The following is a 56,092-nucleotide window of genomic DNA, read 5'->3' on the forward strand; positions in this document are numbered from 1 at the left end:
GCGTCCAGCGAGACCAGCCGTCCGCCGAGGTCGAGCTTGACCGGCGTCCGCGGTGCCTTCGGTTGGCCCGGCAGCGCCGCGACGTCGACCGGCGCGCCGTCGACCCACAGCGCGGTCGCGACCCGGCGCAGCTGGGCCAGCCCCGGCCGGTGCGCGGAGTGCGCCGAAACCACCAGGTGCTCGCTGCCGTGCAGGGTGTCGCCGATCAGCGAGCCGAGCTGCCCGGCGCCGAGCTGGACGAACGCGCGGAACCCGGCCGCGTACATCGCCTCGACCGTGGGCCGGAACCGCACCGGCTCCAGCAGGTGCCGCACGAACAGGTCCCGGATCTCCGCCGGCTCGGCCGGGTACTCCGACGCCGTGGTCGCCGACCAGACCGGCAGTTTCGCGGGATGCAGCGTGTAGCGCTCGGCCGCGGCGCGGATCGGGCCGAGGTAGGGGCTCAGCATCGGGGTGTGGAAGCCGGTGCGGAACGGCAGCACCTGCGTGATGATCCCGGCGTCGCGAAAGCGCGTGACCAGCTCGCCGACCTCGTCGGACGGTCCGCAGATCATCGACTGGTTGGGCGAGTTGTCGTGGGACAGCACCACGTCCTCGCGGCCGGCCAGCTCGTCGAGCACCCGGGCGGCGGGCGCGCCGACCACGGCGAAGGCCAGGCCGGGCACGACCAGCGCGTCCGGGTCGAACCCGGCCAGGAACGCGTCCACCTCGTCGGCGGCGTGCAGCCCGGCCGCGGCCATCGCGGTCCACTCGCCGAGGCTGTGGCCCGCCAGCGCGTCCGGGACCACGCCGAGCCGGGCCAGCGCCGCGTCGAGCAGCCGGCCCAGCTCGAACACCGCGGTGCCCTGCCGTCCGACGTCGCCGACCACCACATCCCGGTGCCGCCAGGGCAGGCCGAAGTGGCGCGCGAGGTCCCCGCAGTTCAGCGTCAGCTCGGACTCCAGCCCGGGGAAGACGAACGCGAGCCGCCCGCCGCCCGGGCCGAGCAGCGGCCGGTCGGCGAACCAGACGTCGTTGCGCCCGCGCCACGGCTTTCCCCGGCTGACGGCCTTGCGGGCCAGCGCGAGCCGTTTCTCCGTCGGGTCGACGATGCCGAGCCGGACCGGGCCATTGCCCTCGGGCGCGACCAGCACCGCCGAATCCGCGCCGGACAACGTTTCCCGCAGCGCTTCGACAGTCGGGGCGGCCAGCCGCAGCACGCGTTCGGCCTCGTGCACGATCACCGGCGCCGGGCGCGGGGCCTGTTCGAGCACGACGTGCGCGTTGATCCCGCCGAACCCGAACGCGTTGACCGCGGCCCGGCGCATCGGCGCGTCCCAGGGCTTGGCCACGTCGAGCGTGGCGAACCGGGTCTTCGCAAGGCCGGGGTGCGGGTCCTCGCAGTGCAGGGTCGGCAGCAGTTTTCCGTGGTGCACGGCCAATGCGGCCTTGATCAGCCCGGCGATCCCGGCCGCGGGCATGGTGTGCCCGATCATCGACTTGACCGAGCCCAGCACCGCGCTGCCGTTCGCGCCGAAAACCTCGGCGAGGGTGGCGAGTTCGGCGCCGTCCCCGGCCGGCGTCGCCGTGCCGTGCGCCTCCAGCAGGCCGATCGAATCCGGGTCGGCCGGGTCCACTCCGGCCGCGGCCCAGGCCTGGCGCACCGCCCGGACCTGACCGCCGGAGTCGGGGCTGGCCAGGCTCGCGGTCCGGCCGTCCGAGGCGACACCGGTCCCGGTGATCACGGCGTACACGCGGTCACCGTCCCGTTCGGCGTCGGCCAGCCGCTTGAGCACCACGACCCCGGTGCCCTCGCCGATCAGCACGCCGTCGGCGTCCCGGTGGAACGGCCGGATCCGCTCGGACGGCGAAAGCGCGCCGAGCTGGCTGAACACACTCCAGAACGTGATGTCGTGGCAGTGGTGCACCCCGCCGGCGAGCACGACGTCGCAGCGATTCGATTCAAGCTCCCGCACGGCGTGGTCAACGGCGATCAGTGAGGACGCGCAGGCAGCGTCCACTGTGTACGCCGGGCCGCGCAGGTCGAGCCGGTTGGCCAGCCGGGACGCGGCGAGGTTCGGCACCAGCCCGATGGCGGACTCCGGCGCCTCCGGGCCGAGCTGGTCGGTGAACGCCTGGCGGACCGCGTCGAGCCGGGTTTGATCGAGGTCCGGCAGCAGTTCGCCGAGCGTGTGGACGAGCTGGCTCGCGGTGCGGACCCGCTGATCGAGCCGCGCCAGGCCCGGGGTGAGATAGCCGCCACGGCCGAGGATGACGCCGACCCGGGCTCGGTCGGCGGGCAGCCGGTCCGCGCCGCCCGCGTCCGCGAGCGCCTGCGCCGCGACCCGCAGCGCGATCAGCTGGTCGGGCTCGGTGGCGGGCACCGAGTTCGGCATGATCCCGAACCCGGTGACGTCCACTTCAGCCAGTTCGTCGACAAAACCGCCGCGCCGGCAGTAGACGCGGTCGGCACGCCGGTCGGCTTCGGGCTGGTAGTACGCGCTGTCCCACTTTCCCGGCGGCACCTCGGTGATCGCGTCGACGCCGCCGAGCAGGTTCCGCCAGTACGCGTCGAGGTCGGGCGCGCCGGGGAAGAGCACCGACATGCCGACGATCGCCACCTGCTGGGCTTGAGGCACGGACGTCACCAGCCCGACGCGGTGTAGACGACGGCGGCGGTCTCCGGCCGGCCCCAGGCCAGCTCGCGCAGCAGGCCGAGAGTGCCCTCCTCCGGGTCGATCAGCCCGATGCCGCGACGGGCGTAGTCGCGCATCAGCTCGGGGGTGACCATGCCGTCGTTGGTGCCGGTCGGGGCCCACGGTCCCCAGTGGACGGTCACCGCACGCCCGGCCGGCCAGCCGCGGCCGAGCGTCTCCAGCGCGTCGTTCGCCGCGGCGTAGTCCGATTGCCCGCGATTGCCCAGCGTCGCCGCGATACTGCCGAAGAGCACCACGAACTTGGGCTCCCCCGGCAGGTCCGCGGTCGCCTCCAGCAGCGTCCGCGCGCCGTCGACCTTCGTGCCGTACACCCGCTCGAACGACTCCGGCGACTTCTGCGCGATCAGCTTGTCCTCGATCACGCCGGCCGCGTAGACGATGCCGTCGAGGCGGCCGTGCTCGGCGTGGATCTCCTTGACCGCGCGGTGCACGGCCTCGGCGTCCAGCATGTCGACGGACTGGTACCGCACCGGGCTGCCGAGCGCTTCGAGCCGTTCGAGGGTGCCGCGGACCTCGCGTTCGCCGAGGATGCGCCGCACCGCGCGTTCGATCTCGGCCGGGACCTTGTGGCCATCCGCGATCAGGGCGGCCCGGAGTTCCTTGGCGTCCTTCGCCTGCGGGTACTCGTCCTCGGCGGGAGGCACCGGCGTCCGGCCGAGCAGCTCGATCCGGCAGCGCGACGCGGCGGCCAGCGTGGTGGCGAACCGCGCGGTGATCCCCTTCGCCCCGCCGACCAGCAGGACGACGGAGCCGCGGTCCAGCCCGGCGGCGGTGGCCTCGGCCGCGCCGTCCCCGGCCGGTCCCGCGCCGCTGCTGCCGAGCAGGCCCAGGCTTTCCGGCGTCATCCGGAGGCCGCGCCGGGTGCCGCCGCGCAGCACCACGGGCTCACGATCCACAGTGGACAGCTCCGCGACCAGCCCCGCGGCGATCTCGCTGATTTCCGTGCCCGGCGGGTGTTCCACGACGCGGGCGAGCGCGTCCGGGTACTCACGGGCGACGCTGCGGTAGAACCCGCGCAGGCCCTCCCCCGGCCCCGAGGTCAGCAGCCAGCGGGGGTTGCCGTCGAGCGCGGCGCGGTAGGCCGGGAAGGCCTCCGGCAGCACCGGCCCGGCCGCCGGTTCCGGCAGGTGCAGGACGCCGTCGAACCCGGGCCGGACGTCCTCGGCGATCTCCGCCTCCGCGCCCAGCCCGGTCAGCCGCTCGCGGACGGCCTCGGCCAACGGTCCTGGGCCGAGCAGGAGAAACCTGCGTCCCGCCACGTCCGGGGTGCCGGTGGGGGCCAGTTCGAACTCGCTCATCACCAGCCGCTTGGGCGCGACGATCTGCGGCGCGGCCTCCTCCGGCTCGGGCTGCGCCGCCGTGATCTCCGGCGCGGTCTGCTCAGGCGCTGTCGTCCCGGAGATCAGCTCGGCAATCGTCGCCGCGGTACGGGCCTTCGCGAGTTCCTCGACGTCACCGCCGATCTCCAGACTCAGCCGCGTCGCCAGCTCACCGGCGATCTCCGCCCGTTTAATCGAATCGACGCTCAGGTCCGCTTCAAGATCAAGGTCCGGCTCGATCATCTCCACCGGATACCCGGTCCGCTCCCCGATCACCTCGATCACCGTCTCCAGCACCGAGCGCCCCAATGTGGCGTTCGGTGCGTGGAATGAGGGCTGGGCGCGCAGCGCCTCCGTCGAGGGTGGTGGTGGGGCAGAGGTTGGAGCAACCAACGCCACATTGGGGCGCTGCGCACCAATCAGGTCGGCGACGGCCGCTGCGGTGCGGGCCTTCGAAAGCTCCTCGACGTCACCGCCGATCTCCAGGCCCAGCCGCGTCGCCAGCTCACCGGCGATCTCCGCCCGTTTGATCGAATCGACGCTCAGGTCCGCTTCAAGATCAAGGTCCGGCTCGATCATCTCCACCGGATACCCGGTCCGCTCCCCGATCACCTCGATCACCGTCTCCAGCACCGAACGCTCCGGCGCCACCACCGGAATTTCGGGCACTACGACCGGTGCAAGCTCCGGAGCAGCGACAGCGAGCGGCACCGGCGCGGCCTCGAACACCGGCGCGGCGGCCGGGTCGGCGCCGAGGTAGCCGAGCAGGACGTCCCGCTGGGCCGCGATCATCTCCCGGCTGGTGCGCAGGAAGTCGGCGACCATCGCCTCGGCGCCGCCCGCCGGGGAGCCGGGCTGGGGTGTGGTCACGAGAACCTCCGGGAGACGCTGGGCGGGGTGCAGGGCCGCGGCCGGGATCGTACCGTCCGCGGTGCGGACCAGCTGGCCGTCGACTGTCCAACCAGGACGCTTCGGACGTTTCGCCTTCGCCGCGTCGACCGCGTCCCGGCCGCGGAACAGCCAGCCGGTCTCCACGGCCGTGCCGGAGACGGCCAGCGCGGCCAGTGCGCCGAGGAACCCGGCCAGCCCGCGCCGTCCCGGCTGCTCCAGCCCCACAGTCCGGTGTGGACGGTCGCCGAGAATCGCCTCGACCTGCCGGGCCAGCACCGCACCGGGCCCGGCTTCGACGAACACCCTGGCCCCGGCCGCGTACATCGCCTCGACCTGGTCGACGAACCGGACCGGCGAGCCGAGCTGGGCGGCCAGCCCGGCGCGGACCTCGTCCGGATCCGCCGGATACGGCGCCGCGGTGCGGTTTCCGTACACCGGAACAGCAGGAGCGGTGACGTCGAACGCCGCCAGCGTCCGGCCGAACGACGTGCCCGCGGCGGCGACCAGCGGACTGTGGAACGCGCACGCCACGGCGATCCGCTTCGCGCCGAGCCCGGCGGCACGCAGGTGCTCGATTGCGGCCTCGACGGCGGCAGTCGGCCCGGAGATCACCGTCTGCCGGGGCGAATTGTGGTTGGCCGGCACGACTTCGGCGAGGCCGGCGTCGGCGAGGGCCTTCTCGACGTCCGGTGCGGACGCGGCGACCGCGGCCATCGCGCCCGGATCCCCTTCGGGCACCGCGTCGAGGATCGCCTCGGCCCGCGCGTGGCTGGCGCGCAGCAACGCGTCCGGGGTCAGGGAGCCGGCCGCGGCCAGCGCGGTGAGCTCGCCGTAGCTGTGCCCGCCGAGCATGGCCGGCCGGACGCCCGCCCGGGTCAGCAGCCGGAACGCGGCCAGCCCGGCCAGGCCGAGCGCGGGCTGGGCGACGCGGGTGTCGGTGACGCGGTCGGCCGCGGCCTGGCGCGCGGGCTCGCCGAACACCGCCGGGCCGAACACGGCGTCGGCAGTGGCCGGGTCGAGCCGGAGATAACGGTGCAGCTCGGGGAAAGTGACGAACAGCTCGGCGAGCATGCCGGGCCGCTGGCTGCCCTGCCCGGGGAACAGCACCGCGACCTCGCCCGGTTCGGCGCCGTCCGCCCGGAGCACGCCGGGTGCGTCGGCCCCGGTGAGCGCCTGGCGCAGGAGCCCGGCCAGTTCGTCCACAGTGGACGCGACGAGCGCGAGCCGGACCCGCGCCCCCGAAGCGACGGCGGCCTCGGCCCGGCGCGAAGCGCTCAGCGCCAGGTCCCGCAGTCGCCACGGCTGATGCCCGGCGGGCACGTCGTCGACGAGCGCGAGCAGATCGCGCACCGCCCCATCGGCCGTGAAGGTGAACAGCTCGGCCGGCCATTCGTCGCCGACCTGGGCCGGCGGGACCCCGTCGGCGTGCGCGCCGAGCACCACGTGGAAGTTCGTGCCGCCGAAGCCGAACGCGCTGACCCCGGCGATCCGCTCGGCGGGCGGCGCGGCCCACGGCTGCGCCGCCGCCTGGAACACGAACGGGCTCGTTTCGGGGTCCCAGGCCGGGTTCGGCGAAGCCACGTGCAGAGTCGGCGGTTTCACACCGGTGTGCACGGCGAGCGCGGCCTTGATCAGCCCGGCCAGGCCCGCGGCGCACTTGGTGTGCCCGATCTGCGACTTCACCGAGCCGATCGCGCAGCCGCCCGGCGCGGCCCCGGCCTCGGTGAACACCTGCGTCAGCGTGCCCAGCTCGGTCCGGTCGCCGACCACGGTGCCGGTGCCGTGCGCCTCGACCAGCCCGACCTGCGCGGGTGAAACGCCGGCGTTGCGGTACGCGCGGGTGAGCGCGTTGTGCTGGCCTTCCGGGCGCGGCGCGGTGAGGCCGAGCGCGCGGCCGTCACTGGCGGCGCCGACGCCCTTGATCACCGCGTACACCCGGTCTCCGTCGCGGTCCGCGTCGGAGAGCCGCTTCAACGCGAGGCAAGCGACGCCTTCGCCGAGCGCGATCCCGTCGGCCGCGCTGTCGAACGTCGCCGAGCGGCCGGTCGGGGAAAGCGCGTGCGCCGAGGCGAACAGGAGGTAGTCGTTGATGCCGTTGTGCAGGTCGGCGCCGCCGCACAGGACGAGGTCGCTGGTGCCGCCGGCGAGTTCCTTGCAGGCGGCGTCGACCGCGGTGAGCGAGGACGCGCAGGCCGCGTCGACGGTGTAGTTGGCGCCGCCGAGGTCGAGCCGGTTGGCGATGCGCCCGGCGATGACGTTGGCCAGCACGCCCGGGAACGAGTCCTCGGTGAGCCGGGGCAGCTGCTCGTCGAGCCCGGCCGGCAGCTCGCCGATGTACGCGGGCAGGACCGAGCGCAACGTCATGGCGTTGGACAGGTCGCTACCGGCTTCGGCGCCGAACACCACCGAGGTCCGCGAGCGGTCGAACGCGCGGTCCGCGTACCCGGCGTCGGCGAGCGCGCGGTGCGCGGCTTCGAGCGCCAGCAGCTGCACGGGCTCGATGGCGGCCAAAGAGGACGGCGGGATGCCGTACTGCAGCGGGTCGAACCCGATCTCCGGGAGGAAGCCGCCCCACCGGGACGGGGTGCGCTCGCCCTGGCCGTCCGGGTCGTAGTAGAGCGAGGTGTCCCAGCGCTGCGGCGGCACCTCGGTGACCGCGTTCGCGCCGGCCAGCACGTTCGCCCAGAACGTGGCGAGGTCCGGCGCCTGCGGGAACATGCAGGCCATCCCGACGATCGCGATGTCGAGTGGTTCCGGCGCGGGCGGTTCCGGCGCGCAGACGCCGAAGGTGGCGGCCCGAGCGCGCAGGAAGGCGTTCGCGCCGTCGCCGACCGAGGTGTGCAGGTCCGCGATCGTGGTGACGGCCGAGCGCAGCACCGCCACCTCGCCGGCCATGAACATGCCCTCGGCCAGCTGCCGGTCTTCGCCGACCTCGCGCAGGTCCGCGCCGACGCGCTCGATTCCCTTGCTGGCCAGGCGAAGCCGGCCGACGTTGAGGGTCTCCAGCTGCTCCCAGGCGTCCCGGCTGGGCACCCCGCGCTCGGCGAGCCCGGCCTTGACCGCCGCGTACTCCTCGGTGAACGGGCTGCGCACGCAGCGGGTGGCGTGCCCGGGCGCGGTCTCCAGCAGGTCGGTGTGCTCGGCGTCGAGCAGCTGCCGCTGGAACAGCGGGAGCACGGCGCCGGCGTCGACCGACTCGCGGGTGAACAGGTACGCGGTGCCCATCAGCACGCCGATCGCGGCGCCCCGCTCGGCCACCGGCGCGGCGAGCGCGGCGACCATCGCCGCGGAGCGCTCGTCGTGGATCCCGCCGGCGAACAGGATCTGCAGCTCGCGCGCGGCTCCCGGCGTGCCCGCCAGGAAGTCCTGGAGGACCCCGAGCTGGGCTTCCCACAACGGAAAGCTCGTGCGCGGCCCGACGTGGCCACCGCATTCCGAGCCTTCGAAGACGAACTTGCGCGCGCCGGCTTCGAGGAACTGCTTGAGCAGCCCGGGAGACGGCACGTGCAGGAAGGTCGCGATGCCCACCGCTTCGAGGTCGGCGGCCTGCGCCGGGCGGCCCCCGGCGATGATCGCGTGCGAGGGGCGCAGCTCCCGGATGACCTCGAGCTGCGCGGCCTTGACGTCGTCGGCGGCGAAGCCGAGCACGCCGACGCCCCACGGCGCGTCGCCGACCGCGTCGCGGGTCCGCACCAAGACTTCGCGGGTCTGCTCCGGACCGGACAGGGCCAGCGCGATGAACGGCAGCCCGCCGCCCGCGGCGACCTCGGCGGCGAACGCGGCCTGGTCACTGACCCGGGTCATCGGTCCCTGCGCGATCGGCAGCGCGGTGCCGAACGCGCGGCTGCCCGCGGTGTCCGGGCCGAGCACGCGGGTGCCGCTGGCCAGCGCCTCGCCGACGGCCTCGCGGATCCCGCGGACGGCGGCGGTCACGGTGGGCCACCGGTCGCGGAACCGGGTGGCGAGGAAAACGTCCTGACCGGCTTCGAGCTGATTGCCGCCGGTGTTCTTGGCCCGGCTGACCAGGCGCCGGACGCCGTCGGTCACCACGGTCTCGGAACCGTCCAGCCCGGTCAGCGCGACGGTGCTCGCGGACGGCAGCTCGGCCTCCGGGAGCAGCGCGAGCTGGGTGTCCAGCACGACTCCGGCGGCGCCGCCCGCGATCGCGGCGGCCGCGGTGTGCGGGCCGATCCCGCCGGCGGCCCAGACCGGCACGTCGAGCGTCTCGTCCGCAAGCAGGGCCTGGAGTAACACGAATGTGCTCAGCTCACCCACCCGGCCGCCACACTCGTTACCACGGGTGATCAAGCCGTAGGCCCCGCCCTCGACCGCCCGCGCGGCCGACGCGCGGCTCGTGACCTCGGCCAGCACCCGCCGTCCCGGGAAATCGCGCGCGACGCAGGGCGAGTCCTCGGTGAGCAGCACGGTGCTGACGGCTTCGGGCAGCTCGGTGCCCGAAGGCAGGCGCGCGAGCCGGACTCCGAACCCCGCGGTCCCCCACTCCCTCAGCAGGGTGAGTTCTTCCGTCCCGGCCGGCCCGCCCGCGGTCAGGTCGAGCACGCCGAGCGCGCCACCGCGCCTGGCCGCCGCGACGCAGCGCGCCGACGGCCGCCCGAGCGGCGACACCGCGACTACCAGCTCGGCGGAACTGAAGTCGTCTTTCAGAACAGGCATAAGAACTCCCGCTACAGAACTCCCGCTACGCACGAAAGGGTGATAGAGCGTAACGGGGTGCAACTTAAACAGTGACGTCCGGTTTCGTCAACAACCCACCATGAACTTCGTGTTCTGGTGCAGAAAAGCCGGGACTGACCTGTACCGGGACATGGAGATTTAACGCATTCGTCACGTATCACCAGGCGGGAACGTGAGCAACGTTGCCTTGCCACTGGCCCGCGGCCACGGTAACCGGACTATCAGCCCGGGTCGGCGGGCACCACCGCCAGGGGGAGCAACCGCTCCCGGCCAGTGGGAGTGTGCCCTATTTCCCGGCTCAGCATGCCTTTTCGCCCGGGCTTTTTCCAGCCCCGCGAACGAGGAAATGTTTCCGGTCGGCAAATATACCCACAGTGGTTTGCGGATTAATCGGCGGGGGTCGGTCGCCGGGCCCGGCCGCCTTGTATCCGCCGCGCTTCGACGCGAGCCGGCCCGGCGACGCGGTCGACTAAACTGGCCGGGTGTTCCCGTCGGCCGACTTCGACCTCGCGCCCTATGCGGATTTCGACATGCCGGCCTACGTCCGACGCACCTACTGCAGCTGGCACGACGCGGGCTGGCGGTCGTTGCTGGTACAGGGTTTCGACCACGCGCCGCAGGCCGAGCAGCTGCCGATGCCGGCGGTAGCGGACCTGGCGGACCCGCGCGGGCGGGAAACCGGACCGTCGCCGCCGGGTCCCCGGCAGTCTGGAACTACTGGCGCCGGGCCGGGCGAGCACCCGCGACTACCGGGCTTCTTCCGCGCTGCGCACCATTCAGGTGCACATTCCGTCCGCGACCGTCGACCGGGCCGCGGAGCACCTGGGCGGACGGCCGGACTTCGACCGGCTGTCGGCCGCTATCGGCGCGGGCGACCCGATCGTCGAGAACATCGTCCGCGCGCTTCCCCATGTCGCGGTTACAAACGACCTGTACGCCGAATCCGCCGCAGCCTACCTCGCGACGCACCTGCTCACCCAGGGCCGCCACGATCGCCTGCCCGGCCCCGAGCACTCGGCGGTCCGCGCGGGCATCGCCGTGATGACCGCGCGGCTGGCCGAGCCGTTGACGCTGGCCGCCATCGCCGCCGAGGCGCACCTGAGCGTGTACCACTTCATCCGGGTTTTCCGGGCGGAAACCGGCGAAACGCCCCATCGGTTCCTCACCCGGCTGCGGATCGAACGAGCGCAGCGGCTGTTGTCCGGCAGCACCCTCAGCCTCGCGCAGATCGCGGACCAGTGCGGTTTCTCGAGTCCTGGCACGCTGTCGTCGGCCTTCCTGAGCCAGGTCGGCGTCCGGCCGTCGGTGTACCGCAACATCTGATCGACGCCACGGCAATCCCGCGCCTGGCCCCGGCCGGCCGCTTGCCCTACTTTCGGCTGGTGTCCTGTGTTCCCGCGGTCGAGGATTTCCGATCATGCTGAGCTATTCCGCGCACGCGACCTCGGCCGCGCCGCCCGCCGCCGTCTGGCGCCTGCTGCTCGACGCCCGCACCTGGCCCGCTTGGTCGGCCGTTGATGGTCTGGACCTCCAGCGGTCCAGCGGGCTCGACCCGGACGGCCGGGACCCGGTCGGCGCCGTCCGCGCGTTCCGCACCGGGAAGATCGTCACCGGCGAGCGGCTGACCGGCCTCGTCGAAGAAAGGCAGCTGACTTACGACGACGCCTTCAACAAGGCCATCCACGACTACCGGGCGGTCATCGACCTGACCCCGGCCGCGGGCGGGGGCACGGCCATCCACTGGCACGGCACCTATGCCACGGGCCCGCTCATGCGCTTGGTGATGGGGCCCGTGATGTCACGGGTCATGCAGCGCATGGCCGACGGGTTGGCCGCGTACGCGGAGCAGCCGGCTCCCGCGTAAGACACGGTCCGGACCGCGGACGGGGTCCGCACCGAGCCGTCATTCCTCGACGACGAGGCCCTTGGCCTTCAGTTTGTCGGTGAGACCGGCCGCGCCGTCGCCCGGCGCGCGGCCGGCTTCGGCGTCCGGGTGCTGTGCCACGACCCGTACTCGGCTCCCACGGACGGGCTGGCCGAGCCCGCCGACCTCGCGACTTTGCTGACGCAGTCGGACATCGTCTCGCTGCACGTCCCGCTGACCGAGGCGACCCGGCACCTGATCGGCCCGGCCGAGCTGCGCGCGATGAAGCCGACCGCGACGCTGGTCAACACTTCACGGGGCGGCGTCGTCGACGAGGCCGCTCTGCTGGCCGCCCTGTGCGAAGGCACCATCCACTCCGCCGGCCTGGACGTCTTCGAACGGGAGCCGCGCGGCGCGGACGTGGCCGACCTGCTGGCGGAGCCGCGGCTGGTGGCGCTCCCCCACGTCGGCTCCGCCACCGAGGCGACCAGGGCCGCGATGGTGGACCTCGCCGTCGACAACCTCCTGGCCGTGCTCTCCGGCGAGCCCGCGCGCACCCCGCTTCCCGGCACCTCGGCGGTGCCGGGATGAGCCACCCCGTTTTCGACGTCCGGGGCCGAACCGCCCTCGTCACCGGTTCGAGCCGGGGCATCGGCGAGGCGCTGGCGCGGGGCCTGGCCGAAGCCGGGTGCGTGATCGTCCTCAATGGACGCGACGAGGCGAAGCTGGCTCAGACCCGGCAGGAACTGGCGGAAAGCACTGGCGCCACGGTGTTCGCGGTCCCCTTCGACGTGACCGATCCCGACGCCGTCGCCGCGGGAATCGCGCAGGCACTGGAGACGAACCTCAGCAGCGCGTTTTTCGTCGGCCGCGAGGTGGCCCGTGGGATGAAGTCCCGTGGCCGCGTGAAAATCGTGAACGTCTGCTCGGTGCAGAGCGAGCTGGCGCGCCCCGGGATCACGCCGTACACGGCCACCAAGGGCGGGCTGAAGATGCTCACCAAGGGCATGTGCGCCGACCTCGGCCCGTCGGGGATCCAGGTCAACGGCCTGGCCCCGGGCTACTTCGACACCGAGCTGAACGCGGCGCTCGTGGCCGACGAGGATTTCAGCGCCTGGATCCGCGGCCGCACCCCGGCCGGGCGCTGGGGCCGGATCGAGGACCTGGTCGGGGCCCTGCTGTTCCTCTGCGCGCCGGCGTCGGATTTCGTGAACGGCCAGCTGCTCCACGTCGACGGCGGGATCACCGCGGTCCTCTGAGCCGGGTCACATGGCGCTGTTGGTCTCGCCCTGCGCGCGCAGAAGGTCTTCGCGGGCCCGGGAAACCCGCGACCGGACAGTGCCGACCGGGCAGCCGCACACCTCGGCGGCCTCGGCGTAGGAAAGCCCGAGGAACTGGGTGAGCACGATCGCCTCACGCCGGTCCTCGTCGAGGCCGGCCAGCAGAACGCCGAGCTCGACCAGGTCCTCGAAGCCCGCCGCGTGTCCCCGCGCGGTCTGGTCCTCGGCCGCGCGCTGCCAGTCCGCCGTGCCGGAGATCTTCGGCCGCACCGACGCGGACCGGACCTGGTCGACGACCACCCGGCGCGCGATGGACAGCAGCCAGGTCCGTGAGCTGGACCGTCCGGCGAACCGGCGCAGCGAGCCGAACGCCCGCAGGTAGGTCTCCTGGGTGAGGTCGTCGGCCTCGGCCGGGCTGGTGCGGTGGGCCAGGAACCGCCAGACGTCGGCCTGGGTGGCGCGCACCCAGCGTTCCAGGGCGGCCTGGTCGCCGCGGGCAGCGGTCAGTGCGAGCGCCGTGATGCGCTCGTCCTCGTCGCCCCTGCTGCCGGACACGCACTCACGGTAATGCACCAGGGGCGCGGGAACTCCGGAGGGCGCCCGGGCGACTATGTAAGTCGTGAGCTGCGAAATCTTCCGCGAAGCGCTTTCGGCCCGGCTGGACTCCGAGCCCGGCCCGCTCCCCGCCGACCAGGTCGACGCGCACCTGGCCACCTGCTCGGCGTGCCGCGCCTGGTACGCCCGCGGTGAAGCGCTGCGCCGCGCCATGCTGGTCCGCAGCGCACCCGCGGTGCCCGACCTCACCGCGTCGATCATGGCTCAGGCACCGCCGGTTTCGCGGGAGAAATGGGGCCTTCGGGTGGCGCTGGGCTTGGTCGGGCTGGTGCAGTGCGGGCTGGCGTTCGCGCAGCTGCTCGGCATGGACACCGGTTTGCACGGTGGCGCGGCCATGGTCGGACACCTGCTCAACGAGAGCGCGGCGTGGAACCTCGCTGTCGGTATCGGCCTGCTGTGGGCGGCGCTGCGCACCCGCGCCGCGGCCGGCCAGCTCCCGATGATCACGGGCTTCGTACTGGTGCTGACGGTGGTGACCACCTCGGACCTCATCGGCGGCCAGGTGACGGCCGGGCGGGTGCTCACGCACGCGTTCCTGGTCGTCGGCCTCGGGCTGCTGTTCGCGGTCCACCGGCAGCATCGGGCGCGCCAGGAGCCGGGGCCTGGTCTTGGTGAGGAACCGGGCGCTGACGGCGAAAACCAGGTCCCGGGCCGCGGTGCCTTCGGTCTGGCCCGCCCGGGCCCGCGGCGGGGCCGGAACCAGCAGCGGCCGGCCGGGCGGCATCACGCTGCCTGAGACAGCTCAGCCGAGCGCGGTGGCCGCTTTCGCCTGATTGGTGCGGAAAGTGTCCAAATAGGTCTGCGCCTGCGCGCCGGGCTTGGTGCCGCGGGCGAAGGCCTTCATGTTGCCCGGGCCGGTGTTGTAGCCCAGCGCGAGCAGTTCCGAGGTCTGGTACTTGCCGTGGGCCGCGGGGAGCTGGGCGGACAGGTCGTGCAGGTACCAGGCCTCGGCCTGGATGGCGAGGTCCGGGTCGTCCGGGAGTTGCTCCCAGGTGCGGGCGGCGAAGGGGCGGCCGTGTTTGGTCTGGTCGAACGTGGCGCGGTGCATGTTCGCGACGCCGAACGCGGCGTCCGGCTTGATTTTCTGCCACGCGCGTTCCAGCTCGGGGTCGTGCGGTTTGTACGACTCGTTGTAGAGGATCGCCATCACCAGCTGCGGATCGACTCCGGCTTCCGCCGCGCGGGTGCGGACCTGGGCGGCGTAGCGCGACGGGTCCGGGTTCGTCACCGAAGGATCGGCCGAGGTGGACGGAACGGCCGCGGAACTCGGCGTACTGGCCGAAGAGCCACTGGTCCCCGGCGTCGCAGAACATCCGGCGAGCGCCAATCCGGCCAAAACCGCCACGATCGCCGACGCGGCGGGCCGAGGTCTGCCCTCACGGCGCTGATTCATCATTCCGCCTTTCGCCGCTCACGCGGTGCCCGCCTGCCTGCGCAGGGACTGTGCCTACTATGGGGTATACCGAATCTGCGGACTTCGCGGCGGGGCTGGAGGTCAAGAAATGTTCGGTTTCAGCCTGGACCACCTGCTTGTCCTGTTGGTCGCCGGCCTGTTCATCCTCGGGCCGGAGCGGCTGCCGGAGTCGGCGCGGTGGCTGGCGCAGACCGTGCAGCGGGTCCGCGGTTTCGCCTCCGGCGCCCAGGAGCAGCTGCGCGCCGAGCTGGGGCCGGAGTTCCAGGAGCTGCGCAAACCGTTGCAGGACCTGCAGGCGCTGCGCGAGTTCAACCCCAGGACCGCTGTCACCCGCTACCTGCTCGACGACTCCACCCCCGCCCAGCCCCCGGCCGCGACGGCAACCGCCGCAATGACCCCGCTGCGGGCCGGCGAGCGGGCGCCGATCGACCCGGACGCCACCTGAGCCACCCCCACGCGGATCGAAAACCACCACCCCACAGGGAACACCCCGGGGTAATGACCCGGTAAAGTCCACTCCATGATCGTCACCACACCGGTCCCCGTCCGCACCAGCCCGGGGATGGTGCCCCGGTGAGCGTCCATCCCGGTGGCGCGGGCAGCCCGTTCTGGGTCGAGCTGGCCACCGCCGACCTGGACCGCAGCATGCGGTTCTACCAGCGCCTGTTCGGCTGGGAATTCCAGCGGGTCAAGTATTCCGGCGGACAGGACTACGTGCTGGCGCTGCTCGACGGCGAGCCGGTCGCGGGGCTGCGGCCGCACCCGGGCGCGATCCTGGACTGGACGCTCTACCTGGCCACCCCGGACCTCGCCTCCGCCTGCGCGCAGGTGATCCGGCTGGACGGCACCGTGCTGGAGACGCGGCCGACCATCGTGCCCGGCGTGGGCGCCAAGCTGCTGATCGACGACCCGAGCGGGGCGACCGTCGGCCTGGTCCAGCCGGCCGTGGACTACGGGTTCACCGCCGGGGTGCCCGGATCGCTGGTCTGGATCGAGTTCGTCACCCGCCAGGCCGAGATCGCCGATCGCTTCTACAGCCGCCTGTTCGGCTACACCCAGCGCCAGGTCGGCGACGGCAGCGCGGTGGACTACAAGGTCTACTCCATCGGGCCGGACTCGGTGATCGGCCGGGTGCGGATGGCGCTGGACACTCCCGCGGACGTGCCGCCCCGCTGGATCGCGCACTTCGCCGTCGACCCCGGACTGGGCTTCGACCGGACGCTGCACGAGGCCCGCGGCGCGGGCGCGCGGCTGCGGTTCGCCCCCTATTCGTCCACTTTGGGCAAAGTCGCCGTGCTGTCCGACCCCACCGGCACCCGGTTCGCCCTCATCGACCCGGCGCTGGCCGCGGATTGGGACTACCACTCCGCGGTCGACGACCCGTACGGCGACTGAACTCCCCTTACGCGCCGAACCACTCACCGGCGGCCGCGCGGAGGGCGTCAGTGTCCGGCCGCGGTTCGCTGGACGCCCAGACCACAGAGGAATCCGGACGCAGCAGGAGCGCGGTGACGTCGGTGTCCGCCTTGGCGCGCAGCACTTCCACACCGTCCACATGCGACGCGCCCAACCCGTTCGCGGTCAAGTCGATCAGCAGCGGGCGCGCCCGCCGGACCAGCTCGCCGAGGCGGGCCGTGCCGTCCGGCGTGTGCAGTTCGAGGTCCGGCGCGGGCCAGCCGGCCAGCGGGTGGGCGTCCGCGGCGACCGGGTAACGGACGTCCGCGCCCGCGACGAGAGCCGCGAGCACCCGCACGACCCCCGGCTGGGTCAGCAGCTCGCCGAACAGCCCACGCAGGCCGGTGACGTCCTCCCCCGGCGCCAGCAACGCCGCCTGAGCCTGGGCGTACGTGATGGTCCGCTCCGCGATCGCGCGCCGCTCCGTCTCGTAGGTGTCGAGCAGGTCGGTACCCCGGACCGCGGCCGCGAGCTTCCAGCCCAGGTTGATCGCGTCCTGCAGCCCGAGGTTGAGCCCGGTGCCGCCGGCGGCGAACACGTGCGCGGCGTCGCCGACGAGGAAGACCCGGCCCTCGCGGTACTTCTCCGCGACGCGCGTGCTGCCCCCGTTGATCCGGCGCAGCACGTGCGGTCCGTCGCCAGGCGGCGGCCCGATCGGGACGTCGGCGCCGAGCACCCGGTTGATGCTGGCCCGTATCTCGTCGAGCGTCATGGGCTTGGCGCTCTCGGGCTCGTCCCACTCGACGGTGGCGACGAGCGGCGGCCGCCCGGGCAACGGCGCGTACGAGAAGCCGCCGCGCGCGGTCCGGACCGGCAGGAAGGGCAGCACGGTCCCGTGCCCCGGCACGTTCAGCGCGCCGGTGGCCGGGTCGAGCCAGTCCGGCGGCACGGTGGCGTACGCGCTGCGGCTGGTGCTGCGGTCGTAGGTGACGCCGGGGAAGCCGATGCCCACGGCCTTGCGGACCGGGCTGTGCGCGCTGTCCGCGCCGACGACGTACCGCGTGCGCAGCTCGTACGCTTGCGAATCCGGACCGCGGACGGTGAGTGTGACACCCTCCGAATCCTGGGTGAGGCCGGTGAACTCGTGCCCGCGGCGAATCTCGACACCGAGTTCGAGGGCGCGTTTTTCCAGTACCTGCACGGTTTTCAGCTCCGGCACCGGCAGGTTGTAGATCGGGCTGTGGTCCAGGAGCCCGAGGTGCAACGGCATCGCGGCGAACATGAAGTAGCCGTTGTTGGGCCGCGGCGGGCCGGGCTGCCCGCTGAGCGGCTCGAACAGCCCGCGCCGGTCGACCATCGGCACGACCTGGCCGACCAGCCCGTTCGACCGGGGTTCCGGGTTCGGCTCGGTGCGGCGTTCGAGCACGACCGGCCGGACGCCGCCGAGCGCGAGTTCACAGGCGGCCATCAGGCCGTTGGGCCCGCCGCCGACGATCACTACGTCCATGGCTGTTCTCCTTTTTCCGGGCACGCCGGACAAGCCCGCCTTCGCGGGCAACCGAGTAAAAGGGTCAGCGCGGGTCGGGCGACCCGGCGCGGAGCTGATCGAAAACCTCGTGGAGCACGGCGACGAGCGACCGGTCCGGCTGCCGCGTCCAGTGCGCCATCGCGGTGCCGAGCCCGGCCGCGACCACCGCGGCGAGGACCTGCGGGTACAGCTCTTCGGCGGCAGTGCCGGTCCGGCCGGCGATGGCGGCGGTCAGCTCGTCCTGCGCTTGGGCGTGGGCGCGGAACACCTCGTGCTGGATCGCGGGCTGGGCGAGCAGCCCCTGGAGCGCGGTGGCGTAACCGTCGTCGCGCGGGCCGCTCTCGGCCGGCTCGAACTGCGCGACGACCGCCGCGACCAGCGCGTCCCAGAGCGGCTCGTCCGCCGGGCGCTCCCGCAGGACCTCGGCGATGCGCTGCCCACGCTCCACATGGGTGGCGACCACCGCTTCGGCCTTGCTGGTGAAGTAATTGCGGAAGGTGCGCTCGGAGACGTTCGCCGCGGCCGCGACGTCCTCCACCGAGACGTTGTCCCACCCGCGCTCCAGTGCGAGCCGGATCGTCGCGTGGCTCAACGCGAGACGGGTCTCGCGCTTCTTGCGCTCCCGCAGCCCTTCGGAGGTCATGGTGACCACCGTAGCGAAACTTTCCAGAATTGCAAAGTTGCCGATTCGGAAAGTTCCTCCGGGGTGGGGAGCGCCCTACCCCGGCTCCACCGGTCCACCGGATGGGCGGCCGGGCGCCGGGCCGAAAGGCTGTCGGACATGACAAAACGCTTACGCCACAAGATCATTACCGCGTTGACGGCCGGGGCTTGCGCCGCCGCCCTGCTGTGCGCGCCCACAATGGCCGACGCCGCGCCCAGCCACGGCGCCCTGCTCAGCGCGGTCCCCGTGCAGAGCCTCGACCAGGCCGGGGCCCGCGCCACGCTCGACGCCACGCAGTTCGGCTCGGCCACCGTGCGGTACGGGCTCGACGCGTACCGGGTCACCTACCGGACGACCGACCGGCGCGGCCGGCCGACCACCGCGAGCGGGCTGGTCGTACTCCCCCGGACCCACGCGCCCCGGACCGCCGTGTACGAGCACGGCACGCGCAGCAACCGGGCGGACGTCGCGTCGGTGCAGGAGTCCCTTCAGGACCGGCAGGCGGGACTGGTGCTCGGCGCGGCCGGCTACGTCGCCGTCCTGCCCGACTACCTCGGCCTCGGCACCGGGCCCGGTTTCCACCCGTACCTGGATTCCCGAACCGAGGCCTCGGCCACCCTCGACCTCCTGCGCGCGGCCCGGACGCTGACCTCGGACCAGGGCAAGCGGTTCGATCCGCGAATCTTCGTCAGCGGGTTCTCCCAGGGCGGCCAGGCGGCGATGGCGGCCGGCCAGGCGTTGCAGGGCGACGCGGACCCCGGTTTCCGGCTCGCCGCGCTGGCCCCGGTCAGCGGACCGTACGACGCCCGCGGCGCCGAGCTGCCCGGCATCTTCGACGGCCGGGTCGCCCCGGACGTCGCGGTGTTCTACCTGTCCTACTGGACCGTCTCGATGAACCGGCTGTTCCCCTTGTACGGCAAGGCTTCCGAGGTCTTCCGCGCACCGTACGACCAGTACGCGGAGTCCCTGTTCGACGGGTCGCACAGCGAGGAGGACATCTTCCCGAGGCTCGCCGCCACCCCCGCCGCGATGTTCACCGACAGCTACCTGAACCGGGTCCGGCACCTGTCCGGTCCCCTGCTCGACGCCGCCCGCGACAGCGACGGCACCTGCTCGGACTGGCGCCCGCGTGTCCCGGTCCGGCTCTTCGCCAGCGACGCCGACACCCAGGTGCCGATCACGAACTCCCTGAGCTGCCAACGGGATCTGCGGGCCCACGGCGTCGACGCGCCGCTCACCCGGCTCGGTGCCACCGAGCACCTTGACACGCCGACCGTCGCGCTGCCGCAGATCGTGCCCTGGTTCAACTCGCTGCGCTGAGGCCCGTCACGCGTCGATCGCGGCCCGGATGACCGTCACCGCCTCGTCGATGTGCTCCCGGTGGGTGAGGTGGGACAGCACGCAGAGCCGCAGCGTCAGCCGCCCGTCCAGCCGGGTGCTGGACAGGAAGATCCGCCGCGCGGACTGGATCCGCTCCAGCAGCGCCCGGTTCGCCTCGTCACCGCCTTCACGCAGGCGGAAGACCACAGTGGACAGTTCGGGCGGGTGCGGCAGGTCCAGCGCCGGGTGCGCGGCCAGCTCGTCGTACAGGTACCGGGCCAGGTCGAGCTTTTCGTCGAGGGCGCGGCGGAACGCGTCCAGCCCGTGCAGGTGCAGCGGCAGCCAGATCCGCAGCCCGCGGTGCTCGCGGGTCAGCTCGTAGCCGAGGTGGGCGTAGTCGGGCAGGGTGTCGCCGGCGACGTCCGGCAGGTAGGCCGCGCGGTCGCCGGGGTAGGACGCGGTGAGCTGGCGGCGTTCGCGGACCAGCAGCGCGCCCGTGCCGTAGGGCAGGAACAGGCTCTTGTGCGGGTCCACGGTGATGGAGTCGGCGCGGCCGATGCCCTCGAGCCGGGCCCGGCCGCGCGCGGTGAGCTGGAAGAAGCCGCCGTAACAGGCGTCGACGTGGAACCAGAGCCCGTGCTCGCGCGCGACCTCGGCGATCGCGCCGAGCGGATCGACCGCGCCGGCGTTGGTGGTGCCCGCCGTGCCGACGACCAGGAACGGCCGGAGCCCGGCGGCGCTGTCCGCCTCGATCGCCGCGGCCAGCGCGACCGGGTCGAGCCGCCGTCCGTCGGAGGTCGGCACGAGCCGGACGGACCGCGCGGGGAACCCGGCGACGTGCGCGGCCTTCGCGACGCAGTAATGGGTCTGGTCCGAGACGTAGAGCCGGGCGGCGCCGGGGTCCGCGTCCGGCCCGAGCCGGTTTTCCCGGGCCGCCACCACCATCGACAGCATCGCCGCCGAACCGCCGCTGGTGAGGATCCCGGTCGCTCCCGCGGGCAGCCCGAACAGCTCGCCGAGCCAGGTCAGCACCCCGTGCTCCAGCGCGACCAGGCCCGGCGCGAAGTCGCCGATCGCGGTGAACCGGTTGAGCACCCGGGCCATCAGCTCCCCCACCGCGGAGCTGACCAGCCCGCTGCCGGGCACGTAACCGAAGAACCGGGGACTGGCCGTTTCGATCGCGGCGCCACCGGCTTTGAACGCGAAGGACAGCACCTTGCCGACGTCGCCGGGGCTCTCCCCAGGCGGCTCGGCCACCAGATCGACGATCTCGGGGGCGGTCGCCGTGCCGTCCACCGGCGCCTGCGGCAGCCCGTCGACGAACCCGGCGAGTTCGGTGGTTACTTGGTCGAGCAGGGAGCGGAAGTCGTGACCATTCGACTCGAGATGATCAAGCACGGCCGGGACGATAGCGGGCGGGCTTCCACGTTTCCAGACCCGTTCTGCCGCAGGATCCTTGCGGTGAAACAGAATCCGACGGCCTATTGACTTCACGCACGGTGATCGACAGGGGCGGCCAGTTGCCCTTCCGAGCCGGAAACATCTCGTCAAGTTTGCGCGAAAGTCACGAGGCCGTTTACGTCGTTCACAGTAGTGCCCCGGCGCATCCACAAGTATTACTCGCGGAATCCCGGAACCGGTCGCCGAATGCTGCCCAAAAGACTCTCGGCGGAGGGGCGAGGGGGCTCAGGTGGCCTCAGGGCAGGGGTCAGGGTCATCCCTGTCACGGTGGCTGCATGCCCCACGAGTACGAAGACCTCGAGCGGATCGTGTATCCGCTGGCCCGGCTGAACCAGTCGATGCGCCGTGCGCAGAGCAAGGCCATCGACCCGGCAGGCGCTCCTGCCTGATCTCGCTCACCGAGCCCGGCTGGGCGGAGGCTGATGGCCGCCTACGAACGGTGCTGGGACACCTCCGCGCAGTTCCGTGGCGCGATCCGCTCGGTGACCGTGGTGTGGGGTGTCGGCTTCCTGGTGGACGCGGTGCTGCGGGCGGTCATCGTGTACCGCTTCCCGCCCGAGCAGGTGATGGACTCACTGCTGCTTTCCCAGGCTCCGCTGCTGGCCGTGCTGGTGCTGGTGCTCGTCTACACGCGACTCCGGATGCGCCGGGTCCGCCCGATCCTGCTGCGCGAACGCGACCGGCTCCCCGTCGGCTAGGCAGCGCCGGTCAGTGGCCGTCGAGCGCGCGGCCGATCACGCGGGCCCCGTCCGCGAACGCTCCGGGGTTGGGGCCCGCGTAGTTGAGCCGGATGAACTGCCCGGTCGGCTCGGCCGGGAACCACTCGTGGCCCGGGCCGATCACCACTCCGGCCGCGGTGCAGTCGCGCAGGAACCGGTCGAGGTCCACAGTGTCCGGCAGCCGCGCCCAGAGGTTGAGCCCGCCCTGGGGCAAGACCTCGAGCCGTGCGCCCGGCGCGTGCTCGCGCAGGCTGGTGGCGAGCAGGTCCCGGCGCGACTTGAGCTGATGGCGCAGCCGGCGCAGGTGGGTCCGCCAGGCGGGCTGGGTGACGACGTCGAGCGCGACCGCCTGCAGCACCCCGCTGACGTACATCGATTCCGCCTGGGTGTCGGCGAGGATCCGCTTGCGCGCCGGGCCGCGGGCGATCAGCGCGGCCACGCGGACCGCCGGGGAAACGCTTTTGCTCAGCGAGCGGAGGTAAACCACGTGCCCGCCGTCGTCCAGCGCGGCGACCGGGCGCGGGTCGGCGGTGATGCCGAAGTCGTGCGCCGCGTCGTCCTCGATCAGGAACGCGCCGTGGTGGCGCACCACTTCCAGCACCCGGCCGGTCAGCTCGGGTGACCACAGCGCGCCGGTCGGGCTGGCGAAACTCGGCTGCGCGTAGAAGGCCCGCGCGCCGGACTGCTCGAACAACCGGGACAGCGCTTCGGGATCGGGGCCGCCGGGCCCGCTGGGCACCGGCACGAGGTCCACGCCGGCCTGCGCGGCGGCCAGGATCGCGCCCCAGTACGTCGGCGACTCCACCAGCAGCGGCCGTCCCGCCCCGGCGAGCGCGCGGAACGCGGTGCTCAGCCCGCCCTGGCTGCCGGGGATGACCACGACGTCGCCAGGGGTGACCGGTGACGTGCCGGCCGGGGTGACCGATTCCAGCTCCGCCGCGAACCAGGCCTGCAGGGCCGGCAGCCCGGCCGTCGCGGGCCGGTCGACCGGTGACTCGGAGCGGGCCGCGCGGGCGAAAGCCGCGCGTACCAGGCGATCCGGCAGGAGTTCGCGGTCCGGGTAACCCGAGTGCAGCGCGATCATGTCGTTCGAGACGGTCTGCAGCGCGGCCGGCTGGTCCGCGATCCGGCGGTTCGGCGAGCCGAGCGCGGCGGTCTGCCAGCCGTAGTCGTTCGGCCGGGCGGTCCGGGCGGCGCGGACGAACGTGCCCACGCCCGGGCGGCTCTCCACCACGCCCTGCCCGGCCAAGCGGCGCAACGCTTTCTGCACCGTGACCGGGCCCGCGCCGTACTCGGCGACCAGTGCGCGCGTGGACGGCACCCGCGCACCCGGCGGGGCCGTCGCGATCCATCCGCGGAGTCCCGCGACGATCCGCGAGCTGCTATCGTCTGACATGAAGCTGGATAGTAGCGCTACTCAGAAAGCGCCGACAGTGCTATCGCGAGCCGGGCTCGGCTGGGGACTGCTGGGCGTCGCGGCTTTTTCTTTCACCGTGCCGTTCACGCGTGTCGCCGTGGCCGGCGGCGGGATGTCGCCGCTGTTCGTCGGATCCGCCCGCGCGGCGATCGCCGCGGTACTCGCCGCGGGCGCGCTGCTGATCACCCGGCAGCGCCCGCCGCGTGGCCGTCAGTGGGCTCGCACCGCGGTCGTCGCGGGCGGGGTGGTGATCGGTTTCCCGCTCCTGACGTCCTTCGCGCTCACCACGGCGCCGGCCGGCCACAGCGCGGTCGTGATCGCTCTGCTGCCCGCCGCGACCGCGGTGACGGCGGTACTCCGCGGACGTGAACGGCCACCGCGTTCGTTCTGGGTGATGGCCGCCGTGGGCGCGATCGCGGCCATCGGCTTCGCCGCGGCGCAGGGCGGCGGATTCGGCGAACTGCACTGGTCCGACCTGCTGTTGTTCGGCGCGGTCTTGGCGGCCGCGATCGGTTACGCGGAGGGCGGGCTGCTGGCGCGTGAGCTGGGTGCCTGGCAGACCGTGTCCTGGGCCCTGGTGCTCGCCGCGCCGCTGATGTTCGTGCTCACCGCGGTCTCGATCGTCCAACGCCCCCCGAGCGGCACGCCCGCCGGCTGGGCGGCGTTCGGTTACCTGGCGGTGGTGAGCATGTTCCTCGGTTTCTTCGCCTGGTACCGCGGTCTGGCGATCGGCCCGATGGCGCGGGTCAGCCAGGTCCAGCTCGTGCAGCCGGTGCTGACCATCAGCTGGGCGGCCCTGCTCCTGCACGAACCACTGACCTGGCCGACCGTACTGGGCGGCCTCGCGGTGGTCGTCTGCGCCGGGACTGCGGTGCGGGCCCGTCGGCGAACCGCTTCCACCGGGGAACTCAAGGGAACCGTTGTGCTGCAACAGGAATCACCGACCCGGTGACACGGCGCCTTCAAACCGAGCGGACGCGGCACGCAAGGCGTCCAATGCCGCCCGAACACCACCGTGCTCCTCTTCCCCCGCCCGGCAAACCGCGAGAATCGTGCGCACCAGCGCGGGCCGAGTCGTAAGAACCCGAGCACCGTCAGGAACGGACTCACGCGCCAGCCGCGGCACCAAAGCGGCCCCGGCGTTGCCTGCGACGAGCGCGAGCTGCGTCGGGTAGCCGCCGACGGTGCAGCTGATCCGGGGGTCGAGGCCCTGCTTGCGCAGGACCTGCACGAGCCAGTCGTAACAGCCGGAGCCCGCGGTCCAGCCGATCCACGGCAGGTCGTCGACTTCGGCTAGGTCGACCGCGCGGCGGTGCGCGAGCCGGTGCCCGGCGGGCAGCACCAGGTCCGCGACGTCGGAGAACAGGGTGATCTGGGCGGTGCCCGGCGGCAGCACGGTCGGCCGGTCTGCCCAGCTCTCCAGCACGGCCAGGTCCAGATCGCCCGCCAGCACCTGCGGCATCGTCTGCTCCGCCTCGCCCTCGCGCAGCGTCACCTCCAGGCGCGGATGCTGGGCGGCGAGCGTGGCCAGCGCCGGGGGCAGCAACGCGTGCACCGTGGTCGGGATCGCGCCGATCCGCAACGGCCCCAACACGTCCTCGCGCAGCAGCTCCAGGTCCGAGCGCGCCTGGGCGAGCTGGGCCAGCACCTTCTCCGCGTGCGCGACCAGCACCTGGCCGGCGCGGGTCAGCTGGACGCCGCGGCCGCGCGGCTCCAGCAGCTCCTGCCCGGCCTCGCGTTGCAGCTTCGCCAGCTGCTGCGAGACGCCCGAGGGCGTGACGTGCAGCGCCGCGGCCGCCGCGGCGACCGAGCCGTGCTGGGCGACCGCGTGCAGGGCGCGCATCCGATCCACACTGAACACGGTAGTGATGCTACCTAATTTCGCTGAGGAACATTCGCTTGTCCTTGACAGTCCGGACCCGCAGGCTGGAGGGGTGACCACGACCAGCCTGCCGTCCCGCCCGGACGCGATCGGCCCGATCTCCGCCCTCACCGACCGCTTCGACCCGCGGCTGCTCGCCACCGCCGGCGGGCTGTGCATCGCGCTGTCCTCGGTGTTCATCAAGGAGTCCGGGACCAGCGGGGCCACCAGCGCGTTCTGGCGCTGCCTGTTCGCGCTGCCGCTGCTCGCCGTGCTCGCGCGGTGGGAGCGGCGGCGCGTCGGCGCGCGGCCCAAGATCGTGCTGCCGCTGCTGGCCGGCGGCGGCCTCGGCCTGGACTTCGTGCTGTGGGGCGAGGCGATCCCCCGGGTCGGCGCCGGGATCGCGACGGTCCTGCTGGCCGTGCAGGTGATCATCGTGCCGGCGCTGGCGTTCGCGTTCCTCGCCGAGCGCCCCGGGCGCCGGTTCCTGCTCACGGCGCCGGTGCTACTCGGCGGCATCGTGCTGGCCGGCGGGTTCATCGGCACCAAGACGATCGGTGCGGACCCGCTCACCGGCGCGGTCGCGGCCCTGGTCGCCGGCGCCGGCTACGCCGCGTACCTCCTGCTGATCCGGCTCAGCAGCAGCCCGGGCACGCAGGTCCAAACCCTTTTGCTGGCAACGCTTTCGGCCGGCACCGTCGCGGTGGCGCTGGGCGTGCCGTTCCACGGCCTCGACCTGACGCCCGGCTGGCCCGCGCTCGGCTGGCTGGCCTGCCTCGCCGTGGTCGGGCAGCTCGTCGGCTGGCTGCTCATCGCCGCCGCACTCCCCCGGATGACCGCCACCCTCGGCGCGACGCTGATGCTGCTGCAGCCGATCGGCGCGGTGCTGTTCGGCATCGTGCTGCTCGGCGAGACGCCCAGTGCGCTGCAGCTGATCGGCTGCGTGGTGGTCCTCGCCGCCGTCTGCTTCGCCGGCTCAGGCCGCCGCCCCCAGAGCTCGTGAGTGGCTGGAGCGGTTCTAACCGTCATGAACACTCACGAGCTTTCAGGGACGTCGGCGCAACCGCGACAGCAACCCCGGTGAACGGCGGGAGATCCGACCGTCGACGGCGTCGGCCAGCAAAGTGGCCACGGTCTCGGCGGCGCACGCCTTGTTGGCGCCGATCCCGCCGCTGGGCCCGCGCTTGATCCAGCCCACGACGTAAGCGCCCGGCTGTCCTTCGACGCGACCGGCGGAGTTCGGGATGGTGCCGGTGGCTTCGTCAAAAGGCAAGCCCGCCAACGGAATCCCGCGATAGCCGACCGCGCGGACGACCTGCCCGGCGGCGATCTCCTCGTCCCCGGCCGCCGCGGTGACCCGGATCCCGCGCACCTGCGCGTCGCCGAGGATCTCCACCGGCGCGGAGTGGAACCGGAGCACGATGCGGCGCTTTCCGTGCGCGGGCGGCGCCGACCAGTCGACGGTCTCCCTCGCGACGCCCTGGAGCAGGCTCGCCTTGTCGGCGGCGGACGCGGCGTCGATGGCCTCGCCGGTGCGCGGGTCGTGCGCGTCGACCACCAGGTCGACCCCGTCCTGTCCGGTCAGCGCGAGCAGCTCGGGCCGGGTGTACGCGGCGGCCTCCGGCCCGCGGCGCGCGAGCAGCACGACCTCCCGAACCTTGCCCGTCCGCAACCGCGCCAACGCGGCCGGCGAGATCGAGGTGCCCGCCAGCGAGTCCGGGTCTGCGGTCAGGATCCTGGCCACGTCCAGCGCGACGTTTCCGTTGCCCACCAGCACAACCCGCTCGTCCGACAGATCGAGCACGTCGGCCGCGACGTCGGGATGGCCGTTGTACCAGCGCACCACGGTGGTGGCGGCGACGCTGCCCCGCAAGTCCTCGCCGGCGATGCCGAGCGAGCGGGCGGCCGAGGCGCCGACCGCGTAAATCACCGCGTCGTGCCGCGCGGCCAGCTCCGCCACAGTGACGTCGCGGCCCACCTCGACGCCCAGCCGCAGACGGAGCCGCGGGTGACTGTGGAAGCGCGCGAAAGTGTCGCCGATCTTCTTCGTCGACGGGTGGTCGGGCGCGACGCCGTACCGCACCAGCCCGCCCGCAACCGGCAGCCGGTCGATCAGCGTGACCCGGGAATTGGTGTGCAGCAAGAGGTCCTCGACCGCGTACATGCCGGCCGGGCCGGTGCCGACCACCGCGACGTCCAGCGGGGCGAAGTCGCTCGGGATGTCGCGGTTGAACACCGGCGGGCCCCAGGCGTGGAAATTCGGCGACGGGTCCACAGTGGATTCAGTGCCCACAACGGCTTCACGATCCGCGTAGTACCCGGCATTCACCCCGGCGTACGCCTTCAGCGGCGCGGTCAGGCTGTCCACCGGGAAGATCGCGTCCACCGGGCACGCGTCGGCGCAGGCGCCACAGTCGATGCAGGCGCGCGGGTCGACGTAGAGCATGTCGGTGCGGCCGAAGTCGGGCTCGTCCGGCGTCGGGTGGATGCAGTTGACCGGGCACACCGCGACGCACGAGGCGTCGTTGCAGCAGGTCTGCGTGATCGCGAAGGCCATGGCTCAGATCAGGTTCGCGCGCTGGTAGAACCAGGTCGCGGGCTTGGTGAGCAGCCCGGCCGAGGCGAGGAACTCCATCAGCCCGGCGCAGCTGGAGCGCATCATCGACTTGTGGTGCTCGTTCGCCTTCGCCACCGGGATCGCGCGCTTGGCGTCCAGCCCGGCGTTGGCGTAGACGTCCCGGTTCACCATGCTGCCCACGATCACGTACGAGGCGATGGCCACCACCAGCGCGTTGAACTGGCGCCGGACCCAGCCCGCGCCCTTGAGCCGCTCCCGGGTCTCCTCGCGGGCGAACTTCATGTGCCGCGACTCCTCGACCACGTGGATGTTGTTGATGGTGCGGACAAACGGCACCACCCGCTCGTCCCGCATCCAGTCCCGCTGCATCACGTCGAGGACCTCTTCGGCGACCAGGATCGCCGCGTACGCCGCTTCGCCGACCGCGACGGCCTTGAACACCCGTCCGGCCTCGACGACCAGCCGGCGCGGGCGGTACGCGGGCGCCCGCAGCTTCTCCGCGCCACGCGCGAACATGATGGAGTGCCGGCATTCGTCGGCGATTTCGGTGAGCGCCCACTGGAACGCGGGGTCGGTCGGGTCTTTCGCGTAGAAGTCCCGCAGGATCATCTGCTGCAGGATCATCTCGAACCAGATCCCGGTGCTCGCCACCGACGCCGCCTCCTGGCGGGTCAGCTCGCGCCGCTGCTCCTCGGTCATCTCGGCCCAGTAATCGGTGCCGTAGAGGGTGCTCCACTCCGGGCTCGCGCCGTGAAGGCCCACGTCGAGCGGCGTCTCCCAGTCGACCTCGGTCGCCGGGTCGTAGGACAGCGTCGCCGACGAATCCAGCAGCCGCCGGGCCACCTCCTCGCGGCCGGACGGCGGTTCCTCGGCTCGATGCCGGGTGTCGACGCTGGTCATGGCTGACTCCCTGACTTCCCGTTACTCCGATTTACTGTTACCTAAGGTAACACAAACCTGGGGAGGTTCAAGGGAGGGCAATTCCGCTCAGGACGCGGCGCACTCCGCGCAGACGCCCCACCAGGTCACCTCGGCCTGTTCGACCTGGAAACCCGGCGCTTCAACGGGGTCAAGGCACGGCGCGGCGCCGACCGCGCACGGCACGTCCTGCATCCGGCCGCACTCCCGGCAGACCAGGTGATGGTGGTTGTCGTGGGTCTCCAGCTCGAACCGCGCGGGCGAGCCCGCCGGCTCCACCGACCGCAGCAGCCCGGCCCCGACGAGGTCGTCCAGCACGTTGTAAAGCCCTTGGCGCGACAGGCCGGCGCCGGCGCGCATGCCGTCACCCCGGTCGTCGAGCGACGCCGCGATCTCGGCCGCCGTCAGGTGCGGCTGCCGACCGGCGGCCGCCAGCACCGCGCGACGGTGCGGGGTGTTGCGCAGCCCCCGCTCGCGAAGCCGGGCACCGAAGTCCTGCCCGCCCGAGTTGTCCATGGCCGCGAGGATACCGCCAGACTTGACTCAGTCAAAGGTGAAGAGGAACAGCTCACACCCCGCCTCGCCGCCACAGTCTGCCGTCATGCCTCTGACCAGCTGAAATGACCCGAAAATCGGCCAGTCTTGACTCATTACGACAATTGACTATGTCAAGTCTAGGGACTAGAAAGTTCCTCGTACCCCAACTACCGACCGCCGAGGAGCACCGCGTGATCTGTCTCGACTGCGTGCAGCAAGACGAGCAGTGGTCCGCCGTCGGCTGCTGTGTCCACTGTGGAGCGGGCACCTGCCTGGCCCACGCGGCCGTGGCGGAGATCCCGCCCCAGAGCCCCGGCGTGCTGGTGCCGAGCCGGGCCCGGCGCCGCGTCGAATGCCGCCTGTGCGGTAGCTCGCGGGCCGGGTACGGGGCGAAGAACGGAAAGACCCTCGAGAGGAGCAGGACATGACCAAGACCCAGACCGCCACCACCGGGTTCGTCGCCTCGGCGGCGTTGAGCACGGCGCTGCAGCAGGTGCTCGTCGACCTGATCGCGCTGCAGCTGCAGGCGAAGAACGCCCACTGGAACGTCACGGGCGCGGGCTTCCGCAGCGTCCACCTCCTGCTGGACGAGGTCGTGGACGCCGTCAGCGGATTCGCCGACGACGTCGCCGAGCGGATGCGCGCGCTGCACGCCACCCCGGACGGCCGTCCCGGCACCGTCGACGCGAGCCGGCAGATCGGCGACCTCCCCGCGGGCGAGCAGCCGGTGCCGACGGTGCTCACCACGATGACCGACCTGGTGGTCAACGCCGTCGAAGGCGTCCGCGCCGTGCACGACGCGGTGGACGCCGAAGACCCCACCACGGCCGACCTGCTGCACGCCGTGATCCAGGGGCTCGAGGAGAAGGCGTGGATGCTGCGTTCGGAGAACGCGGACCACTGACCGCCATGCCCGTGCGGCCGCCCCGGACCGGGACGGCCGCACGGAGCCGGTTCAGCCCGGTCCGGACAGCTCCTCCGGGCTCTTGCGCCCCTCGATCACCGACCGCGCGACGTCGCCGAGTTCGACGTCCCGGCTGCGTGCGTAGCGGCGCATGATCGCGAACGCGGTGGCCACGTCGACGCCGAGCCGTTCGGCGAGGAAGCCCTTGGCCTGCTCCACCACCACCCGGGTGCTGAGCGTTTCCTGCAGCTGCGCGGCCAGCGTCGCCTTGCGGCTGATGGCGCGCTGCTGAAGCAGCCCGATGGTGGCGACGCCGGCGATGGTGCGCGCGATCCGGCGCTGGTCCGCCGGCAGCGGGCCGCCGCGGACGTGGAACAGGCCGAGCGTGCCGATGACCTCGCCGCGCAGCCGCATCGGCACGGCGTCGACCGCGGCGAACCCGGCCTGCGCCGCCGCGGCCGCGAAGACCGGCCACCGCGTGGCCGCCCCGATCCCGGTCCGCAGGCTGACCGGGATGCCGGTGCGGAAAGCCGTGACCGCCGGGCCTTCCCCGGAGCGCAGCTGGAGCAGCTCCAGCCGCCGCGCCCGCTCGTCGGTGCCCACGATCGCCGGCGGCCACCCGGGTTCTCCGGGCAGCAGCGCGCTGGCGGCGTCGACGTCGAGGATCTCGACGCACCGGCTCACCAGCCCATGGAGGAAGCCGGCGACCTCGAAGCCGTCGCCGAGGGTGTCCGCGATCCCGGCGACGGCTTCGAGCAGCCGCCCGCCGGGCGAGTCTGGTTCCGTCAAAGTCAAGCCGTCCTTCACGATGCGGAAAAACCAGCGGTGTTCACGAAACCGGGAAATCCGGCCAGTGGGCACCGCCGAATGACGCAGGCGCCGATCCGGCACTCGGAACACGGGTTCGCCGCATCCCGCCACCGCAACGAATCACTCTGCGCAGCGGCGCGTGCCGACCGGGTTCCTCCGTTTCCGGCACAGTTATGCGCCCATTCCGGAATTGGTGGAAACGGCCTGCGAAAACCGTGGCGAATTGCCCCGCACCCCAGTCCGATGCGCCGCCGCCGGGATCGGCCGCGGATGCCGCGCCCCCGATCGCCGGCGATCCGATCGCGGGCTGGGAGACTGGGGCCAGGACCGACGACTCCTGGGGGAACTCCTTGACCACAGCAGTGGTGACCGGCGCGGCGAGCGGGATCGGACGGGCATTGGCCCGGGCACTGCACGAGCGTGGCGCCGACCTGATCCTGGCCGACATCGACGACGCCGCCCTCACCGCGGCCGCGGACCCGCTGGGCGCCCGGGCGGTCCCGGCCGACGTCGCGGACCCGGACGCGATGACCGCGCTGGCCGCGGCCGCCGGCGAAGCCCGGCTGATCTGCCTCAACGCGGGCGTGGTGGGGCAGTCGCCGGGCGCGCCGTGGGAGGTCCCGGCCGCCGAGTGGGACCGGGTGTTCGCGATCAACGTCGCCGGGGTGGTCAACGGGCTCCGCGCGTTCGTCCCTGCCCTGCTCGCCTCCGGTGAGCCGGCGCACGTGCTGGTGACGGCGTCGCTGGCCGGGCTCGCGGTGTTCCCCGGCGGTGGCGCGTACGGCCCGTCGAAGCACGCCGTCGCCGCCGTCGTCCAGCACGCGGCCATGGCGCTGGAAGGCAGCGCGGTGCGGATCAGCATGATCTGCCCGGCCCTGGTCGCCACCGGGATGTCGGCCGAGGGCATCGACCCGGCCCTGGTCGCCGACGAAGCCCTGCGCGCCGTGGACGACGGGGTGTTCGCCGTCGTCCCGGCGGAATGGCGCGGCGCCGTCGTGACCCAGGCCGAACGGCTGGCAGCCGGGCGGCCGCCGGTGCCGCCCGCCCCGGCGGTCTGACCCGGGACCGACGGCGGACGGGTCAGGCGACGGTCACTCCACCTTCCGTGGAGTCGGTGGAACGGCTGAGCTCCGCCCAGGCGTCGAAGTCGTCCTGGACCCGCTGGCGCCCGGCGGCGACCAGGCGCAGCGCGTCCGAGCCGAGCAGCAGGTGCACGGGCGGCTTCTCCGCGTCCAGGACGGTGAGGATGGCGTCGCCCGCGCGATCGGGGTCGCCGATGCCCTGGCCGGCCAGGGCCTGGCGACGGGTCCGGATCGGGTCGAACAGGGCGTCGTAGTCGGCGATGCTGCGGGGCGCGCGGACCAGCGATCGCCCGGCCCAGTCGGTTTTGAAGGCGCCGGGGGCCACGGCGGTGACCCGCACGCCGAACTGGGTGACCTCCTGGGCGAGGGTGTCGGTGATGCCTTCGAGGGCGTGTTTGCTGCCCTCGTAGAACGCCAGCCCGGGGAAGGTGGTGAGCCCGCCCATCGAGGTGACGACGAAGATGTGGCCGCCGCGCCGTTCCCGCATGCCGGGCAGGACCGCTTTGATCGTCGCCACCGTGCCGAAGACGTTCACCTCGAACTGGCGGCGCAGATCGGCCATCGACGACTCTTCGAAGGTGCCTTCGAGCCCGTAGCCGGCGTTGGCCACGAGCACGTCGATCGGGCCCAGCTCCGCCTCGGCGGCCCGCACCGCGGGCTCGATCCGGTCGGTGTCCGCCAGGTCGAGGAGGAAGGCCCGGGCACGTTGGGGGTCCAGCGCCCGGAAGGCCGCTGCGTGCTGCTCGGTGCGCACGGTGCCGGCGACCCGGTGCCCGGCTGCCAGGGCTCGCCGGGCGACGGCCAGGCCGAGGCCGGTGCTGACGCCGGTGATCAGGAATGTCTTGCTCACTACGGGTTTCCTCTCGTGGATGAGTGCCGGTGCGTGGGCACGGCGGCATCGGCCCCGCGGGTTCGCGGGGCCGTGGCTATGTGGTTTCGAATCGCCGGGGTTTGGGCGGTGGTCAGGACCCGGCGTTGTCCCGGGCCGGCGCGGCGGCGGGCTCACTGCCCCAGCTGGCCAGCAGCCGCAGGCGTTCCTGGGCCGGCGAGCCGGACGGCGCGCTGTAGACCACGAGCGACTGGCGCGGGTCGGCGACCGGGGTGAAGATCTCGTACTGCAGTTCCAGGTCGCCGACCACGGGGTGGTGCAGGCGTTTGAGCCCGGTGCTGCGTTCCTGGACGCGGTGTTCCGACCACCACGCCGGGAACTCGGGTGAGCGCATCATCAGCTCGCCGATCAGGGCGGCGATGTGCTGGTTCCGCGGCTGCGCGGCGGCGGCCAGCCGCAACCCGTGCACGTAATCGCGGGCGACGCGTTCCCAGTCGCACCACACCAGCCGGGCCCGCAGGTCCAGCAGCGTCCAGCGGGCCATGCTGCGTTCCCGGCGCGGCAGCTCGGCCACATCGGGAAACAGCAAGGCCCACAACGGGTTCCCGCCGACCACGGCGAGGTTCCGGTCGCTGACGAAGGCAGCGGCCAGCTCCATCGACTCCAGTACCTGCCGCAACGCCGGCCGCATCCGCGCCGAGTGCTCGCCCCGGTCCTTGGGCCCGGCCGCGGCGCCCGCGAGGGCGAACAGATGCCGCCGCTCGATGTCGTCGAACCCCAGCGCGTCGCCGAGGGCCTGCAATACCTGTTCGGACGGCTGACGGGCGCGGCCTTGTTCCAGCCGGGTGTAGTACTCCGCGCTGACCCCGGCCAGCTGCGCGACCTCACTGCGCCGCAGTCCGGCGACGCGGCGGCCGGCGCCGGACTCGGCCGGCAGGCCGACCTTGTCCGGCGTCAGCCCGGCCCGCCGGGCCCGCAGGAAGTCACCCAAGTCGTTCTTGCCCATGACTCGAGTCTGCTGCACGCCCGACTGATCACCAAGGGCATAGCTGGTCCTGCCAGTACTACGCACCGCTCCCCGATGTCCACACGGGACACTCCCCCGTCACTGCGACGGCGGGATTTCGACGTCCGCCGGTGCCTTGTCCGGCCGCCAGCCGCGCCAGGCGGTGTGACGGAGGCGGCGCTCACCCGGGGTGAACTGGCGGTAGACGACTTCGCCGACCAGCTTCGGCGTCACCCAGCGCGCGTCGCGGGCGCGGTCGCGCGGGACTTCGTTCGCGAAGGGGCTTGTCTTGCGCTCCAACGGATTCAGCTTCGACTGGAGGTCGGCGAGTGTGTCTCGGGTGAAGCCGGTGCCGACGTCGCCGATGTAGAGCAGGTCGCCGGAGTCGGGGGCGTGCGCGCCGAGCAGCAGCGCGCCGATGGTGCCCTCGCGGTTGCCCTGGCCGGGGCGCCAGCCGCCGACGATCACCTCCAGCGTCCGGATCAGCGGGTGCTTCAGCCAGTCCGGGCTGCGCCGGCCGGGGTGGTACTTCGACCGCCGGTCCTTGGCCACCAGCCCTTCGAGGCCGCGCTCCGCCGCGACGTCCAGCAGGTCCTGCGGGCCGGTCCCGTCCGCCGCCAGTGCGGCATGCGAGTAGGACGGCGTGATCACGATCAGCCGGGGGTCCGGCGGTTCGAGCCCGGCCAGGACCTTCCGCCGCTCGTCGTACGTCTCGCCGAGCAGCTTCTCGGTGCCGAGCTGCAGGACGTCGAAGGCGAAGTAGGCGACCGTGCGGCCGCTGGTGCCGTGGTTCTGCAGCAGCCCGAAGTCCGGCCGGCCGGACTCGTCCAGCGCGACGATCTCCCCGTCCAGCACCGCGGCCCGGCCGCCGAGCGCGTCGCCGAAAGCGCCGGTCAGCTCGGGATAACGCGGGGTGAAGTCGGTGCGGTTGCGGCTGGTGAGCACCGTGGTGCCGTCCGGCGCGATCCGCATGACGGCCCGGTAGCCGTCCCACTTCCACTCGTACGCGTACTTCTCCTCGTCCGGCAGCCGGCCCCGGTCGGGGGTGGCCAGCATCGGCTCGATGCCGTCCGGCACCCGGTCCCCACCGGCCATCGCGGGCTCCTTCCGCCGACCCCACCGTAGGCCGGACGGCGGTGTTCCGCGCCCGGGACGGCTCCCGCGAATGGCGCAGCTTCATTTCGCGGGATCGGGGGTACCTCCAACCGGATCTGTGAGCAGACGCAAGGAGACCACGCCATGGAGCTGGCCGAAGCCACTGCCGCCGAACGGCCCGCCGAGCCGCGCTCGGACCTGGTGGTCGAGCAGGCCAGAGGCATTCTGATGGCCCGGCGGGACTGCACCGCGGCCGGCGCGCTCGCCGTCCTGCAGACCGCGGCGCACGACAGCGGCGCCACGGTCCACGCCGTCGCCCTCGCGCTGGTCAACGAGGTCGAGGCCCGTGCCCGGCACCTTCAGGACGAGCTCGATGCCGGGCAGGCCTGGCTCAACGGCTCGCGGACTCCGGGATCGTGATCGGCGCGCCGGTCTTCTCCTGAACCTCGCCGGCCGTGACGCCCGGCGCCAGCTCCACCAGGAGCAGGCCGTCCGGGGTTACGTCGAGCACGGCGAGGTCGGTGATGATCCGGTCGACCACTCCGGCCCCGGTCAGCGGCAGCGTGCAGGATTCGACAATCTTCGGGCTGCCGTCCTTGGCCACGTGGTCGGTCAGCACGACGATCCGCTTGGTGCCCGCGACCAGGTCCATCGCCCCGCCCATGCCCTTGACCAGCGCGCCGGGCACGGTCCAGTTGGCCAGGTCGCCGTTGGCCGCGACCTGCAGCGCGCCGAGCACGGCGACGTCCACGTGGCCGCCGCGGATCATCGCGAACGAGGTGGCGGAGTCGAAGTAACTCCCGCCCGGCAGCACGGTGACCGTCTGCTTGCCGGCGTTGATCAGGTCCGCGTCCTCCTCGCCCTCGAACGGGAACGGGCCGAGGCCGAGGATGCCGTTCTCGCTCTGCAGGGTGACCCGGACGCCGTCCGGCAGGTGGTTGGCGACCAGGGTCGGGATCCCGATGCCCAGGTTCACGTAGTCCCCGTCGCGCAGCTCGCGCGCGGCGACGGCCGCCATCTCGTCACGGCTCCAGCCCATCGTCACGCCTCCGTTCCGGCGGCCGGGCGCGGGCGCACCGTCCGCTTCTCGATTTCCTTGGCCCGGGCGCGGGCCGGCAGCAGCCGGTTGACGTAGACGCCGGGGGTGATCACCAGGTCCGGGTCGACGTACTCGCCCTCGTCGAGCAGCACCTCGGTCTCGACCACGGTGACCTGGCCGCAGGTGGCCACGAGCGGGTTGAAGTTCCGCGCGGTGTACCGGTAGACGAGGTTGCCCGCGCGGTCCGCGGTGTGCGCGTGCACCAGCGCGACGTCGGCGATGATCGCGCGCTCCAGCACGTGGACCCGGCCGTCGAACTCCTCGTGCGGCTTGCCCTCGGCGACCGGCGTGCCGACGCCGGTGCGGGTGTAGAACGCCGCGATCCCGGCGCCGCCGGCCCGCATCCGCTCGGCGAGCGTGCCCTGCGGCGCGAACTCGACCTCCACCTCGCCGTCCAGGTACTGGCGCGCGAACAGCTTGTTCTCCCCCACGTAGGACGCGATCACCTTGCGCACCTGGTGGTTCTCCAGCAGCAGCCCGAGACCGAGGCCGTCCACGCCCATGTTGTTCGAGACGACCGTCAGGTCCCGCACGCCCGAGTCGCGGACCGCCTCGATCAGGTCGGACGGGATGCCGCACAGGCCGAAGCCGCCGACCGCCAGCGTGATGCCGTCCCGCAGCGCGCCGGCCAGCGCTTCGCGGGCGTCGTCGAACATTTGGGGCACGTTCTCTCCTTTGAGCGTCCACTGACCGAGCAACGGACCCGAGTCAAGTCCGCCCCGGCCGGGAGTTCAAGCAGGGGAAACCGTCGGGCGTGCATCTTTTCGGCAGGCGGACGCGAAAATCGCAGGTGTTCACTGAGTGGACGTAGGATCCACCGTATGACCTCTCCCCGCCGGCCGCCTCCCCACCTGATCGGCCGGGCCGCGGCCGTCCTGCGCGCGCTCTCGACCAGCGCGGACGTCGGCGTGTCGACCTCCGGCGTCGCGCGGGCCACCGGCCTCGCCCGGCCCACCGCCCACCGGCTGCTCGTGGCGCTGCTCGACGAGGGCTTCGCCGACCGGGACCGGCGCAGCGGCCGCTGGCACCTGGGCCCGGAGCTGTACCTGCTCGGAGAGGCGGCCGCGGCGCGCTACGACGTGACGCAGCGCGCGCGGGAGAGCGTGCACCGGCTCGCCACGGCCACCGGCGAGAGCGCGTTCTTCTCCGCCCGCCGCGGCGACGAGACGGTCTGTCTGCTGCGCGAGGACGGCGACTTCCCGATCCGCTCCTTCGTGCTTTACGAGGGCGCGCGGTTCCCCCTCGGCGTGGTTTCGGCGGGGCTCGTCGTGCTGGCCCTGCTGCCGGACCGCGAGATCGACGCCTACCTGGGTAGCACCGATCTCACCGCGCGCTGGGGCCCGAGGCACTCGGCCGACGCCGTGCGCGGCCGGATCGCCCAGACCCGTGAGCTGGGGTATGCCGTCAATCCCGGCCTGGTCGTCGAGGGCAGCTGGGGCATGGCCGCGGCGGTGTTCGGCCCGGGCGGCGAGCCGGCGTGGGCGCTGACGCTGACCGGCGTCGAGTCCCGTTTCCGCGAAGACCGGCGCGCGCAGCTGGGCGAGCTGCTGCTGAAGGAGGCCCACGCACTGACCACCGCCCTACGGCACGAGCCCCGGCCTTGACGTGAAGACGTCACTTCTCACCGGCCCCGGCGGGGATGTGCTGAAGGTCTGCCCACCCCTGGTCTGGACGACGGCCCACGCCAACCAACTCCACGAAGCCCTGCCACAACACTGAGACCCGCTCCGTCCACAACAGACAGAGCGGGTCCTCAGCTCACCAAGTCACCGGAAGCTCATACACCCCATACACCGACCCGTCGTGCTTGAACGGGATATCCGCGAGATCCCCCGCCAACGCCAGCGTCGGGATGCGGCGGTAGAGCGTGCTGTACACGATCTGCAGCTCCAGCCGCGCGAGTTGCTGGCCGAGGCATTGGTGCACGCCGAAGCCGAAGGCCACATGGCGGTGGGCGTCGCGGGTGATGTCGAGGCGGTCCGGGTCTTCGAAGACGCTCGTGTCGCGGTTGGCGATGTCGTTGGCCAGGATCAGGCCCTCGCCGGCACGGACGACCTCGCCGCCGACCTCGATGTCCTCGACCACCGCGCGGCGCCGGCCGTTGTGCGTGATGTTCAGGTACCGCAACAGTTCCTCGGTGGCCGAGGCGACCAGCTTCGGATCGTCGGACGAGCGCAGCAGCGCCAGCTGGTCCGGGTGCTCCAGCAGCGCGAGCGTGCCGAGCGCGATCATGTTCGCGGTGGTCTCGTGGCCCGCGATGAGCAGCAGCACGCCCATCTGTGCCGCCTCGGCGCGGGTCAGCTCCCCCGCGGTCACCCGGACGGCCAGCCCGGACAGCAGATCGTCAGCCGGGTTTGCCTCCTTCTCACCCACCAGCCGTTCCAGATAGCCGGAAAGCGCCGCGTGGCCCGCCATCCGCTCTTCGTGGCTGGCGGCGCGCCGGACGATCACCTTGCTGTTCTCCTGGAAGAAATCGTGGTCGCTGTAGGGCACCCCGAGCAGCTCGCAGATCACCAGCGAGGGCACCGGCAGCGCGAACGCCTCGACCAGGTCCACCGGCCGGGGACCGGCCAGCAGCTCGTCGATCCGGTCGTCGACGATCTGCTGGATGGCCGGGCGCATCGCCGCGACCCGCCGCATCGAAAACGGCGCGGTCACCATGCGGCGCAGGCGATTGTGCTCCGGGTCGTCCATCAGGATGAAGCTGATCCGGGAGCCGCCGTCCTTGGGCAGCGGCGCCGGGCTCGGGTAGCCGGGCGTGGCGATATCGGCGCTCACCCGCGAGTCGGACAGCAGCGCCCGCTGCTCGGCGTACCGGGTCACCAGCCACGGGGTGCTGCCGTCCCAGAGCCGGACCCGCGTGAGCGCGGACTCCTCCTGCTTGGCCCGCGCGGCAGGCGGCGGGTCGAACGGACGGCCCGCCGCCCGCTCCATCGGGAAGTCCGGCACCTCGGCCGGGCTCGTGTCGACCGTGCTGGTCATCGTGTGCTCCCAAGGGGTTTCGCGGACCTGGTATGACCTTTGTGGACGGTTGCGAGACGGCTCACGCGGTTTCGGCGACGGTGATCGCCGCCGCCGGGCAGACGTTCGCGGCCTCGCGGACCGCGGCGTGGAACCCCTCGGCCGGCGCCGCTTCGAGCAGCACCACGACGCCGTCGTCCTCCCGCTGGTCGAACACCTCCGGGACGAGCAGCACACAGGTGCCCGCGCCGCAGCACCGGTCTTCGTCGACAGTGACCTTCATCGTTGTTTCTCTCCTTCGGTTTCCACACCACCACGGGCGGGTGTCGACGGGGCCAGCCACAAGCCGGCCAGCGCGTTGATCAGTCCGGTGCCGGCGTCGGGCCAGCTGCCGCGCACGGTCGGGGCGCCCTCGGCGAGCGCGCGCTCCCGCTCGGCCCACATGTGCACCATCAGCTGACGGGTCATGCCGGCGCGCTCGGCCCACACCTGCGGCGGCAGCTCGGGCAGGCATCCCTTGAGCCCGCGCAGGACCCGGTGCATCGCCGGCGCGCCAAGGCTTTCCTCGACCATGATCACCCGCAACGCCGGGTCGGTCATCACCTGCGCGCCGAACCGCGCGAACCAGGTCGGCGCCGGCAGCGCGTCCAGGTGATCGGTGACCGGGCGCACCAGGCAGGCCAGCCAGTCGCGCACCGGGGCCGAGCCGTCCAGCGCGTCGGCCATCCGGGCGCGCCGCCGTTCGATCGGCCCGCTGTGCTTGTGCGCGATCGCGCGCACCAGGTCGGCCTTGGTGCCGAAGTGGTAGCCGACCGCGGCGTTGTTGCCCTGCCCGGCGGCCTCGCTGATCTGCCGGTTCGAAACCGCGTACATGCCGTGCTCGGCGAACAGCCGCTCGGCCGTCTCCAGAATCAGCTCACGCGTCGGCCCGGAGCGCTCCGCGACTTTCAGGCGCACGGTCACCCTCGCCGCTCTCGCGGTCCGCCGGCGGTGAGGTTCCGGCGCGACTCCTCGGTCCGCTCCACCGTGTGTCCTCCTCCATCCCGGCCTCGAGTTCGTGATCAGTCAACCGGCTCTGCTAGCTTAAGTCAAGCAGTTGACTTAAGTTGGCAGAGCACTCTCCGACGTACTCCCCGACCTCCCGGAGGCCTTCCCATGCCCGAGCCCGCCGCCGCCCGCCGGCCGAACCTGGTCGTCGCGGTGCTGGCCTTCGCCGGGATCGTGGTGTCGCTGATGCAGACGCTGGTGATCCCGCTGATCCCCCAGCTCCCCCGGCTGCTGCACGCCTCGCCGTCCGACACCACCTGGGCGATCACCGCGACCCTGCTCGCGGGCGCCGTGGCCACGCCGACCATGGGCCGTCTGGGCGACATGTACGGCAAACGGCGCCTGCTACTGGCCAGCCTGGTCCTGCTGGTGGCGGGCTCGGCGGTCGGCGCGATGAGCGACTCCCTGGTCCCGATGGTCGCCGGCCGCGCCCTGCAAGGACTGGCCGCGGGCGTGATCCCGCTGGGCATCAGCATCATGCGCGACGAATTGCCGGCCGAACGGCTGGGCTCGGCGACCGCGTTGATGAGCGCTTCGCTCGGCGTCGGCGGCGCGCTCGGCCTGCCCGCTGCGGCATTGCTGGCCGAACGCGCGGACTGGCACCTGCTGTTCTGGGTCTCGGCCGGGCTCGGCGCCGTCGCGCTGGCACTGGTGGCAACGATCGTGCCGGAATCGCGGGTCCGCACCGGCGGCCGGTTCGACCTGGCCGGCGCGGCCGGGCTGTCGGTCGCGCTGGTCGGCCTGCTGCTGGGCATCTCGCAGGGCGCGGACTGGGGCTGGGGCAGCCCGCTGACGATCGGCCTGTTCGCCGGCGCGCTGGCGGTGCTGCTGGTCTGGGGCCGCTGGGAGCTGCGCGCCCGGCAGCCGCTGGTCGACCTGCGCACCAGCGCGCGGCGGCAGGTGCTGCTGACCAACCTGGCATCCGCGGTGTTCGGCTTCGCGATGTTCGCGATGTCGCTGGTGCTCCCGCAGTTGCTGCAGCTGCCCGCGTCGACCGGTTACGGCCTGGGCCAGTCGATGCTGGCCGTCGGTTTGGTGATGGCACCTTCGGGGCTGGTGATGATGGCGGTAGCACCGCTGTCCGCGCGCATCTCCCGCGCCCGCGGGCCGCGGACGACGTTGATGCTGGGCGCTTTTGTCGTGGCGCTCGGGTACGGGGTGAACATCGTGCTGATGACCGAAACCTGGCACCTGGTGCTCGTGTCCAGCGTCATCGGCGCGGGCATCGGACTGGCCTACGGATCGATGCCGGCGCTGGTGATGGGCGCGGTCCCGGTGTCCGAAACCGCGGCCGCCAACAGCCTCAACACGCTGATGCGGTCGATCGGCACGTCGGTCTCCAGCGCGGTGTCCGGGGTGGTGCTGGCCCAGCTGACGATCACCGCCGGCGGCGCGATTTTCCCGTCACAGAGCGGTTTCCGCCTGGTGATGGCGATCGGCGCCGCGTCCGCACTGCTGGCGCTGGCCATCATTTCCTTCGTGCCGCGCCGGACGCCTTCACCGGCCGCCGCGGCCCAGGTTCCGGCGGTGGCGTTGAACTGACCCCGCTGCCGAACAGGGTGCGGCAGCAGTCCAGGAACGCCTCCGCGCGCCGGGTCAGGCGGGCGCCCGCGGCCCAGCCCAGCACCACGGGCGTGGTCGGCACACGGTCGCGGATCGGGAGGACGTGCAGGGGCAGGCCCTCCACCGAGACGTCGACCGGCGGGCGCTGCACGGCGAGCGAATAACCCAGCCCGCGCGCGACCATCGCGCGGGCCAGCTCGAAGCTGCCCGCGCGGTGCGCCACCCGCATCTCGACCCCGGCCGCGTCGAACACCGAGCGGAAGTACCGGGTGCTGGGCGGCACGTCGAGCAGGATCAGCGGCTCGTCCGCGAGATCGCGCAGTGCCACGGACTTCCGCCGGCCGAGCCGGTGCCCGGCGGGCAGCAGGACGGCCGGCGGCCGGTCGTGCAGCACGGCCATTTCGATCCCTGGCACCAAATCCTGCCGGTACAGGAAGGCCAGCTCGCACGTGCCGTCGAGCAGTTGTGCTTGCAGTTCCGCCAAGGTCCCCTCGACGAACTCCACCGCCACCCCGGGCTGTTCGGCGCGGAAGGCGGCGATCGCGGCGGGCAGGTGCAGGGCCGCGATCGGCGCGTAACAGCCGATGCGCAGCCGCCCCGCCGGCTCGCGGCCGAGGCGCCGGGCCCCCGCGGTCAGCTCGGTGACGGCGCCGAGCACCGCCCGCGCCTCGGCGACGACCTGCCGTCCCGCGGGCGTCAGCGCGGTGCCGCGACGCGGGCCGCGGATGACCAGCCCGGCGTCCAGCACCCGTTCCAGCTCCGCGACCGCCAGCGAGACGGCGGACTGCGAGACGTGGCAGCGCGCCGCCGCCGCGGTCATCCCGCCGGTCTCCGCGATGGCGACCAGGTATTCGAGCTGGCGGAGCGAAACCGGGGGAAGACTCATGAGCCGAGCTTATGGGCCGGCCGAGTTTTCCGAACTGGACCAATGCGCCGGACGCGTGCGAGTGTCGAGGACGTGCCCAGAACCCACAGCCACCCCTTCGTCCCCTACTCGCCGCAACGCCTTTCGGACGGCGAAGGGCTGCGGCGCGGCCGGGAGCTGCACGAGCACCTCGACGCCCGCCGTTCGGTGCGGTGGTTCTCCCCCGAGCCCGTGCCGCTGGCCGCGATCCAGACCGCCGTGCGCGTCGCCAACACGGCGCCGAGCGGGGCCCACCACCAGCCGTGGACCTTCGCCGCCACAAGGGATCCCGCGCTCAAGCGCCAGGTTCGGGCAGGCGCCGAGGAAGAGGAGCGCCGGTTCTACCGCGAGCGCTCCGCCCCGCAGTGGCACCACGCGCTCGCCCCGCTGGAAACCAATGAGGACAAGGAATTCCTGGAAGTCGCACCGTGGCTGGTGGTGGCCTTCGCGCAGAAGAGCACCCCGCGGCCGGACGGCGGGCTGCGCAAGAACTACTACGTCTCCGAGAGCGTCGGCATCGCCTGCGGCCTGTTCATCACGGCCCTGCACACGATGGGCCTGGCCACGCTCACCCACACGCCCAGCCCGATGGCGTTCCTGACCGGGCTGTTCGGCCGCCCGGCCACCGAGCGGCCGTTCATCCTGTTCCCGGTCGGCCACCCCGCCGACGACTGCGAAGTGCCGGACCTGCGGCGCAAACCGCTGTCCGAAGCGCTGGTCGTCGTCGGCGAGGCGTGAGACCGGGTTACGCGGTCAGGGCCGCGAACCGCCGCAGCGTCTCCTCCTGGCCCAGGGCCTGGGTGATGGAGTGCAGGTCGGGGCTGCGGGTGGAGCCGGTGATCGCGATCCGGATGATCTGCGAAGCCTCACGGATCGAGCCGGGGAACGCGTCCGGGTCCTTCTTGAACTCCTTGGCGTTGCGGGCGAAACCGTGCTTGGCCGCGACGTCGCGGATCTGCTGGAACCACTCCTGCCCGTCGTCGAGCTGCTGGTAGTTCGCGACGAAGTCGGCGGCGACCGCGCGCACCACCTCGGGCGCGACGCCGAGCGCGGTGATCCGCTCGTCGTCCGGCCCGGTCACGGCCGCGTGCAGCTGCGGGAAGAAGAACCCATACACGGCACGGAACTCGCCCCACCGCTTGAGGTCCTTGCGCGGGTTCTCCGCCCCTTCACGCTCGACGGCCAGCGCGCGCAGCGCCAGCTCCGGCTCGGCGTCCAGCACCGCGAGCAGCTCGGGGTCGAACTGCCCGGCCCACGCGCGCACGGCGTCGAGGATGTCCTGCCCGGACAGGGTGGCGATGTGGTCGGCGGCGATGTCGTCGAGCTTGACCAGGTCGACCAGCGGACCGGCGACGCCGCACTCCTCCAGCCGGATCGGCTCGGCCAGCGCCTGCTCCAGCGGCAGCTCGGCGAGACGACCGTTCGCGAGCCCGCGCAGGTAGTACAGGACCGCGTCGGCCGGGTAGCCGGACTCGATGTAGAAGTCGACCGACGCCTCCGGGTCCTTGCGCTTGGACAGCTTGCGCTTGCTGCCGCCCTCCTGCTTCATCAGCGGGGCGATGTGCGCGTAGGTGATCGGCTCGAAGCCCAGCGCGTCGAACAGCTGCTGGTGCACCGGCACCGAGGAGATCCACTCGTCGCCGCGGATGACCAGGTTGACGCGCATCAGGTGGTCGTCGACCGCGTGCGCGAAGTGGTAGGTCGGCAGCCGCGGGCTCTGCTCGGAGCTCTTGAGGATCACCACGTCGTTGCGGTTGGCCTCGGCCTCGATCGTGCCGCGGATGGCGTCGGTGAACCGCACCCGGGCGCCGGTGTCGTCGGGCGCGCGGAAGCGCACCACCCACGGCTCGCCGGCGTCGAGCTTGGCCTGCACGTCGGCCGGCTCGGCGTCGCGCCAGAGGGCCCACGAGCCGTAGTAGCCGGTGGGCAGCTTGGTCGCCTGCTGGCGGGAGGTGATCGACGCCAGCTCGTCCTTGGTGGCGAAGTCGATGTACGCGCGGCCCTCGCGCAGCAGGTGCCGGACGTAGCTGAGGTAGATCTCCTCGCGCGCCGACTGCTGGTACGGCCCGTAGTCGCCGCCGCGGGCGATGTCCTCGTCGGCGGCCAGGCGGAAGTAGGCGAAGCCGCGCTCGAACTGCTCCACGGCGCCCTCGACCTCGCGCGACTGGTCGGTGTCCTCGACCCGCACCAGGTACCGGCCGTCGGAGCGGCGCGCCACGTCCTGGTCGATGGTGGCGGTGTAGATGCCGCCGATGTGCACGAACCCGGTCGGCGACGGGCCGAACCGCGTCACCTTCGCGCCGTCGGCCAGCGGCCGCGCCGGGTAGCGCTGCTCCCAGTGCTCGGGCTCGGGCAGGTCCGCGGGGAACAGGGCATCGATGACGGCTCGGTCCAGCATGGGCGTCGGCACTCCGGGCGGCTCTCGGTCGGGCAGGGCGGGGGAACGCCCATCAGCCTATCTCCGCCGGTCGGCGGCCGTCCGGGCACCGTCAGCCGCCCGGCCGCCCACTCCGGCCGCCCACTCGCCCCACTCCGGCCGCCCGGCTCGCCTTCCGGCCGCCCTCGGCTCTGAAGGCCACCTTCAGGGTCCGACATGCCCTCAAGGTGGCCTTCAGAGCACGCCGGGGTCACTGCGGCAGTGCGGTTTCCAGCGCCCGGATCACCTGCGCCAGGTGCCGCCGGGTGGCCTGCTCGGCGGCCGCGGTGTCACCGGAACGCAGGGCGTCGAGGATCTCCCGATGCTCGCCGAGGCTGGCCTCCGGACGGCCGGGCACGGAGACGGTCACGTTCTGCCCGAGCTGCAACTGCGCGCCGAGCAGGTCGGCGATCGCCAGGAGACGACGGTTCGGCGAGGCCTGCCAGATCAGCGCGTGGAACTCGCGGTCCAGCTCGGCGTAACGGCCGATGTCGCCGTCTTCCAGCGCGATCCGCTGGCCGTCGAGCAGCTCGCCGAGCCGGGCCAGCAGCTCCGGCGGCCGGCTGCGGGCGAGGTCGCGGGCGGCGAGGGTGTCCACGGCGGAGCGCAGCTCGTAGAGGTCACGCAGGTCCGCGACGGTCAGCTCGGCGACGAAGTAGCCCGAATGCGGCCGGGAAACCAGGAAACCCTCGCGTTCCAGGATCGCCAGCGCGGCCTTCACCGGCGTCGGCGAGATGCCGAGCCGCTCGCTCAGCGGCCGCACGGTGACGCGTTCGCCGGGCCTCAGCTCGCGCGTCAGCACTGCTTCTCGAACCGCCGCGTACGCCGCGCGGACCAGGCTGCCCGCTTCGGGAGCGTCCATCCGTCTCGCGCCTCCTCCCGGCGATCAGATCCAATCCCGGTCTCAGGCCGGCGGGATGGCGCCGTCCTTGGCCAGCAGCGGCACGTCGACGTCGATCGTCTCGGGGTACTTGATCCCGGCCCCGGTGTTGAGCACCACGACCTCCTCGCCGCCGTCCAGCCAGCCGGACTCGCGAAGCTGGTCGACGGCCGCGAAACAGGCCGCGCCCTCGGGGCAGATGAACGCGCCCTCCAGCCCGGCGAGCCGTCGCTGCGCGGCCAGCAGATCCTCGTCGGTGACGGCGACGGCAGTGCCGCCGGTCGCGTAGATCGCGTCCAGGACCAGGAAATCGCCGAGCGCCTTGGGCACGGTGATGCCGAAGGCGACCGTCTTGGCGTCCGGGAACGGCTCGCTTTCCCTGGCGCCACGGGCAAAAGCCTCGACGATCGGCGCGCAGCCCGTGGCCTGCACGGCGACCAGGCGCGGCAGATCACCGGAGAGCCAGCCCAGTTCCTTGAGCTCCAGCAACGCTTTGTGGATCCCGATCAGGCCGACGCCGCCGCCGGTCGGGTACAGCAGCACGTCCGGCATCCGCCAGCCGAGCTGTTCGGCGATCTCGTAGCCCATCGTCTTCTTGCCCTCGAGCCGGTACGGCTCCTTGAGCGTGGAGACTTCCTGGTAGCCGCCGCGCTCGGCGACCGCGGCGTGGACGAGCTTGCCGGCGTCGCCGATCAGACCGTCCACTCGGTACAGCTCGGCGCCGCTGGCCAGGCACTCCTTCATGGTGATCGCGGGCGCGTCGTCGGGCATCGCGATCAGGCTCCGCATCCCGGCCCGCGCGGCGTAGAGCGCCCAGGCCGCGCCCGCGTTGCCGTTCGTCGGCATCGCGACGCCGCGCACGCCCAGCTCCAGCGCCCGCGAGACGCCGACCGCGGCGCCACGGGCCTTGAACGAGCCGGTCGGGACCAGCCCCTCGTCCTTCATCAGCAGCCGGGGCACGCCGGCCTGCTTGCCGTACGCGGGCGTCGGCAGCAGCGGCGTCATGCCCTCCCCGAGCGTCACCACGTGCTCGGGGCGGCGCACCGGCAGGACTTCGTGGTAGCGCCACAGATTCGGCTCGCGCGCCGCGATCTCGGCCGGCGTCACGGTCTCGCGCACCCGCTCCAGGTCGTACCGCGCCAGCAGTGGCGCGCCGGCCGCGGACGTCCCGGCCACCTCGTCGGCTTCGTAGCGCTCCCCGGTCCGCGAGCACTCCAGATGACTGAGGAACGAGAACGTCATGCCGCCTCCAGTTCGGGAAAGTCCCGCCCAGTTTGGATCCAAAACGCCGCCGGGGTCAACGCCGGACCACATCGTGGACGGCTTACCGGGAGCTGGACTGCGAAACGGGCGGCGCGGTTCCCGACGCCGAGGACGGCGGCGCGGCCAGCACCACCCCGGCCAGCAACGCGATCCCGCCTAGCCACAGAGCCAGCCGGACAAGCGACGAGACAGGGCAGATGATCCTCATGAACGGACTCCTCGTGGTAGTCCCGCGAACTGCGGTTTCCGTTGGCACGGAAGGGAATTTCCCCTACAACCAGGGTGCGCCGGCCGCCGTGGCCGGACAATGGGTTTCCTGTTTCCCCTTACGCCGGGCAACAGTCCTGCCGGGGCGAGTCACGATCCGGGCAGGCGGTCGCTTTCGGTCCGGACGGCGCCGAGGATGCGGTCGCTGATCTGGCCCAGCTGCCGGATCTGGGCCTGGGTGAGCCGGTCGAAGAAGACCCGGTTGACGGCGTCGACGTGACCGGGGGTCGCCTCGGCCACCTTGTCCGCGCCGGCGTCGCTGAGGATGGCCAGGGTGTAGCGCCCGTCGGCGGGGTCCGGGGTGCGCCGCACCCAGCCGTGGCGTTCCAGGCGGCTGATCGCCCGGGACAGTTTGGACAGTGAGGCATTGGCCACCTTCGCCAGCTCGCCCATCCGCAGGGTGCGCTCGGGTGCTTCGGACAGCGCCCACAGGACGCCGTACTCGAACAGCGACAACCCGGCGTCGCGGTGCAGCTGGTCGTCGAGGGCCACGGGCAGCCAGACCAGGACGCGGTTGAACGCGTCCCACGTCTGACGGTCTTCCGGCCGGGCCATCACACCCACCGCCTTTCCTGCTGAATGGCCCGACCTTACTTGACCGGGCAACTCGGCCGGCCACGCGATGCACTTGACTGGGCAACTCATCAGAGCTACCTTTGACTTGCCCAGTCAAGTGACGGCCTCGTCCCGGAAGGTCCCCGTGAAACTCACGAAACACACTCATGCCACCGTCGTCCTCACCAAGGACGGCACCACCCTCGTGCTCGACCCGGGGACGTACACGCCCGAATCCGCGGCACTCGTCGGCGCCACCACGGCCGTGCTCGTCACGCACGACCACCCCGACCACTTCGACGCCGCCGTGCTGCAGGCCGCGCTCGACGCTCAGCCGTCACTGCGCGTGTGGGCACCGCAGAACGTGGTGGAAATGCTCGACTCGCACGACGGCCGGGTCGTGGCAGTCGCCGCGGGCGACCGTTTCGAGGCCGCGGGATTCACCGTGGCCGTCTTCGGGGAGCGCCACGCGGCCGTCCACGCCGACCTCCCGCCCATGGGCAACGTCGCGTACCTGATCGACGGCAACGTCTACCATCCCGGCGACTCCTACTTCGTGCCCGACGCGGCGGTCGAAACGCTGCTCGTGCCGGCGGCCGGACCGTGGACCAAGGTCGGCGAGGGCGTCGACTTCGTGCGGGCCGCCCGGCCGTCGCGCTCCATCCGGATCCACGACCTCACACTGAGCGAGATCGACGCCGCCTCGTTCGCCCAGTTCACCGGCGAGCTGACCGGCGTGCCGCTGACGGTGCTCGGGATCGGAGAGAGCGTCATGGTCTGAACTCCACGCTCAGACGCGCGACTCCAGCCGGATCCGGGCCTCCCCCAGCACCGCCGGGTCGAGCTTCACGCGGTAGGCCGCCGCCTCGGCCCACCAGCGGTCGGCGGCCTCGCGGTCGCCCCGGCGCGCGGCGACGTTGCCCCGGCCGAGCAGTGCCCGTGCCCGCTCGTAATCGCTGCCGGCCTGGTCGGCGATCTCGGCCGCGGCGGTGTATCCGCGCTCGGCGGCATCCGTCTGCCCGGCGCGGAAACACATCCACGCCAGGCAGTTGGCCGACATCGCCTGGTCCACCGGGAGCTGGGCGAGGTCGTTCGCCTCCCCGGCCGAGGCAACGGCTTCGTCGTGCCGGCCCAGCTCCGAGGACGCGTACGCGATGCCCCGCAAGGCGATCACGACGTTGCGGGTGCGGCCGGTGCGGCGGTAGACCTCGAGCACCTGTCTCAGGTCGGCCAGCGCGGGCTCCGGCTCGCCCGCGTACAGCCGGGCCCAGGCGAGGCTGGACAACGCGTCGACCAGTCCGCGCTCGTCGTGCGCCTCGGCGAAGCGCTCCTGGGCCAGCCGGTGGCAGCGGATCGCCTCGGCGGCATCGCCGGACTCGACGTAGGCCATGCCCAGGTTGTTCAGGATCAGGCCCTGCGCGCCGGGCCCGTCGGCGGCCTCCAGCGCCCGCCGATGTGTGCGGATCCACGGCTCGAACAGCTTCTCGCGGAAGAAGAAACCACGGAGCATGAACGCCAGCTGCCAGCAGCGCCGCCCCAGCCCGTGGTCCGCGGCGAGCGCCACGACGTCGGCCAGCACCGGCCATTGGGCGCCGAGCCAGGCCAGCGCGCCGTCCGCGTCCGCGAAGGGCAGTCTCGACGGCCGCGCCGCGCCGGTCGCGGGCCGGAAGCGGTGGGGCTCGGTCAGCTCGTCCGCGGCGAAGACCGTTCCCACGACGTGTTCGAGCAGCCGCGACACCGCCGCCTGGCGGTCGGCTTCCGCGATCTCCGGGAGCACGCGCCGCAGGGCGAACGTCCGCATCAGGTCGTGCACTTCGACGTACCCGTCCTCATCGCGGACCACCAGGTGCGCGTCGTGGAGCCGGTCGAGCAGCCGGTCCGTCTCGCCGGCGCCGAGCCCGGCCAGCGCCTCGACGGACGTGCCCTCCGCGGCGGCGGCCGGGTGCAGCGCGAGCAGCCCGAACAGCCGCCGCTGATCCTCGGGCAGGGCCGCGCAGGAAACGGCGAAGGCCGTGGCGACGCTGCGTTCCCCGTCGTCCAGCGCGCCGAGCCGGGTGTCCTCGCCGGCCAGCCGGTCGCGCAGCCGGGCCGCGGTCCAGCCGCCCGCCACGAACCGCGCGGCGGCGATGCGGACGGCGAGCGGGAGCCGGCCGCAGTAGTCGGCGATCTCGCCCGCGACGGCGTCGTCACCGGCGTCCCGGTCGCCGGCGATGGAGCGCAGCAGGGCGACCGCGTCGCGCCGTGGCAGCACGTCGACGGGGAAGTGCCAGGCGTCGTCGAGCGCGGGGAGCCTTCCGCGGCTGGTCACGAGCACGCGCGAGGCGGTGTCGCCGGGGATCACGGCGCGCACCTGGTCCGCGGTCCGGACGTTGTCGAGCACCAGCAGGAGCCGGCGTTCGCGCAATTGGTCGCGCACCAGGTTCGCCAGGCCGTCCTCGTCCGAGGGCACCTGTGCTGGCGCGATGCCGAGCAGACTCACCAGCCGTCGCAGGCCTTCGACTGCGGAAAGCGCTTCGGCTCCGGGGGTGTGGCCGTGGAAATCGAAGAAAAGGCAGCCGTCGGGGAACGCAGGCAGTGCGGCGCGCGCGGCGGCGACGGCCAGCGCGGTCTTGCCCGAGCCCGCCATGCCGTGCACCACGCCGGCCCGCCCGTTCCCCGGGTCGCGCAGCCGCGCGGCCAGCTCCGCCAGCTCGGCCTCGCGGCCGACGAAGAGCCGGCCACCGTCCGGCAGCCCGACGATGCCGCCGGCGCTACGGCGCGCGACCGCGCGGTCGGCGAACACCGCGAGCAGCTCGCCGTGGGCGTCAAGCGCGCGATCGCAGGCCTTGGCCAATTCCCGATTGACGCGCGCCTTGCCCGTCTCCACCTTGCTCAGATAGCCCTTGGTGAAATGAACAGCGGCCGCGAAAGCGGTGAGTGAAATTCCAGCCGACATACGACGGCGCCTCAATTCTGTGCCAAAGTCAGCCATACCGTGATCCTCCCGCATCCGGTGCCGGAAGTGAAGGCCGGCCGGCGGCCCGGGACCGCCGGCCAGGCACTGGTCAGCCGAGCAGCGAAAGCAGCTGGGCGATGAGGACGATGAAGTGGGTGTGCATCCGGCTTTCCTTTCTCGAGCGGACTCACGAAATCCCTGCGAAAACAGGAAGTGAGCCGACTTGGTTCGCCGAAGGATTTCGACCACCCAAGCCTCACTCGGGAATTGCGCGAAAGACAGACGTTTCCCGTTTCCTCATTTCAGGAAACCGTGCTTACCGCCGATGACCTGCGTTGTTTCCTGATTCTGGAAACAGCGGGGAAACGGCCTCCGCGGTCTCGTCGCGGGGATGCCGCGTGGGTACACTCAGCGAGCATCGACCAGACGGAGGTGACGGCTTGGACCAGGTGGCCGCCGGCACGAAGATCGAAGAGCTTTCAGCCGAGCTGAAGGCCCTTCGCAAAGGGCTGGGCATTCAGGCGCCGAACCTGCCCCAACACGTCGGCGTCCTGCTTCGCCAGGTCTGCGGCATCGAGGCGGACGACAGCCCCGGCACGGTCCGCGGCAAGGTTGACGAAACGGTGCGGAGCCTGATCACGCGGCTGCCGGAGTCCCAGCGGAAAGCGGCCCGGCTGATCTTCGGCTTCGACACCCCGGCCGACCAGCGGTACACCGACCGGCTGATGCAGCTCGGCACCGGCGCGGACCGCAACGTGCGCACCATGCAGCGGCGCGCCGACGACGTCGTCCGCTTGATCGCCGAAACCGCGTACGCGGCCCCGGGCCGGCTGACCCACGCGGGCCGCAAGGACCCGTGGCACACCTCGGCACTGGCCGTGCGCCTGACCTTCGCCGAAACCGGCGCGGAAGTGTTCGAAACGCGGCGGATCATCAGCCACGTCGACGGCCTGGAGGAGATCGAGCACTCGGTCTCGCTGGCCCGTCCGCTGCAGCCGGGTCAGCCGCTGCCCACCCTCGAAGGCCTCGGCATCGACGTCGTCGCCGGCGGCGAAGTGCATTCCGAACGCATGGTCTCCTCGACCCGCGTCGCGTTCCGCCTGCGCCCCCCGCGCCCCCTCGACACGGGTGAACAGCACGAGTTCTTCTTCCGCATCCGGGTCGACGAGTTCCCCTCGCCGTTCTACTGCTGCACCCCCGAATACCCGTGCGAAAGCTTCGACCTCAACGTCCGCTTCGACCGCCGCCACCCCCCGAGCCGGGTCTGGCGCATCGACGGCGAGTTCTCGAAGGACGCGGAAGACCCGCTGGCCCCACGCAAACCCCTGTGGCCCGACAACGCGGGCGAGGTCCACACGAGCTTCCACGATCTGGAACCGGCCCGGTCGTACGGCCTTGGCTGGCAACCCGGAGGCTGACACCGCCTCTTCGCTTGACGACCCTTTCTCGCCGACTTGGCGATCCCGCGTCGCCCCTCAGACGACCTCGCCTCGCCGCCCGCCGCTCGCCGACGCCGCGTGGCCGCCTGATGCCTCCGGCCACGCCGCCCACCGACCCCGCCTGGCTGCCTGACGTGCTCGCTTCGCCGCCCGCCGGACCGCCCGGGGCTCGGGCCAACTGCCCGTGCCCCGAAGGCGCGCGACGGTCCGGCGCCGTCCCCGCTCGCCGTGCCCGGATCATGCGCCTCCTCACCGGCCGACGGCCCCGGCTTCCACCCTGCCGCATCGACCGGCCGCACGGTTTGACAAAACCACGACACTTTCGACCACGGGCCACTTGCGCCCGTCGGCCCAGCCGGGAGCCCAGCACCGCCGCGCGAGAAACCAGAAGCCCGGCGCGGCGTCTCGGCCGGACAACACGGCGAGGCAGGCACACAGCTCAGAGGTGCGGCCGGAGAAGGCCCGGCGACAGCTCAGGAGTCCAGCAGCCGGTTAAGCCCGAAGTCCGGCAACAGGTCAGGAGTCCAGCAGCCGGTAAAGGCCCAAAAGTCCGGCGACAGCTCAAGAGTCCCAGCCTCAGCCGGCGAGCTGTACCTCGGCCCAGGTGGTCGAGCCGCGAGTGCCCCAGTTGGTGGCGACCTCGTCCACGAGCAGGCGGCCGAAGGCGGCGTCGGCGGACAGCTCGGCTTCGGATCGGGTGGGCGGGGCGACCCGGGAGACCTGGACGCGGAACCGTGACGAATCCCGTGAGAGGACCAGGGTCTCGAACTTGGCGCCGTCGCGGTCGGCGTCGGCGACCAGTTCGTCGACGAGTGAGACGACGTCGAGCACCACCTCGGGCGAGACGCCGGCCAGCATGGTGTTGATGGTCGCCGGGAGTGCCGCGGAAGCCTCCGGCCCGGCCAGTATCGCCGACGACGCCGGTTCGCCCGCGAAGGCAGGGTTCTGGGCCATCTTCGGCTCGCTTCCGGGATTCTGGGGAACGGCGCAGCACTAATACCCACGGCGACCCGGCGGCAAACACGCGTCCTGCCGGATTCTCGGCGAACCGAGTGGACCGCCGCGACGCAAGCCCTCCTCAGCTCCCGGCAAAGCGGGTGAACCTCCGTACGCAAACCGGCCCATCCCCGGGCAAACCGGGGTGAACCACCGCGCACAAACCCGCCCCGACTCCCGCCAAACCAAGCGAGTCACCACACACAAACCCGTCCAGCACCCGCCAAACCGAGCGCACCTCCACCCGCAAAACCGCCTCAGCACCCACCAAGCCGACCGCACCTCCACACACAAACCCGGCCGAGCCCCGGCGAACGGGGCGGACCACCGCGCCCCCCGGTTCCCGAGCCCACCGAGCAGACCGCCGCGAACAACCCCACCACTCGTCCGTTTCCCAGCCGATTGGGCGAATCGGGTGACTCCCCCACCCTCGGGCAACCCGTCCCCACAGACGGCGCGTGTTCCGCGCACATCGAGCGAACACTGGGGGATCCACCATGACTCGTAGACGAACACAGAAGCGTCTGGGCGCACTCGCCGCCGCGCTGCTCGCGTTGGCCGCCGTACCGGCCGCACCGGCGTTGGCCGGGACCGGACCGGCCGCGTGCAGCTGGACGTTCGAGAAGATCGCGCCGCCGGATGGGTACGCGCCGCAGGACGTCCGGGTCACCGGCACCGACAGTCACGGCGATTACTCCGGCACCGTGCCCAACTTCGCCACCGACAGCGCCCGGATGGTCATCTGGACCGGCGGCGTACCACGGATCGTGCCGGAGATCGACGACTTCACCTTTCCGCAGATCGTCGGGGAGAACTCCGCGGGGACCGTGCTGCTGTCCGGCACCCAGCGCAGCACCTCGCGCAGCGGCGTGTTCCTCTACAGCGCCGCCGGCGCGCTCACCTATCTGACCGCGCCGGCCGGGTACCGGACCGACTACGCGGTCGCCCTCAATGAGCGCGGTGACGTGCTCGCCTCCGGCAGCTCGATCAAAGACGGCCACGCGGTCACCCTGCTGTGGTCCACGCTCGCGGCCGCCCCGCAGGTCATCGACACTGCCGTGGGACAGGGCACCGACCTCGACGACGACGGCACCGTGCTGCTCTCCGACGGCAAGAACGGGCCCGGCCACCTCTGGCAGGGCGGCCGGATCGTGCCGCTCGGCGGGCCCGGTTATCCCTTGCTGCTGGCCGGAATCCGCGGCGGCCACGTGATCGGCACGGAGATCGGCGCCTGGCCCGAATCGCAGTCCGTGGTCTGGCACGCACCCGGCGACGCCCGCCCGATCGACGACGGCGGCACCGCCCAGGCCATCAACGCCCACGGCCTGATCGCCGGCAGCCGCGACACCCTCACCGGCCCGCCCGCCGTCTGGAGCGACACCACGCACCTGGCCGACCTGCCGCTGCCCGCGGGCTTCACCGACGACAGCGACATGTACGTGATCGGCGACGACAACACGATCTTCGGCAGCGTCAACGGTTACGGCCCGATCCGCTGGACCTGCACACCGACCCACGCCTGACCCGAGCACCCAAGCCCGGTGAGCACCGCCCGCGCCTCCGGCCGGCAGGCGGTGCTCACCGGGTCAACGCTTAGACCCCGCGACACGAGCGGGTGCAGACTGACGCCACCGTGCGCATCCGGCAACGCCACCAGCACCGCGACACTCGATCCACGCGACCCGGTCACAACAGCCCGATCACGCGCCGAGCCCGGTGAGCACCGCCCGCACGTCCGGCCGACGGGCGGTGCCCATCCGCGTCAGCGCATACACCCGACGCGTAACCGGCGACACCAGCGGATGCAGACTGACCTCGCCATACACATCCGGCAACGCCATCCGCGGGACCAGCGCCACCCCAGCACCAGCCGCCACCAGCGCCATGAGCACAGCGAAATCCGTAGCCTCAGCCACCACCTCGGGCACGAAGCCCGCCGCTCCGCAGGCGCGTTCGATCATGGCGTGGCAGGAAAACTCCTTCGACGGCACCAGCCACGGCTGCCCGGCGAACCGCGCGAGCCGCACCTTCTGGCCCGGCGCGAGACCCCGCGCCAGCGACGGCGGGAGCGCGAGCAGCACCGGATCGTCGGCGATCGGGTGTTCCTCGCAGCGGGCGGGGGCCTCGCGCGGCAGCAGCGTGTAGCTGTGCACCAACGCGACATCCGCCTCCCGGCGCAGCAGCGTGCCGATCGCGGCCTCCGGCTCCTGCTCCAGCAGCCGTAGCGTCACCCCGGGCACTTTCGTCCACAGTGGAGCGACGAGAGCCCTTGCCGCGGAAGGGAAGGCGACTATCCGGACGGTGCCGGCGCCGTCCGAGCGCAACGCCGCCAACGCCGATTCCGCGGCATCGAGATCGCTGAGGATCACGTCGGTGTGGGACACCAGCAGCTCCCCGGCAGCGGTCAACGCCAGCCGACGGCCGCGTTTCTCCAGCAGCGGCACGCCCGCTTCACGCTCCAAAGCGGCGAGCTGCTGCGACACCGCGGGCCCGGTGAGCCGCAGCGCCTCGGCGGTCGCAGCCACCGTGCCGTGCTGCGCCAGCTCGTGCAACAGCCGTAGACGGCGGACGTCAAGCATAAGCTCAGCTTCCTCTTCATCGATGAAAGCCTAACTGGATCTAATGTATTCTAACGCGCAGACTCAGCCTCGTGAACAAAGCGACATTCGCCCTCGGCGGGACTGTGGTGCTGTGGGCGTCGGCCTTCCCGGCGATCCGGGCCGGGCTCGACGGCTACGGCGCCCTCGGCCTTTCGTTCCTGCGGCTGGCGGTGGCGTCGGCCGCGCTGCTGGCCGCGGCGCCGTTCCTCGGCGTGCGGCGGCCGCGCGCGAAGGACCTTCCGCTGATCGCGGTGTGCGGGCTGACCGGC

General features: G+C 72.3%; 52 protein-coding genes and 1 pseudogene (2 of these 53 running past the window's edge). 23 read left to right on the plus strand and 30 right to left on the minus strand.

Going from position 1 to position 56,092, the window contains the following annotated elements; genetic code table 11:
* Both OG371_RS43170 and OG371_RS43175 read right to left on the minus strand, forming a co-directional pair.
* Window positions 1-2,618, minus strand: the 5' portion of a protein-coding gene (locus OG371_RS43170) for a beta-ketoacyl synthase N-terminal-like domain-containing protein (RefSeq protein ID WP_442876211.1). 1,696 nt of this gene lie to the left of the window's left edge; the window shows 2,618 of its 4,314 coding nt (coding positions 1-2,618); the start codon lies at window positions 2,616-2,618; its stop codon lies beyond the left edge, outside the window.
* Window positions 2,619-2,623: 5 nt separating this feature from the next.
* On the minus strand, window positions 2,624-9,580 hold the full coding sequence (locus OG371_RS43175; protein WP_329062876.1) for an SDR family NAD(P)-dependent oxidoreductase: 6,957 nt from the start codon (window positions 9,578-9,580) through the stop codon (window positions 2,624-2,626).
* Between the two features lie 801 nt (window positions 9,581-10,381).
* Here OG371_RS43175 and OG371_RS43180 point away from each other — a divergent pair.
* From OG371_RS43180 to OG371_RS43195, 4 genes and pseudogenes are all read left to right on the plus strand, one after another.
* Entirely contained in the window at window positions 10,382-10,924 is a 543-nt protein-coding gene (locus tag OG371_RS43180; RefSeq protein WP_329062878.1) for a helix-turn-helix transcriptional regulator, read from the plus strand.
* Between the two features lie 94 nt (window positions 10,925-11,018).
* Window positions 11,019-11,465 carry an SRPBCC family protein gene (locus tag OG371_RS43185; protein ID WP_329062880.1) on the plus strand — a complete coding sequence of 149 codons (447 nt, stop codon included), beginning with the start codon at window positions 11,019-11,021 and terminating at the stop codon, window positions 11,463-11,465.
* Window positions 11,466-11,570: 105 nt separating this feature from the next.
* Window positions 11,571-12,056, plus strand: a pseudogene (locus OG371_RS43190) (2-hydroxyacid dehydrogenase); the annotation flags it as partial.
* Window positions 12,053-12,724, plus strand: a complete 672-nt coding sequence (locus OG371_RS43195; protein WP_329062881.1) for an SDR family oxidoreductase — start codon at window positions 12,053-12,055, stop codon at window positions 12,722-12,724. The pseudogene OG371_RS43190 and the gene OG371_RS43195, both read left to right, overlap by 4 nt.
* Window positions 12,725-12,730: 6 nt before the next feature.
* Here OG371_RS43195 and OG371_RS43200 read toward each other — a convergent pair whose 3' ends face one another.
* Window positions 12,731-13,300, minus strand: coding sequence for a sigma-70 family RNA polymerase sigma factor (locus OG371_RS43200; RefSeq protein WP_329062883.1), 570 nt, complete (start codon window positions 13,298-13,300; stop codon window positions 12,731-12,733).
* Between the two features lie 64 nt (window positions 13,301-13,364).
* Between OG371_RS43200 and OG371_RS43205 the strand changes: the two genes are divergently transcribed.
* Window positions 13,365-14,096 carry a zf-HC2 domain-containing protein gene (locus OG371_RS43205; RefSeq protein ID WP_329062885.1) on the plus strand — a complete coding sequence of 244 codons (732 nt, stop codon included), beginning with the start codon at window positions 13,365-13,367 and terminating at the stop codon, window positions 14,094-14,096.
* A 6-nt stretch (window positions 14,097-14,102) separates the two neighbouring features.
* Here OG371_RS43205 and OG371_RS43210 read toward each other — a convergent pair whose 3' ends face one another.
* Entirely contained in the window at window positions 14,103-14,588 is a 486-nt protein-coding gene (locus OG371_RS43210; RefSeq protein ID WP_329062887.1) for a transglycosylase SLT domain-containing protein, read from the minus strand.
* Window positions 14,589-14,604: 16 nt separating this feature from the next.
* Here OG371_RS43210 and OG371_RS43215 point away from each other — a divergent pair, with 16 nt between their 5' ends.
* From OG371_RS43215 to OG371_RS43225, 3 genes are all read left to right on the plus strand, one after another.
* A complete protein-coding gene (locus OG371_RS43215) occupies window positions 14,605-14,748 on the plus strand; it encodes a hypothetical protein (RefSeq protein WP_329062889.1) in 144 nt (47 codons plus the stop codon).
* Between the two features lie 114 nt (window positions 14,749-14,862).
* Entirely contained in the window at window positions 14,863-15,219 is a 357-nt protein-coding gene (gene tatB / locus OG371_RS43220; RefSeq protein ID WP_329062890.1) for a Sec-independent protein translocase protein TatB, read from the plus strand.
* A 128-nt stretch (window positions 15,220-15,347) separates the two neighbouring features.
* A complete protein-coding gene (locus OG371_RS43225; protein WP_329062892.1) occupies window positions 15,348-16,169 on the plus strand; it encodes a VOC family protein in 822 nt (273 codons plus the stop codon).
* 7 nt (window positions 16,170-16,176) lie between these two features.
* Here the strand turns inward: OG371_RS43225 and OG371_RS43230 are convergent, their stop codons facing one another.
* Window positions 16,177-17,676: an FAD-dependent monooxygenase gene (locus OG371_RS43230; protein WP_329062894.1), complete on the minus strand. Its 1,500-nt coding sequence runs from the start codon at window positions 17,674-17,676 to the stop codon at window positions 16,177-16,179.
* 64 nt (window positions 17,677-17,740) lie between these two features.
* Window positions 17,741-18,340: a TetR/AcrR family transcriptional regulator gene (locus OG371_RS43235; protein ID WP_329062896.1), complete on the minus strand. Its 600-nt coding sequence runs from the start codon at window positions 18,338-18,340 to the stop codon at window positions 17,741-17,743.
* Window positions 18,341-18,478: 138 nt separating this feature from the next.
* Here OG371_RS43235 and OG371_RS43240 point away from each other — a divergent pair, with 138 nt between their 5' ends.
* Window positions 18,479-19,681: a lipase family protein gene (locus tag OG371_RS43240; protein WP_329062898.1), complete on the plus strand. Its 1,203-nt coding sequence runs from the start codon at window positions 18,479-18,481 to the stop codon at window positions 19,679-19,681.
* A gap of 6 nt (window positions 19,682-19,687) precedes the next feature.
* On the opposite strand, the gene OG371_RS43245 is transcribed toward OG371_RS43240, so the two are convergent.
* Window positions 19,688-21,079 (minus strand): pyridoxal phosphate-dependent decarboxylase family protein, encoded by a 1,392-nt coding sequence (locus OG371_RS43245; RefSeq protein ID WP_329062900.1) that lies wholly within the window; start codon window positions 21,077-21,079, stop codon window positions 19,688-19,690.
* Window positions 21,080-21,564: 485 nt separating this feature from the next.
* Between OG371_RS43245 and OG371_RS43250 the strand changes: the two genes are divergently transcribed.
* Window positions 21,565-21,840: a hypothetical protein gene (locus OG371_RS43250; protein ID WP_329062901.1), complete on the plus strand. Its 276-nt coding sequence runs from the start codon at window positions 21,565-21,567 to the stop codon at window positions 21,838-21,840.
* A gap of 10 nt (window positions 21,841-21,850) precedes the next feature.
* On the opposite strand, the gene OG371_RS43255 is transcribed toward OG371_RS43250, so the two are convergent.
* Entirely contained in the window at window positions 21,851-23,257 is a 1,407-nt protein-coding gene (locus OG371_RS43255) for an aminotransferase-like domain-containing protein (protein WP_329062904.1), read from the minus strand.
* A 37-nt stretch (window positions 23,258-23,294) separates the two neighbouring features.
* On the opposite strand from OG371_RS43255, the gene OG371_RS43260 reads away from it, so the two are divergent.
* A complete protein-coding gene (locus OG371_RS43260) occupies window positions 23,295-24,230 on the plus strand; it encodes a DMT family transporter (protein ID WP_329062906.1) in 936 nt (311 codons plus the stop codon).
* Here the strand turns inward: OG371_RS43260 and OG371_RS43265 are convergent.
* Window positions 24,216-25,121 (minus strand): LysR substrate-binding domain-containing protein, encoded by a 906-nt coding sequence (locus tag OG371_RS43265; protein WP_442876212.1) that lies wholly within the window; start codon window positions 25,119-25,121, stop codon window positions 24,216-24,218. The two genes, OG371_RS43260 and OG371_RS43265, sit on opposite strands and share 15 nt — an antisense overlap.
* Window positions 25,122-25,212: 91 nt before the next feature.
* On the opposite strand from OG371_RS43265, the gene OG371_RS43270 reads away from it, so the two are divergent.
* On the plus strand, window positions 25,213-26,142 hold the full coding sequence (locus OG371_RS43270; RefSeq protein WP_329062910.1) for a DMT family transporter: 930 nt from the start codon (window positions 25,213-25,215) through the stop codon (window positions 26,140-26,142).
* A 42-nt stretch (window positions 26,143-26,184) separates the two neighbouring features.
* Here the strand turns inward: OG371_RS43270 and OG371_RS43275 are convergent, their stop codons facing one another.
* The 3 genes from OG371_RS43275 to OG371_RS43285 all read right to left on the minus strand — a co-directional run bounded on the left by OG371_RS43275 (window position 26,185) and on the right by OG371_RS43285 (window position 29,151).
* Window positions 26,185-27,696, minus strand: coding sequence for an FAD-dependent oxidoreductase (locus tag OG371_RS43275; protein ID WP_329062912.1), 1,512 nt, complete (start codon window positions 27,694-27,696; stop codon window positions 26,185-26,187).
* A 3-nt stretch (window positions 27,697-27,699) separates the two neighbouring features.
* Complete coding sequence (locus OG371_RS43280) at window positions 27,700-28,617, minus strand: AurF N-oxygenase family protein (RefSeq protein ID WP_329062914.1); 918 nt, start codon at window positions 28,615-28,617, stop codon at window positions 27,700-27,702.
* A gap of 87 nt (window positions 28,618-28,704) precedes the next feature.
* Window positions 28,705-29,151: a Fur family transcriptional regulator gene (locus OG371_RS43285; protein WP_329062916.1), complete on the minus strand. Its 447-nt coding sequence runs from the start codon at window positions 29,149-29,151 to the stop codon at window positions 28,705-28,707.
* A 212-nt stretch (window positions 29,152-29,363) separates the two neighbouring features.
* Here OG371_RS43285 and OG371_RS43290 point away from each other — a divergent pair, with 212 nt between their 5' ends.
* Both OG371_RS43290 and OG371_RS43295 read left to right on the plus strand, forming a co-directional pair.
* Window positions 29,364-29,600, plus strand: coding sequence for a DUF2180 family protein (locus tag OG371_RS43290; RefSeq protein ID WP_329062918.1), 237 nt, complete (start codon window positions 29,364-29,366; stop codon window positions 29,598-29,600).
* Window positions 29,597-30,076, plus strand: coding sequence for a Dps family protein (locus tag OG371_RS43295; RefSeq protein ID WP_329062919.1), 480 nt, complete (start codon window positions 29,597-29,599; stop codon window positions 30,074-30,076). The genes OG371_RS43290 and OG371_RS43295 overlap by 4 nt, the downstream gene beginning before the upstream one ends.
* Window positions 30,077-30,127: 51 nt before the next feature.
* On the opposite strand, the gene OG371_RS43300 is transcribed toward OG371_RS43295, so the two are convergent.
* Window positions 30,128-30,865 (minus strand): GAF and ANTAR domain-containing protein, encoded by a 738-nt coding sequence (locus OG371_RS43300; RefSeq protein WP_329062920.1) that lies wholly within the window; start codon window positions 30,863-30,865, stop codon window positions 30,128-30,130.
* A gap of 371 nt (window positions 30,866-31,236) precedes the next feature.
* On the opposite strand from OG371_RS43300, the gene OG371_RS43305 reads away from it, so the two are divergent.
* Window positions 31,237-31,944, plus strand: coding sequence for an SDR family NAD(P)-dependent oxidoreductase (locus OG371_RS43305; protein WP_329062922.1), 708 nt, complete (start codon window positions 31,237-31,239; stop codon window positions 31,942-31,944).
* A gap of 22 nt (window positions 31,945-31,966) precedes the next feature.
* On the opposite strand, the gene OG371_RS43310 is transcribed toward OG371_RS43305, so the two are convergent.
* From OG371_RS43310 to ligD, 3 genes are all read right to left on the minus strand, one after another.
* Entirely contained in the window at window positions 31,967-32,818 is an 852-nt protein-coding gene (locus tag OG371_RS43310) for an oxidoreductase (RefSeq protein ID WP_329062924.1), read from the minus strand.
* 112 nt (window positions 32,819-32,930) lie between these two features.
* Window positions 32,931-33,803 carry a helix-turn-helix transcriptional regulator gene (locus OG371_RS43315; RefSeq protein ID WP_329062926.1) on the minus strand — a complete coding sequence of 291 codons (873 nt, stop codon included), beginning with the start codon at window positions 33,801-33,803 and terminating at the stop codon, window positions 32,931-32,933.
* 99 nt (window positions 33,804-33,902) lie between these two features.
* Window positions 33,903-34,898, minus strand: coding sequence for a non-homologous end-joining DNA ligase (gene ligD / locus OG371_RS43320; RefSeq protein WP_329062928.1), 996 nt, complete (start codon window positions 34,896-34,898; stop codon window positions 33,903-33,905).
* A 144-nt stretch (window positions 34,899-35,042) separates the two neighbouring features.
* On the opposite strand from ligD, the gene OG371_RS43325 reads away from it, so the two are divergent.
* Entirely contained in the window at window positions 35,043-35,318 is a 276-nt protein-coding gene (locus OG371_RS43325) for an ANTAR domain-containing protein (protein ID WP_329062930.1), read from the plus strand.
* Here OG371_RS43325 and OG371_RS43330 read toward each other — a convergent pair.
* Both OG371_RS43330 and OG371_RS43335 read right to left on the minus strand, forming a co-directional pair.
* Window positions 35,290-35,937 (minus strand): CoA transferase subunit B, encoded by a 648-nt coding sequence (locus OG371_RS43330; protein ID WP_329062931.1) that lies wholly within the window; start codon window positions 35,935-35,937, stop codon window positions 35,290-35,292. The genes OG371_RS43325 and OG371_RS43330 overlap by 29 nt on opposite strands.
* 2 nt (window positions 35,938-35,939) lie before the next feature.
* The gene (locus OG371_RS43335; protein WP_329073416.1) at window positions 35,940-36,653 is read right to left on the minus strand and encodes a CoA transferase subunit A; all 714 of its coding nucleotides are present in this window, start codon (window positions 36,651-36,653) and stop codon (window positions 35,940-35,942) included.
* Between the two features lie 165 nt (window positions 36,654-36,818).
* On the opposite strand from OG371_RS43335, the gene OG371_RS43340 reads away from it, so the two are divergent.
* A complete protein-coding gene (locus tag OG371_RS43340; protein WP_329062932.1) occupies window positions 36,819-37,601 on the plus strand; it encodes an IclR family transcriptional regulator in 783 nt (260 codons plus the stop codon).
* Between the two features lie 154 nt (window positions 37,602-37,755).
* On the opposite strand, the gene OG371_RS43345 is transcribed toward OG371_RS43340, so the two are convergent.
* From OG371_RS43345 to OG371_RS43355, 3 genes are all read right to left on the minus strand, one after another.
* Window positions 37,756-38,979: a cytochrome P450 gene (locus tag OG371_RS43345; RefSeq protein ID WP_329062933.1), complete on the minus strand. Its 1,224-nt coding sequence runs from the start codon at window positions 38,977-38,979 to the stop codon at window positions 37,756-37,758.
* 61 nt (window positions 38,980-39,040) lie between these two features.
* A complete protein-coding gene (locus tag OG371_RS43350; protein WP_329062935.1) occupies window positions 39,041-39,241 on the minus strand; it encodes a ferredoxin in 201 nt (66 codons plus the stop codon).
* Complete coding sequence (locus OG371_RS43355) at window positions 39,238-39,921, minus strand: TetR/AcrR family transcriptional regulator (protein ID WP_442876049.1); 684 nt, start codon at window positions 39,919-39,921, stop codon at window positions 39,238-39,240. The genes OG371_RS43350 and OG371_RS43355 overlap by 4 nt, the downstream gene beginning before the upstream one ends.
* Window positions 39,922-40,113: 192 nt before the next feature.
* On the opposite strand from OG371_RS43355, the gene OG371_RS43360 reads away from it, so the two are divergent.
* Window positions 40,114-41,547 (plus strand): MFS transporter, encoded by a 1,434-nt coding sequence (locus OG371_RS43360; RefSeq protein ID WP_329062937.1) that lies wholly within the window; start codon window positions 40,114-40,116, stop codon window positions 41,545-41,547.
* Here the strand turns inward: OG371_RS43360 and OG371_RS43365 are convergent.
* On the minus strand, window positions 41,474-42,454 hold the full coding sequence (locus tag OG371_RS43365) for a LysR family transcriptional regulator (RefSeq protein ID WP_329062939.1): 981 nt from the start codon (window positions 42,452-42,454) through the stop codon (window positions 41,474-41,476). The genes OG371_RS43360 and OG371_RS43365 overlap by 74 nt on opposite strands.
* A gap of 72 nt (window positions 42,455-42,526) precedes the next feature.
* Here OG371_RS43365 and OG371_RS43370 point away from each other — a divergent pair, with 72 nt between their 5' ends.
* Entirely contained in the window at window positions 42,527-43,210 is a 684-nt protein-coding gene (locus OG371_RS43370; protein ID WP_442876050.1) for a nitroreductase family protein, read from the plus strand.
* A 7-nt stretch (window positions 43,211-43,217) separates the two neighbouring features.
* Here OG371_RS43370 and OG371_RS43375 read toward each other — a convergent pair whose 3' ends face one another.
* The 5 genes from OG371_RS43375 to OG371_RS43395 form a co-directional block, all read right to left on the minus strand.
* Complete coding sequence (locus OG371_RS43375) at window positions 43,218-44,870, minus strand: glutamate--tRNA ligase (protein ID WP_329062942.1); 1,653 nt, start codon at window positions 44,868-44,870, stop codon at window positions 43,218-43,220.
* Window positions 44,871-45,099: 229 nt separating this feature from the next.
* On the minus strand, window positions 45,100-45,750 hold the full coding sequence (locus OG371_RS43380) for a GntR family transcriptional regulator (RefSeq protein ID WP_329062943.1): 651 nt from the start codon (window positions 45,748-45,750) through the stop codon (window positions 45,100-45,102).
* Between the two features lie 42 nt (window positions 45,751-45,792).
* The gene (locus OG371_RS43385) at window positions 45,793-47,010 is read right to left on the minus strand and encodes a threonine synthase (RefSeq protein WP_329062945.1); all 1,218 of its coding nucleotides are present in this window, start codon (window positions 47,008-47,010) and stop codon (window positions 45,793-45,795) included.
* A gap of 82 nt (window positions 47,011-47,092) precedes the next feature.
* A complete protein-coding gene (locus OG371_RS43390) occupies window positions 47,093-47,239 on the minus strand; it encodes a hypothetical protein (protein WP_329062947.1) in 147 nt (48 codons plus the stop codon).
* A 149-nt stretch (window positions 47,240-47,388) separates the two neighbouring features.
* Entirely contained in the window at window positions 47,389-47,853 is a 465-nt protein-coding gene (locus OG371_RS43395; RefSeq protein WP_329062949.1) for a MarR family winged helix-turn-helix transcriptional regulator, read from the minus strand.
* 145 nt (window positions 47,854-47,998) lie between these two features.
* Here OG371_RS43395 and OG371_RS43400 point away from each other — a divergent pair, with 145 nt between their 5' ends.
* Window positions 47,999-48,634, plus strand: a complete 636-nt coding sequence (locus tag OG371_RS43400) for an MBL fold metallo-hydrolase (RefSeq protein WP_329062951.1) — start codon at window positions 47,999-48,001, stop codon at window positions 48,632-48,634.
* A 9-nt stretch (window positions 48,635-48,643) separates the two neighbouring features.
* Here OG371_RS43400 and OG371_RS43405 read toward each other — a convergent pair whose 3' ends face one another.
* Window positions 48,644-50,842: a tetratricopeptide repeat protein gene (locus tag OG371_RS43405; protein ID WP_329062953.1), complete on the minus strand. Its 2,199-nt coding sequence runs from the start codon at window positions 50,840-50,842 to the stop codon at window positions 48,644-48,646.
* 386 nt (window positions 50,843-51,228) lie between these two features.
* On the opposite strand from OG371_RS43405, the gene OG371_RS43410 reads away from it, so the two are divergent.
* Window positions 51,229-52,206 (plus strand): hypothetical protein, encoded by a 978-nt coding sequence (locus tag OG371_RS43410; protein ID WP_329062955.1) that lies wholly within the window; start codon window positions 51,229-51,231, stop codon window positions 52,204-52,206.
* Between the two features lie 597 nt (window positions 52,207-52,803).
* Here the strand turns inward: OG371_RS43410 and OG371_RS43415 are convergent.
* Entirely contained in the window at window positions 52,804-53,181 is a 378-nt protein-coding gene (locus OG371_RS43415; RefSeq protein WP_329062957.1) for a hypothetical protein, read from the minus strand.
* Between the two features lie 539 nt (window positions 53,182-53,720).
* Between OG371_RS43415 and OG371_RS43420 the strand changes: the two genes are divergently transcribed.
* Window positions 53,721-54,746, plus strand: a complete 1,026-nt coding sequence (locus OG371_RS43420; protein ID WP_329062958.1) for a hypothetical protein — start codon at window positions 53,721-53,723, stop codon at window positions 54,744-54,746.
* Between the two features lie 177 nt (window positions 54,747-54,923).
* Here the strand turns inward: OG371_RS43420 and OG371_RS43425 are convergent, their stop codons facing one another.
* The gene (locus tag OG371_RS43425; RefSeq protein ID WP_329062959.1) at window positions 54,924-55,802 is read right to left on the minus strand and encodes a LysR family transcriptional regulator; all 879 of its coding nucleotides are present in this window, start codon (window positions 55,800-55,802) and stop codon (window positions 54,924-54,926) included.
* 71 nt (window positions 55,803-55,873) lie between these two features.
* Here OG371_RS43425 and OG371_RS43430 point away from each other — a divergent pair, with 71 nt between their 5' ends.
* On the plus strand, window positions 55,874-56,092 hold the beginning of the coding sequence (locus tag OG371_RS43430) for a DMT family transporter (RefSeq protein ID WP_329062961.1). The gene runs 726 nt beyond the window's last position; only the first 219 of its 945 coding nucleotides appear in the window; its start codon is at window positions 55,874-55,876; its stop codon lies beyond the right edge, outside the window.

The organism is Amycolatopsis sp. NBC_01480 (genome assembly GCF_036227205.1).
Classification (GTDB): domain Bacteria; phylum Actinomycetota; class Actinomycetes; order Mycobacteriales; family Pseudonocardiaceae; genus Amycolatopsis.

Bases quoted from the DNA above. Each gene is read 5' to 3' on its own strand.
- OG371_RS43175 (WP_329062876.1), bottom strand. From the start codon at position 9,580: ATGCCTGTTCTGAAAGACGACTTCAGTTCCGCCGAGCTGGTAGTCGCG.
- OG371_RS43185 (WP_329062880.1), top strand. From the start codon at position 11,019: ATGCTGAGCTATTCCGCGCACGCGACCTCGGCCGCGCCGCCCGCCGCC.
- OG371_RS43195 (WP_329062881.1), top strand. From the start codon at position 12,053: ATGAGCCACCCCGTTTTCGACGTCCGGGGCCGAACCGCCCTCGTCACC.
- tatB (WP_329062890.1), top strand. From the start codon at position 14,863: ATGTTCGGTTTCAGCCTGGACCACCTGCTTGTCCTGTTGGTCGCCGGC.
- OG371_RS43230 (WP_329062894.1), bottom strand. From the start codon at position 17,676: ATGGACGTAGTGATCGTCGGCGGCGGGCCCAACGGCCTGATGGCCGCC.
- OG371_RS43235 (WP_329062896.1), bottom strand. From the start codon at position 18,340: ATGACCTCCGAAGGGCTGCGGGAGCGCAAGAAGCGCGAGACCCGTCTC.
- OG371_RS43240 (WP_329062898.1), top strand. From the start codon at position 18,479: ATGACAAAACGCTTACGCCACAAGATCATTACCGCGTTGACGGCCGGG.
- OG371_RS43250 (WP_329062901.1), top strand. From the start codon at position 21,565: ATGGCCGCCTACGAACGGTGCTGGGACACCTCCGCGCAGTTCCGTGGC.
- OG371_RS43255 (WP_329062904.1), bottom strand. From the start codon at position 23,257: ATGTCAGACGATAGCAGCTCGCGGATCGTCGCGGGACTCCGCGGATGG.
- OG371_RS43265 (WP_442876212.1), bottom strand. From the start codon at position 25,121: ATGCGCGCCCTGCACGCGGTCGCCCAGCACGGCTCGGTCGCCGCGGCG.
- OG371_RS43275 (WP_329062912.1), bottom strand. From the start codon at position 27,696: ATGGCCTTCGCGATCACGCAGACCTGCTGCAACGACGCCTCGTGCGTC.
- OG371_RS43280 (WP_329062914.1), bottom strand. From the start codon at position 28,617: ATGACCAGCGTCGACACCCGGCATCGAGCCGAGGAACCGCCGTCCGGC.
- OG371_RS43285 (WP_329062916.1), bottom strand. From the start codon at position 29,151: ATGGACAACTCGGGCGGGCAGGACTTCGGTGCCCGGCTTCGCGAGCGG.
- OG371_RS43295 (WP_329062919.1), top strand. From the start codon at position 29,597: ATGACCAAGACCCAGACCGCCACCACCGGGTTCGTCGCCTCGGCGGCG.
- OG371_RS43315 (WP_329062926.1), bottom strand. From the start codon at position 33,803: ATGGGCAAGAACGACTTGGGTGACTTCCTGCGGGCCCGGCGGGCCGGG.
- ligD (WP_329062928.1), bottom strand. From the start codon at position 34,898: ATGGCCGGTGGGGACCGGGTGCCGGACGGCATCGAGCCGATGCTGGCC.
- OG371_RS43325 (WP_329062930.1), top strand. From the start codon at position 35,043: ATGGAGCTGGCCGAAGCCACTGCCGCCGAACGGCCCGCCGAGCCGCGC.
- OG371_RS43330 (WP_329062931.1), bottom strand. From the start codon at position 35,937: ATGGGCTGGAGCCGTGACGAGATGGCGGCCGTCGCCGCGCGCGAGCTG.
- OG371_RS43335 (WP_329073416.1), bottom strand. From the start codon at position 36,653: ATGTTCGACGACGCCCGCGAAGCGCTGGCCGGCGCGCTGCGGGACGGC.
- OG371_RS43340 (WP_329062932.1), top strand. From the start codon at position 36,819: ATGACCTCTCCCCGCCGGCCGCCTCCCCACCTGATCGGCCGGGCCGCG.
- OG371_RS43345 (WP_329062933.1), bottom strand. From the start codon at position 38,979: ATGACCAGCACGGTCGACACGAGCCCGGCCGAGGTGCCGGACTTCCCG.
- OG371_RS43350 (WP_329062935.1), bottom strand. From the start codon at position 39,241: ATGAAGGTCACTGTCGACGAAGACCGGTGCTGCGGCGCGGGCACCTGT.
- OG371_RS43360 (WP_329062937.1), top strand. From the start codon at position 40,114: ATGCCCGAGCCCGCCGCCGCCCGCCGGCCGAACCTGGTCGTCGCGGTG.
- OG371_RS43365 (WP_329062939.1), bottom strand. From the start codon at position 42,454: ATGAGTCTTCCCCCGGTTTCGCTCCGCCAGCTCGAATACCTGGTCGCC.
- OG371_RS43375 (WP_329062942.1), bottom strand. From the start codon at position 44,870: ATGCTGGACCGAGCCGTCATCGATGCCCTGTTCCCCGCGGACCTGCCC.
- OG371_RS43380 (WP_329062943.1), bottom strand. From the start codon at position 45,750: ATGGACGCTCCCGAAGCGGGCAGCCTGGTCCGCGCGGCGTACGCGGCG.
- OG371_RS43385 (WP_329062945.1), bottom strand. From the start codon at position 47,010: ATGACGTTCTCGTTCCTCAGTCATCTGGAGTGCTCGCGGACCGGGGAG.
- OG371_RS43390 (WP_329062947.1), bottom strand. From the start codon at position 47,239: ATGAGGATCATCTGCCCTGTCTCGTCGCTTGTCCGGCTGGCTCTGTGG.
- OG371_RS43395 (WP_329062949.1), bottom strand. From the start codon at position 47,853: ATGGCCCGGCCGGAAGACCGTCAGACGTGGGACGCGTTCAACCGCGTC.
- OG371_RS43405 (WP_329062953.1), bottom strand. From the start codon at position 50,842: ATGCGGGAGGATCACGGTATGGCTGACTTTGGCACAGAATTGAGGCGC.
- OG371_RS43415 (WP_329062957.1), bottom strand. From the start codon at position 53,181: ATGGCCCAGAACCCTGCCTTCGCGGGCGAACCGGCGTCGTCGGCGATA.
- OG371_RS43420 (WP_329062958.1), top strand. From the start codon at position 53,721: ATGACTCGTAGACGAACACAGAAGCGTCTGGGCGCACTCGCCGCCGCG.
- OG371_RS43425 (WP_329062959.1), bottom strand. From the start codon at position 55,802: ATGCTTGACGTCCGCCGTCTACGGCTGTTGCACGAGCTGGCGCAGCAC.